This window comes from Arsukibacterium ikkense (genome assembly GCF_000987775.1).
Taxonomy (GTDB): Bacteria; Pseudomonadota; Gammaproteobacteria; order Enterobacterales; family Alteromonadaceae; genus Alishewanella; species Alishewanella ikkense.
The window spans coordinates 115,344-170,952 of record NZ_LAHO01000013.1 but is presented as its reverse complement, the minus strand read 5'-3'; the positions used below and the strand labels follow the sequence as shown (position 1 = coordinate 170,952).

52 protein-coding genes (1 of these 52 running past the window's edge) are annotated in these 55,609 nt (G+C 50.1%); 26 read left to right on the top strand and 26 right to left on the bottom strand.

Translation table 11 applies throughout. From position 1 onward, the window contains the following. Positions 1 to 142: 142 nt before the first annotated feature. Positions 143 to 2,374: an exonuclease domain-containing protein gene (locus WG68_RS13910; protein WP_046558300.1), complete on the bottom strand. Its 2,232-nt coding sequence runs from the start codon at positions 2,372 to 2,374 to the stop codon at positions 143 to 145. 140 nt (positions 2,375 to 2,514) lie between these two features. Between WG68_RS13910 and WG68_RS13905 the strand changes: the two genes are divergently transcribed. Beyond that, positions 2,515 to 2,697, top strand: a complete 183-nt coding sequence (locus WG68_RS13905) for a hypothetical protein (protein WP_046558299.1) — start codon at positions 2,515 to 2,517, stop codon at positions 2,695 to 2,697. A 12-nt stretch (positions 2,698 to 2,709) separates the two neighbouring features. On the opposite strand, the gene WG68_RS13900 is transcribed toward WG68_RS13905, so the two are convergent. Beyond that, complete coding sequence (locus tag WG68_RS13900; protein WP_046558298.1) at positions 2,710 to 3,531, bottom strand: M90 family metallopeptidase; 822 nt, start codon at positions 3,529 to 3,531, stop codon at positions 2,710 to 2,712. A 140-nt stretch (positions 3,532 to 3,671) separates the two neighbouring features. Here WG68_RS13900 and WG68_RS13895 point away from each other — a divergent pair, with 140 nt between their 5' ends. Beyond that, entirely contained in the window at positions 3,672 to 4,142 is a 471-nt protein-coding gene (locus WG68_RS13895; RefSeq protein WP_046558297.1) for a tellurite resistance TerB family protein, read from the top strand. A gap of 30 nt (positions 4,143 to 4,172) precedes the next feature. On the opposite strand, the gene WG68_RS13890 is transcribed toward WG68_RS13895, so the two are convergent. The 3 genes from WG68_RS13890 to WG68_RS13880 all read right to left on the bottom strand — a co-directional run bounded on the left by WG68_RS13890 (position 4,173) and on the right by WG68_RS13880 (position 6,764). Further along, a complete protein-coding gene (locus WG68_RS13890) occupies positions 4,173 to 4,493 on the bottom strand; it encodes a hypothetical protein (protein WP_046558296.1) in 321 nt (106 codons plus the stop codon). A 136-nt stretch (positions 4,494 to 4,629) separates the two neighbouring features. Beyond that, positions 4,630 to 5,838, bottom strand: a complete 1,209-nt coding sequence (locus WG68_RS13885) for an ABC transporter permease (RefSeq protein WP_046558295.1) — start codon at positions 5,836 to 5,838, stop codon at positions 4,630 to 4,632. Beyond that, on the bottom strand, positions 5,835 to 6,764 hold the full coding sequence (locus WG68_RS13880; protein ID WP_046558294.1) for an ABC transporter ATP-binding protein: 930 nt from the start codon (positions 6,762 to 6,764) through the stop codon (positions 5,835 to 5,837). Before WG68_RS13880 ends, WG68_RS13885 begins: the two co-directional genes overlap by 4 nt. Before the next feature lie 203 nt (positions 6,765 to 6,967). On the opposite strand from WG68_RS13880, the gene WG68_RS13875 reads away from it, so the two are divergent. From WG68_RS13875 to WG68_RS13860, 4 genes are read left to right on the top strand one after another with little or no spacing between them, the layout of a single operon-like run. Continuing rightward, positions 6,968 to 7,609, top strand: coding sequence for a cupredoxin domain-containing protein (locus tag WG68_RS13875; RefSeq protein ID WP_046558293.1), 642 nt, complete (start codon positions 6,968 to 6,970; stop codon positions 7,607 to 7,609). 7 nt (positions 7,610 to 7,616) lie between these two features. Next, the gene (locus tag WG68_RS13870) at positions 7,617 to 9,929 is read left to right on the top strand and encodes a putative bifunctional diguanylate cyclase/phosphodiesterase (protein WP_046558292.1); all 2,313 of its coding nucleotides are present in this window, start codon (positions 7,617 to 7,619) and stop codon (positions 9,927 to 9,929) included. Further along, positions 9,926 to 10,756 carry a DUF3034 family protein gene (locus WG68_RS13865; protein WP_046558291.1) on the top strand — a complete coding sequence of 277 codons (831 nt, stop codon included), beginning with the start codon at positions 9,926 to 9,928 and terminating at the stop codon, positions 10,754 to 10,756. The genes WG68_RS13870 and WG68_RS13865 overlap by 4 nt, the downstream gene beginning before the upstream one ends. Next, complete coding sequence (locus WG68_RS13860; RefSeq protein ID WP_046558290.1) at positions 10,750 to 11,184, top strand: group I truncated hemoglobin; 435 nt, start codon at positions 10,750 to 10,752, stop codon at positions 11,182 to 11,184. Before WG68_RS13865 ends, WG68_RS13860 begins: the two co-directional genes overlap by 7 nt. Here WG68_RS13860 and WG68_RS13855 read toward each other — a convergent pair. Continuing rightward, a complete protein-coding gene (locus tag WG68_RS13855) occupies positions 11,171 to 11,413 on the bottom strand; it encodes a DUF2798 domain-containing protein (RefSeq protein ID WP_046558289.1) in 243 nt (80 codons plus the stop codon). The genes WG68_RS13860 and WG68_RS13855 overlap by 14 nt on opposite strands. A gap of 50 nt (positions 11,414 to 11,463) precedes the next feature. Here WG68_RS13855 and WG68_RS13850 point away from each other — a divergent pair, with 50 nt between their 5' ends. Both WG68_RS13850 and WG68_RS13845 read left to right on the top strand, forming a co-directional pair. Further along, positions 11,464 to 12,420, top strand: a complete 957-nt coding sequence (locus WG68_RS13850; RefSeq protein WP_046558288.1) for a D-2-hydroxyacid dehydrogenase — start codon at positions 11,464 to 11,466, stop codon at positions 12,418 to 12,420. Between the two features lie 27 nt (positions 12,421 to 12,447). Then, positions 12,448 to 14,556, top strand: coding sequence for an ATP-binding protein (locus WG68_RS13845; protein ID WP_046558287.1), 2,109 nt, complete (start codon positions 12,448 to 12,450; stop codon positions 14,554 to 14,556). Here WG68_RS13845 and WG68_RS13840 read toward each other — a convergent pair. Then, complete coding sequence (locus WG68_RS13840; RefSeq protein WP_046558286.1) at positions 14,509 to 15,372, bottom strand: RluA family pseudouridine synthase; 864 nt, start codon at positions 15,370 to 15,372, stop codon at positions 14,509 to 14,511. The genes WG68_RS13845 and WG68_RS13840 overlap by 48 nt on opposite strands. Positions 15,373 to 15,457: 85 nt before the next feature. Here WG68_RS13840 and WG68_RS13835 point away from each other — a divergent pair, with 85 nt between their 5' ends. Both WG68_RS13835 and WG68_RS13830 read left to right on the top strand, forming a co-directional pair. Beyond that, on the top strand, positions 15,458 to 16,096 hold the full coding sequence (locus tag WG68_RS13835) for a choice-of-anchor H family protein (protein ID WP_152663116.1): 639 nt from the start codon (positions 15,458 to 15,460) through the stop codon (positions 16,094 to 16,096). Next, a complete protein-coding gene (locus tag WG68_RS13830) occupies positions 16,089 to 17,036 on the top strand; it encodes a hypothetical protein (RefSeq protein ID WP_152663115.1) in 948 nt (315 codons plus the stop codon). The genes WG68_RS13835 and WG68_RS13830 overlap by 8 nt, the downstream gene beginning before the upstream one ends. Here WG68_RS13830 and WG68_RS13825 read toward each other — a convergent pair. Then, a complete protein-coding gene (locus WG68_RS13825; protein ID WP_152663114.1) occupies positions 17,005 to 17,982 on the bottom strand; it encodes a cache domain-containing protein in 978 nt (325 codons plus the stop codon). The genes WG68_RS13830 and WG68_RS13825 overlap by 32 nt on opposite strands. Positions 17,983 to 18,173: 191 nt before the next feature. Continuing rightward, positions 18,174 to 19,565, bottom strand: coding sequence for a PhoH family protein (locus tag WG68_RS13820; protein WP_046558282.1), 1,392 nt, complete (start codon positions 19,563 to 19,565; stop codon positions 18,174 to 18,176). A 266-nt stretch (positions 19,566 to 19,831) separates the two neighbouring features. Between WG68_RS13820 and rapA the strand changes: the two genes are divergently transcribed. The 5 genes from rapA to WG68_RS13795 all read left to right on the top strand — a co-directional run bounded on the left by rapA (position 19,832) and on the right by WG68_RS13795 (position 25,965). Further along, complete coding sequence (gene rapA, locus WG68_RS13815) at positions 19,832 to 22,741, top strand: RNA polymerase-associated protein RapA (RefSeq protein ID WP_046558323.1); 2,910 nt, start codon at positions 19,832 to 19,834, stop codon at positions 22,739 to 22,741. Between the two features lies 1 nt (position 22,742). Beyond that, the gene (locus tag WG68_RS13810; RefSeq protein ID WP_046558281.1) at positions 22,743 to 23,399 is read left to right on the top strand and encodes an RluA family pseudouridine synthase; all 657 of its coding nucleotides are present in this window, start codon (positions 22,743 to 22,745) and stop codon (positions 23,397 to 23,399) included. A gap of 200 nt (positions 23,400 to 23,599) precedes the next feature. Further along, entirely contained in the window at positions 23,600 to 24,676 is a 1,077-nt protein-coding gene (locus tag WG68_RS13805; RefSeq protein ID WP_046558280.1) for an OmpA family protein, read from the top strand. Positions 24,677 to 24,784: 108 nt separating this feature from the next. Continuing rightward, positions 24,785 to 25,150, top strand: coding sequence for a hypothetical protein (locus WG68_RS13800; protein ID WP_235357740.1), 366 nt, complete (start codon positions 24,785 to 24,787; stop codon positions 25,148 to 25,150). Positions 25,151 to 25,185: 35 nt separating this feature from the next. Beyond that, positions 25,186 to 25,965 (top strand): DUF3530 family protein, encoded by a 780-nt coding sequence (locus WG68_RS13795; protein WP_083981895.1) that lies wholly within the window; start codon positions 25,186 to 25,188, stop codon positions 25,963 to 25,965. Positions 25,966 to 25,968: 3 nt separating this feature from the next. Here WG68_RS13795 and djlA read toward each other — a convergent pair whose 3' ends face one another. Beyond that, positions 25,969 to 26,748 carry a co-chaperone DjlA gene (djlA, locus tag WG68_RS13790; RefSeq protein ID WP_052749106.1) on the bottom strand — a complete coding sequence of 260 codons (780 nt, stop codon included), beginning with the start codon at positions 26,746 to 26,748 and terminating at the stop codon, positions 25,969 to 25,971. A 171-nt stretch (positions 26,749 to 26,919) separates the two neighbouring features. On the opposite strand from djlA, the gene WG68_RS13785 reads away from it, so the two are divergent. The 7 genes from WG68_RS13785 (at position 26,920) to WG68_RS13755 (ending at position 35,570) form a co-directional block, all read left to right on the top strand. Continuing rightward, positions 26,920 to 29,178 carry an LPS-assembly protein LptD gene (locus WG68_RS13785; protein ID WP_046558278.1) on the top strand — a complete coding sequence of 753 codons (2,259 nt, stop codon included), beginning with the start codon at positions 26,920 to 26,922 and terminating at the stop codon, positions 29,176 to 29,178. 11 nt (positions 29,179 to 29,189) lie between these two features. Beyond that, positions 29,190 to 30,479, top strand: coding sequence for a peptidylprolyl isomerase SurA (gene surA / locus WG68_RS13780; RefSeq protein ID WP_046558277.1), 1,290 nt, complete (start codon positions 29,190 to 29,192; stop codon positions 30,477 to 30,479). Beyond that, positions 30,480 to 31,463 carry a 4-hydroxythreonine-4-phosphate dehydrogenase PdxA gene (pdxA, locus tag WG68_RS13775; RefSeq protein WP_046558276.1) on the top strand — a complete coding sequence of 328 codons (984 nt, stop codon included), beginning with the start codon at positions 30,480 to 30,482 and terminating at the stop codon, positions 31,461 to 31,463. Positions 31,464 to 31,466: 3 nt separating this feature from the next. Further along, on the top strand, positions 31,467 to 32,282 hold the full coding sequence (gene rsmA, locus WG68_RS13770) for a 16S rRNA (adenine(1518)-N(6)/adenine(1519)-N(6))-dimethyltransferase RsmA (protein ID WP_046558275.1): 816 nt from the start codon (positions 31,467 to 31,469) through the stop codon (positions 32,280 to 32,282). Next, positions 32,275 to 32,652: a Co2+/Mg2+ efflux protein ApaG gene (gene apaG, locus WG68_RS13765; protein ID WP_046558274.1), complete on the top strand. Its 378-nt coding sequence runs from the start codon at positions 32,275 to 32,277 to the stop codon at positions 32,650 to 32,652. Before rsmA ends, apaG begins: the two co-directional genes overlap by 8 nt. Continuing rightward, on the top strand, positions 32,652 to 33,464 hold the full coding sequence (locus WG68_RS13760) for a symmetrical bis(5'-nucleosyl)-tetraphosphatase (protein ID WP_046558273.1): 813 nt from the start codon (positions 32,652 to 32,654) through the stop codon (positions 33,462 to 33,464). The genes apaG and WG68_RS13760 overlap by 1 nt, the downstream gene beginning before the upstream one ends. A 93-nt stretch (positions 33,465 to 33,557) precedes the next feature. Beyond that, on the top strand, positions 33,558 to 35,570 hold the full coding sequence (locus tag WG68_RS13755; RefSeq protein WP_046558272.1) for a methyl-accepting chemotaxis protein: 2,013 nt from the start codon (positions 33,558 to 33,560) through the stop codon (positions 35,568 to 35,570). Positions 35,571 to 35,644: 74 nt separating this feature from the next. Here WG68_RS13755 and WG68_RS13750 read toward each other — a convergent pair whose 3' ends face one another. The 5 genes from WG68_RS13750 to rplU form a co-directional block, all read right to left on the bottom strand. Further along, the gene (locus WG68_RS13750) at positions 35,645 to 36,025 is read right to left on the bottom strand and encodes a DUF3718 domain-containing protein (protein WP_046558271.1); all 381 of its coding nucleotides are present in this window, start codon (positions 36,023 to 36,025) and stop codon (positions 35,645 to 35,647) included. 63 nt (positions 36,026 to 36,088) lie between these two features. Further along, the gene (gene folA, locus WG68_RS13745; RefSeq protein ID WP_083981894.1) at positions 36,089 to 36,589 is read right to left on the bottom strand and encodes a type 3 dihydrofolate reductase; all 501 of its coding nucleotides are present in this window, start codon (positions 36,587 to 36,589) and stop codon (positions 36,089 to 36,091) included. 8 nt (positions 36,590 to 36,597) lie between these two features. Further along, positions 36,598 to 37,758, bottom strand: coding sequence for an Obg family GTPase CgtA (cgtA, locus tag WG68_RS13740; RefSeq protein WP_046558270.1), 1,161 nt, complete (start codon positions 37,756 to 37,758; stop codon positions 36,598 to 36,600). A gap of 132 nt (positions 37,759 to 37,890) precedes the next feature. Then, complete coding sequence (gene rpmA / locus WG68_RS13735; protein ID WP_046558269.1) at positions 37,891 to 38,148, bottom strand: 50S ribosomal protein L27; 258 nt, start codon at positions 38,146 to 38,148, stop codon at positions 37,891 to 37,893. A gap of 15 nt (positions 38,149 to 38,163) precedes the next feature. After that, positions 38,164 to 38,472, bottom strand: coding sequence for a 50S ribosomal protein L21 (gene rplU, locus WG68_RS13730; protein WP_019675068.1), 309 nt, complete (start codon positions 38,470 to 38,472; stop codon positions 38,164 to 38,166). A 227-nt stretch (positions 38,473 to 38,699) separates the two neighbouring features. Here rplU and ispB point away from each other — a divergent pair, with 227 nt between their 5' ends. After that, the gene (gene ispB, locus WG68_RS13725) at positions 38,700 to 39,671 is read left to right on the top strand and encodes an octaprenyl diphosphate synthase (RefSeq protein WP_046558268.1); all 972 of its coding nucleotides are present in this window, start codon (positions 38,700 to 38,702) and stop codon (positions 39,669 to 39,671) included. A gap of 68 nt (positions 39,672 to 39,739) precedes the next feature. Here the strand turns inward: ispB and mdh are convergent, their stop codons facing one another. After that, positions 39,740 to 40,678, bottom strand: a complete 939-nt coding sequence (gene mdh / locus WG68_RS13720) for a malate dehydrogenase (RefSeq protein WP_046558267.1) — start codon at positions 40,676 to 40,678, stop codon at positions 39,740 to 39,742. A 199-nt stretch (positions 40,679 to 40,877) separates the two neighbouring features. On the opposite strand from mdh, the gene argR reads away from it, so the two are divergent. Beyond that, entirely contained in the window at positions 40,878 to 41,345 is a 468-nt protein-coding gene (argR, locus tag WG68_RS13715) for a transcriptional regulator ArgR (RefSeq protein ID WP_046558319.1), read from the top strand. Here argR and WG68_RS13710 read toward each other — a convergent pair whose 3' ends face one another. From WG68_RS13710 to WG68_RS13680, 7 genes are all read right to left on the bottom strand, one after another. Beyond that, positions 41,346 to 42,296 (bottom strand): Dyp-type peroxidase, encoded by a 951-nt coding sequence (locus WG68_RS13710; RefSeq protein ID WP_046558266.1) that lies wholly within the window; start codon positions 42,294 to 42,296, stop codon positions 41,346 to 41,348. It abuts the gene before it with no gap. Positions 42,297 to 43,274: 978 nt separating this feature from the next. Beyond that, positions 43,275 to 44,546: an ammonium transporter gene (locus tag WG68_RS13705; protein WP_046558265.1), complete on the bottom strand. Its 1,272-nt coding sequence runs from the start codon at positions 44,544 to 44,546 to the stop codon at positions 43,275 to 43,277. Positions 44,547 to 44,557: 11 nt separating this feature from the next. Beyond that, a complete protein-coding gene (gene glnK, locus WG68_RS13700) occupies positions 44,558 to 44,896 on the bottom strand; it encodes a P-II family nitrogen regulator (RefSeq protein WP_019675062.1) in 339 nt (112 codons plus the stop codon). 174 nt (positions 44,897 to 45,070) lie between these two features. Next, a complete protein-coding gene (locus tag WG68_RS13695) occupies positions 45,071 to 45,460 on the bottom strand; it encodes a YacL family protein (protein ID WP_046558264.1) in 390 nt (129 codons plus the stop codon). Between the two features lie 59 nt (positions 45,461 to 45,519). Then, complete coding sequence (acnB, locus tag WG68_RS13690) at positions 45,520 to 48,120, bottom strand: bifunctional aconitate hydratase 2/2-methylisocitrate dehydratase (protein ID WP_046558263.1); 2,601 nt, start codon at positions 48,118 to 48,120, stop codon at positions 45,520 to 45,522. 487 nt (positions 48,121 to 48,607) lie between these two features. Beyond that, positions 48,608 to 50,674: a M13 family metallopeptidase gene (locus WG68_RS13685; RefSeq protein WP_046558262.1), complete on the bottom strand. Its 2,067-nt coding sequence runs from the start codon at positions 50,672 to 50,674 to the stop codon at positions 48,608 to 48,610. Positions 50,675 to 50,783: 109 nt separating this feature from the next. Continuing rightward, positions 50,784 to 52,289 (bottom strand): DUF3612 domain-containing protein, encoded by a 1,506-nt coding sequence (locus WG68_RS13680; protein ID WP_046558261.1) that lies wholly within the window; start codon positions 52,287 to 52,289, stop codon positions 50,784 to 50,786. A 328-nt stretch (positions 52,290 to 52,617) separates the two neighbouring features. Here WG68_RS13680 and WG68_RS13675 point away from each other — a divergent pair, with 328 nt between their 5' ends. Beyond that, positions 52,618 to 53,142 (top strand): aldolase/citrate lyase/malate synthase family protein, encoded by a 525-nt coding sequence (locus tag WG68_RS13675; RefSeq protein ID WP_046558260.1) that lies wholly within the window; start codon positions 52,618 to 52,620, stop codon positions 53,140 to 53,142. Here the strand turns inward: WG68_RS13675 and WG68_RS19670 are convergent. From WG68_RS19670 to WG68_RS13665, 3 genes are read right to left on the bottom strand one after another with little or no spacing between them, the layout of a single operon-like run. Continuing rightward, complete coding sequence (locus WG68_RS19670) at positions 53,129 to 53,269, bottom strand: hypothetical protein (RefSeq protein WP_161796372.1); 141 nt, start codon at positions 53,267 to 53,269, stop codon at positions 53,129 to 53,131. The genes WG68_RS13675 and WG68_RS19670 overlap by 14 nt on opposite strands. A gap of 15 nt (positions 53,270 to 53,284) precedes the next feature. Further along, entirely contained in the window at positions 53,285 to 53,878 is a 594-nt protein-coding gene (locus WG68_RS13670; protein ID WP_046558259.1) for a hypothetical protein, read from the bottom strand. A gap of 19 nt (positions 53,879 to 53,897) precedes the next feature. Next, entirely contained in the window at positions 53,898 to 54,953 is a 1,056-nt protein-coding gene (locus tag WG68_RS13665) for an alkene reductase (RefSeq protein ID WP_046558258.1), read from the bottom strand. A 269-nt stretch (positions 54,954 to 55,222) separates the two neighbouring features. Here WG68_RS13665 and WG68_RS13660 point away from each other — a divergent pair, with 269 nt between their 5' ends. Then, positions 55,223 to 55,609, top strand: the start of a protein-coding gene (locus tag WG68_RS13660) for an efflux RND transporter periplasmic adaptor subunit (RefSeq protein ID WP_046558257.1). It continues 690 nt past the right edge of the window; 387 of the gene's 1,077 nt are visible here — the first part of the coding sequence; it begins with the start codon at positions 55,223 to 55,225; its stop codon lies off the right edge, out of view.

Below are 55,609 nucleotides of genomic sequence, written 5' to 3'. Positions count from 1 at the left end.
TTTACCGCATTAGCGCTACCTGCAGCCATGCTTTGCCGCATTAGCCACTGCATATACAATGTGGATTAGTCGATTGTTCATATCCTCTATGCTGTGCCTGTCCATTATCCTCTTATCCTCGTTAATTTTACTTCTTCGCATTTCAAGAGCTTCGCTTAGCATTAATCATCTTCAACAACTCCACCGTTGCCGTGGCATCATCCAGCGCGCGGTGGTGGTTGGTGAGTGTAATGTCGAACTGCTCGCATAGCTTGCCCAGGCTGTAAGAGCTAAGCCCCGGGTAGTAGCGGCGCATATTGACTACTGTGCAAAGCTGCGGCATATCAAAGGGTATTTGCAGCCGGGTGAACTCACTGCGGATAAAGCCGTAATCGAACTTGGCATTATGGGCGACAAACACTGCGCCTTGTAAAAACTCGTTTAGCTTGCCGGCTATATCGGCAAAGGTGGGCGCATCGCTTAGCATGGCGCTGTTAATGCCGGTTAGCCGGGTAATAAACGACGGGATATAACGCTGCGGGTTAATCAGGCTGCTAAAGGTAGCTAGCACCTCGCCAGCTTGTACCTTTACCGCACCAATTTCAATTACCCTGTCGGTGCCTGCCTTACCGCCGGTGGTTTCAACATCCAGCACCACATAAATACGATTAGGGTCGACTATCCACTGCAGTTTTTCAATGCGGGCATTAAAGCCGGCCTGCTTCAGGGCCAGTAAGCGGGCTAACTGATGGCGCTGTATTTTATCGCCGGGCGCTTTAACTTCGATAAACTGAAGTGCCCCGTCTTTCATCAGCAGTAAATCCGGGTAACCGCTGCAGTGGCGCTTAAAATCCTGCGCCATGGCACCTAATATTGGCGAGAGCGCGCTGCTGCCATCTGCCGATTTAGGAGAAAAGGTTAATAGTGGCAATAACTGCTCAGCTAAATCGCTATGCCAGTAAAACAGGTTATTGGCTTTACCATAGTGGGCGCTAAGAGCCGCCAGTAATCGGTTGGACGCGTCAGGCGCGGATAATTGCTGCAGCTTAGTATCAATTTCAGCGGCAAATTGCTGATAAAAGCCGCCGCTGGCTAAGTTACCGGGGCGGCGTTCAAAGGGGTTATGCAGGGTGCTGTGCTCGTGCTCAAATAACTCATGCCAGAACCACAGGCCAAATAGCGCCAGCCATAGGTTATTTTCGCTATGAAATACCGTATAACCCTGCTCGCGATAAAAGGCCATTAAGCCCTGCTCGGCTTTAGCCAGGTACAGCTCGTCTACCCCGACCAGGGGCGCATCGTGCAATAACTGGGTTAGTTGCGAGCGCTGTACCACGCCACTGGGATTAAATTTGCGCCGGTAAAAATCGTCGGCAAACAACCATTCTTCATCGCAGCTGGGGTCTTGTAACAGCTGTTGCAGCAAGGCTTCTGCCGCACTGCGTTGCTGCTGTTGCACCGGCAGCCTTACCAGCCGCTCACTGGCCGGGAAGCCCTCACTTAGCTGATAGAAGCGCATGGCCAGCTCGGCTAGCTGATATTGCTCAGCCAGTTTACCCAGCTGATAACAACGCTCGCTGCGTTTTAGTTGCAGGCTATTGTCTTCGGTTTGTGGCCAGCTGCCTGCTTCATCCAGCCAGCCGCTAAGCTGTTGTTCAGAGAGCTGTGGTTGTTTTTTCAGCTGTTTGCCAAGTTCAATCAGCGCCGGCTTGGCTTTGGCCAGCTGATAGGCCAGTTTCGCCTGGCCAGGGTCGGTAAACCTTGGCTGAAACTGCTGCTTAAACTGGCCGCTTTGCCGGATCCCTAAATCGCGCAGGGTAAAGAGTGATAAGTTGGCTTCAATTCTGCCAAAGTACAGAAAATACAGGTAATTCAGCGCGTCCTGGCGCTGCAGTGCCACATAACGTTGAGGCAGTTTATCGATAAGCGCCAACCAATTGACCGGCAGCTTTAAGGCGGCGCCAAGCAATAGCGGCTTGGTCAGGCTTTTTTTAATCGCCATGTCAGCCGTAAGCGCGGCCCAGTCTGCTGCGGCAAACTCATTTTTTGCCAGTTGCACCAACTGCCACAGGGTATCTTTAGTTAGCCGCAGCCAGAAATCGGCTAAATCCTGCCGGCTAAGCGTTGCCACAAAGCCTGCTGTGGTTAGATCGGCCAGCACCGGTGCGGCCGGGCCAATCTCGGCATAATTTAGCTCAGCGTCGCTAAAAACCTGGCCTTTGCGGTTTAGCATACGCACCAGTAATTGCTGCGCCTGTTCACTAAGCGCCATAAAATCATCAATGAAAGCGCAGCTGTCCGCGCTGAGTACGCTTTGATAATGCGCGCGAACAAACTGCAACAGCTCATTAAAATGCTGCAGGTAATAACCGCTGTCGAGTTCAGGTTGCGCCATATTGCTACTGTTACCAAGCCTGGTTGGACGAAAGAATAATGGGTGTTACTGTAGCCTGTTGCCGTCGTTGTTGGCTAACACTTAGTGCCAGTGGTAAGCTGCTGCCTACGGTTAACAGCAATAACAAGGAACACCACCTTATGGGTAACTTACTGACTATTCTGGTGATATTATTTATCAGCCTGTTTGTGCTGGTCACTTTACTGGAAAAGTTTGGCAAAAAAACCGAAGAGCAGGATTTAGGCAAACTGGCCCGCTGGATTTACCCGCTGATGGCCGTGATGCTGGGCGCTTACCTGATTAAGTACTTTTTTATGTCTTAGCAATTTAGCCACCTAGCGCCAGCTTAATGGGTTTAGCCGGTAAAACTGGCTGAGTTGCTGGTACAGCGCCGGATACTGCGCCTGCAATTGCCCGGGCTGCTCAAAAAACACTTCGGAAATTACCGCAAAAAACTCTGCCGGGTTCGTGGCGCCGTAGCCATCCAGTAACCCGCTGACACCGCTGGCGGTTTGCTGCTGCAGTTGGTTAAAAGCCTGCTGCATAACTGCAGACCACTGCTGATAATCACTGGCGCGGCTTAACAGCGGCGCACCGGTGGCCTGGCCTTTTTCCTGATCCAGCTGGTGGGCAAATTCATGGATCACCACATTGCGACCATCGTCTGGCTTAGCCGCGCCTTGCAGCGCGTCCTGCCAGCTTAACACTACCTTGCCCTGACCCCACGATTCACCACTTAACACCCGCCGTTGCTCGCTGACTACCCCCGCCGCATCGGGCGTGGCGCCATGCACAATAAAGGCTGACGGGTAAATTAAAATTTGTTCAAGTTTAGGGTAGTAGTAGTCGGGCCGGTTTAGCAACAACAAGCAGGCCTGGGCAGCGATAGTGACCCGCATATCGTCAGTCACCGTAACACCGTCACAGCCAATAAACTTTTTCTCGGCAATAAACACCTGAATATGTTTTTTCAACTGCAGCTGCAAATCAGCCGGTAACGCCCGAAAATACGGCATCCGCTGTTTAATAATAGCCCGCCAGCTGGCCGGAAAAGGCTGAGCCTGTACCTGCCGGCGCCGGTAACGACGCCAGGGAGCCTGCCCCAGTACGGCGCCAATAATCAGGCTGCCGATGAGTAATACAATCAGGGTTGGCAAATTTTGGTATCCTTAGCCTGAATTTAAAAACAAGGCGTATAAAGCCAGTATGGCAACTACGCGGAACTGTTTGAATGGGGCTGCGTCTTAAGCAAATCAAGCAGCGCTGACAGCAAGCGTGAAGTAACAGTGGAGCAAGCATGTTTAATTTATTTAAAAATTTACTGGAAAAAGCCAACAGCGACTGGCAAGGCAGTGGCAAAGCGCAAAACCCATGGCGCGAGGCCGGCTTAACCGAACAACAATATCTGGCGGTAGTGCTAATGTTGCAATTAGCGCATGCTGACTTTAGCAGTGAGCAACAAGAACATGATGTGGTGCTAAGTTATTTACAACAGGAATATGGCTTAACAACCGATGCAGCAGAGCCGGTATTTAGCGCGGCGCTCAGCCAGGCCAGTGATGCCACCTGCATGCATGGTTTTACTACTAAGCTAAAAGCGCTAGCCTACGCAGACCGGCTGGCGTTACTCGATCAATTATGGAAAGTGGCCTATGCCGATGGTGAATTAGACCCCCATGAAGAAGCGATGCTCAGAAAAATCGCTGACTTGTTGTTTATCAGACACAGCGATTATATTCAAAGTAAATTAGCTATGCAGGCTGTTTAGTTGCGCAATACGCTAACGCCCAGCCACGCATTAGCGTTCGTCTTTGTGTAGCACTTCACCTTCAATCACCCGACTGTCACCGCGCTGAGCTGTCTGCTGATTTTGCGCGGCCTGGCCAGCCTGCTGCGCGGCTTCGGCAAAACGGCGCATTTTCTGCCGATAGCGATAAATCACAATCGGAATAACCAGCCAGCTTAGCAGCAACACAAAGAGTAAAATAGCAGCGGCGACTATCAGCATCAGCCCTAACACTAACCAAGCCAGCAGCCGTTGCAAAATATTGCCTCGCTTGCGCTGGGTAAATTGTTGCTGCCAGGCAGCGGCTTGCTGACGAAACGAAGAATTAAACATAACCACTCCAAAAATTCTTAACCATGATAAAGCATCTGGCCAGTGCTGTCGCCGGCCACACTGGAATTTATGCTTTGGTTGCGCCGTTAGGCCACACCAGACCAAATTGGTTCAACCCTTACTGGCAGGGTAACGTTTAATCAGCCTTATTTGACAATGCCCAGCCCACTATCTGGCCCCAGCTGGGTTCTTTGCCGTACATTTGCATGCCGCGTAAGAATATCCGGCCCGCCAGTCGCCGCAGCCAGTATAAGGTTGCCAGCAATATTAACATCGACAATGCGGGTTGCCACCAGGCCAGGTCAACCATCGCCAGCCGCACCGGCATAGCGGCAAAAGAGGTCAGTGGCAGCCAGCTGAGTATAGTCATGGCGTTACCCGTAGGGCTGTCGATTACCAGATAGGTGAATAACATCGGCAGCCAGGTGATCATCATCACTGCGCCTTTGCCGCTGGTATTAGGGTCATCAATCGAGGCAGCTATCGCCCCCATAAAACAGGCACTGAGCAGCACCCCCAACAACGCGAACGGCAACAGCCAGGCCAGCACGCCCCAGTTTAACCAGCTCAGGTTTACCCCATCATCCCGTACCACCACACTGACTACAATAAACACCAGTAGCATCACTAACGCCGAGGTCAGCATCGCTTTCATGGCGCTTAAGCTATGGCCCAGCACCTTGCCGTCCATCCACTGCTGCGGGGTAACAATGGCATAAAGCTGTTCAGTCACCCGTTGTTGCTTCTCGCCGGTAATGCTAAGCAGCACCTGGCCAAAAGCGGTACTTAAGCCAATAAATAACAGAATAAGTACAGCCAGGGCAATCATCTTCTCCGGCGTGTCTTTGCCTTTAAAACTCTGATCCAGATAGGCATATTCAAGGGCTAGCGGTTGCTCTAGCTGCGCCAGTTGCGCCGGACTCAGGTTAAGCTCTGTTGCATACTGCTGGCGGAAATGCCGGGTTAGCTCTGTCTGCAGTTGCTGCTGCCATTTCTTTGCCGCCAGGGTATGCAACACCACGGAATGTTCAGCTGCGCTGTCTTCTGCAGAGGCCGGTTCCAGGGTTAATACGCCATGCCAGGTTTGTGCATCTTTTAATTGTGCTAACTGTTCAGCCAGCGCAATAGTTGGCCGCTGAAACTGAAACTGCCCGGTATTACTGATGTTAAACTCTGCAGGTACTGCTATGCGGTATACCGAGCGACTCTCGTCGGTAAAATAGCTCCACAGCGCTACCGCAGCCATGATTGCCATCATAACAAGGTATGAAATCAGCTGCTGCTTCCATTTAAAAAACCGTAAAAACTCCCATCTGGCCACTATAATACTTTGCCTGGAAATCATGCTTGCTCCGTTAACTGATGCTGGGCCATGGCGCTTAAATACAACTGATGTAAATCGGCAGTCTGCATTTCTACCTGAGTTAACTCCAGATGCTGCAGCAATTGCTGCAAAGTGGCCGAGACGCGCTGCTCAGCGTTAAGTTTCAGTAGAAAACGGGTTGCGTGTTGCTGCTCTATGCTCAGCCCGGGTAACCATTGCTGCAATTGTCCGATGGTAACCGGCTCAGTGCAACTGATCTGAATTTGGCGCTGTGGTGCTGCCTGCTGTTTAATAGTGGCCAGCGTGCCAGCCAGAATCACCCGCCCCTGTGCCATTAACAACATATGATCGGCCAGTTTTTCGACCATCGCCATCTGATGGGCGCTTAAGATCACCGTCATGCCCTGGGCTTTCAAGGCCTTTAAAAACTCCACCACTTTTTCCTGATTAAGCGGATCCAGGCCGGAGAAAGGCTCATCCAGGATCACTAATGCCGGCCGGTGCAGCACTGCTGCAATCAACTGTACTTTTTGCTGATTACCTTTGGATAACTGCTTTAAATCCTCATGCCGACGGTCGGTCAGCTCAAAAATGTCCAGCCAGTGTGCCATTTCCTGCAATGCTTTTGGCTTGCTCAGGCCATGCAGCTGCGCCAGATACAACAGATTTTTCTCAATACTTTTGTCCGGGTACAGGCCACGATCTTCCGGCAAATACCCCAGTAAGCGCCTTGGCACATGGTCGTAATGCTCGTGCTGATAGCTCACCATAATGCTGCCACTGTCGGGCCGGGTCATGCCGACCAACATACGGATAATCGAGGATTTACCGGCCCCATTCGGGCCAAGCAGTGCAAAAATATCGCCGGAGTTAATCTGAAAACTAACATTGCGTACCGCCGAAATATTGGCGTAGTCTTTATTGATTGCAGTAACAATTAATTGCATATCCTGGCCACTGTTAACTTATTCCCCTCAAATTAACATTATTGTTGCAGCCGGGCTAACGACAAATTGTTAGTAAATATGTAAGTGGTTGTTAGTGTTTTCTCAGCGAGGTAACTATATCAGCCAGTAAAGCAGATTCTATTTGTCGCTGCGCCAACTCCTTGCTATGGTTATTTGCATATTTGGGAAAGCTTGCAGGTATTATGAAGTTAGCTTTACATTCCACTTTGCTGATCGCAGCAGTGCTGCTGACACCAGATCAGGCAAATGCTGGCAGCTTAACCATCAGCATCGTTAATCAGCAGCAGCAACCCCTGGCCGATGCAGTGGTAGAATTACGTGCTGTTGGCCAGCAGGTTGTTACCCCGCAGCGCATTAGAGTGGCGCAGCAGCAACTCACTTTTATCCCTTTCGTCAGTGCTATACCCGTGGGTAGCGAGGTGGAGTTCCCCAACCTCGATAAAACCCGCCATCATGTCTATTCTTTTTCACCTGCCAGGCAATTTGAAATTCAGCTCTATGCCGACAAGCCTGAAGCACCGATACGTTTTGATACTGTTGGCATCGTAGCGTTAGGCTGTAATATTCATGATTATATGCAGGCATATATTTATGTTGGGGAAAGTGATTTGGTTGCCGTTAGCGATACTGATGGCCAGCTGCACTGGTCCGGGCTGGCGCCCGGCCAATACCAACTATATCTGTGGCACCCGTGGCAACTTGAACCACACCCTGGGCAGCCCCTGAAGGTCAGTATGCCGGTGCAAACCGCAACACTGCGTCTGGCCATCGATTTAACCCAACAAAAACCACAAGCACCACAACGTGGTTTTGGTAGCAGGTAAACGCAGAATGTTTAAATCGCTGCGCAGTAAGTGGATTTGCTTGCTGGTTATTTTACTCAGCCTACTGATGTTGCTGACAGGTTACGCCACCTTAAGCTCAATGCGCGCCAGTTCCATGCAACAGGCAGAGGCTGCGCTGGAAGTCGCCAGCAAGGTATTTCAGCAGGCTCTGGATAGCCGTGCCGCTCAGCTTAGCAACAGTGTCAGCTTGCTGGCGGCTGACTTTGGTTTCAGGCAGGCCATTGCCACAGCAGAGCAGGCAACTATTGAATCAGTGTTGGAAAACCATGGCAGCAGGATCAATGCCCAGCTCGGGTTACTGTTAACCCCGCAAGGTGATTTGCTTGCCAGCAGTGCGCCGTTAAACAACAGTGACATTGCTCAGCTAAAGCCAGCAACCCTGGGCAGCAATACCGTGACGGACATCCTGCTACTTGATGGCAAGGCTTATCAATTGGTACTGGTACCCGTGCGGGCACCAGTGATTATTGCCTGGGTTGGCATGGGATTTTTAGTTGACGTGCCGCTGGCCGGGCAAATTAAAGGTATTACCGGGCTGGACATCAGCTTTACCCAGCAACATGCCGGAATCAATCAACAGGTAGCCAGCACGCTGCCGGCGGCGGCTCAACAGCAGTTACTGGCAAAGCTTGCCACTATCCTGCAGAGCCCGGACACCACTCATTTTGCTGCTGATTTTAGTTTTATTACCCGCGGCAAAGCACTGGACAGCGAGCAGCGACTCTGGGCTCTGCTGCATTTACCGGATGATCGCTGGCTGGCCAGTTACCAGCAACTGCGGCGGCAACTTATCGAGATTTTTGCCTTTGGCCTGGTACTGGCATTGATCGCCGCGTTTTTGTTTGCCCGTAGTATCAGTCAGCCACTTAGCCAGCTTAGTCGTTTTGCCAAAGCCATTGGTCAGGGTAAAGCAGGCGACCCGCCGGCTATTAGCCAGGATGAAATAGGCGTACTCACCAGCACTCTGATCAGCATGCAACACGATATCAGTGTGCGCGAACAACAATTACGTCAGCAAGCCGAACATGACACCCTGACAGGACTCCTTAACCGCCATGCCGTAGAGCAACGTTTACCAGCAATATTGCAGCAACAGGCTGGCACCTTACTGCAGCTGAATATTATTCAGTTTAAGCATATTAATGACACCCTTGGCCTGGCCAATGGTGATACTTTGCTGCAACTGTTGGCGCAGCGTTTAGGCCACTACCAGCCAGCAGCTGCGTTTAGTGCCCGCTTGAATGGTGATGAATTTCTGATGCTGTTTAACCAAAGCCTGACTGAACCGCAGTTAGTCGATTTATATAACAGCCTGCAACCGGCTTACAATATTCAGAATTCATTGATTAATCTGAAAATTGCTATTGGTATCTACCCGTTTGAAGCCGGCCGGGATAGTGCCAGCGAAGCATTACGCCGGGTTGATTTAGCGCAGGAGAATGCCAGTTTAGCGGGTGGCGGTATCGCGTTTTATCAGCCCGGCCAGGATGAAACCCATCAGCGCGAGCTCACCATGATTCGCGACCTGCCCTCGGCGCTGACCAGTGGCCAACTCTTTGTGGTGTATCAGCCAAAAGTGGAGTTGAACTCTGGCCAGTGTCACAGTGCCGAGGCGTTGATTCGCTGGCAGCATCCGCAACTGGGCTTTATTTCGCCGGTCGAGTTTATTGCCACAGCTGAACACTCCGGTAATATTGGCTTAATTACCCAATGGATGCTGCAAACAGTGATAAAACAACTGGCAGCCTGGCGCCAGGAGTACCCCGGCTTACGAGTGGCCGTAAACTTATCGGCAGCTGATTTACTGGATCAGGGCCTGCCTGCGCAAATTGGCCGTTTGCTGACACAACATCAGGTCCCCGCCAGCGCTTTGGCGCTTGAAGTGACCGAAAGTGCGGTAATGCAGGACACCAGCAAAGTGATCGCCAACTTAAATACCCTAAAAGCCATGGCAATAAATCTGGCGATTGATGATTTTGGCACCGGGCAGTCATCGCTGGCGTATTTAAAACAGTTACCGGTAAATGAAATTAAAATTGACCGGGCTTTTGTTAAAGACATTGAGACAAATAGCAATGATGCCTTGATTGTCAATGCCACCGTCAAACTGGCACATGGCCTGGGGTTTAAAGTAACTGCTGAAGGCCTGGAGAACCAGGCTGGTTTACGCTTTTTACAGGATGCAGGCTGCGATACGGTTCAAGGCTATTTTTTCAGTAAGCCGCTGGCAGGCAAAGAGTTCAGTCAATGGTTTACTGATTTTGCCAGCCGGGCCCAGCCAGTAGAGGAATTAGAATGAAAGTATGGTTATACAGCATCGTCCTGCTTTGCCTGCCGGGCGCAGCCAGTGCTGGCAGTAAAATTATTGCCACCGGCGGCGTAACCAGTATTGAAGGCAATGCTGGCGGCGGCATCGTTCCCTGGGCGATAATCAACGGATATGCCAGCAGTGATGAATGGTCGTTCACCACCTTTGCCAGCCGGGTTGGCGTAAATGATTTCAGCCTGCACAGTGGCGGCGTGGCGTTAAGCCTGGATAATAGCTGGGAGTTTTCTTACGCCCGCCAGCGATTTGCGCTGGAATCAATTGGCGGCAGCTTATCACAGGATATTTTTTCAGTGAAATACCATCTGGCCGGTGAGCTATTGTATACCGCCCTGCCACAAATCAGTATTGGGGTGCAGCACAAACGTAACCTGGATTTTGACCTGCCACAAGCAGTGGGTGCACAAAGTGCTCATGGCACTGACGTTTATCTTGCAGCCAGTAAGTTACTTTTTAATCAGATAGCCGGACGTAATCTGTTGTTAAATGGCACACTGCGGGCCACCAAGGCTAATCAGACTGGTTTGCTGGGCTTTGGCAGTGCCGGCGACAATAACTATCAGCTACTGTTTGAGGGCTCTGCTGCGGTATTGCTTAACTACAATCTGGCTATCGGGGTTGAATTCAAGCAAAAACCCGACAAGCTGGCCTTTGCTGCGGAGCAGCATTGGCGGGATATCTTTATTGCCTGGTTTATTAATAAAAACCTTAGTTTAACCGGAGCCTACGTTGACCTTGGCCATATCGCCGGCCAGGGGTCACAAACCGGCTACTACCTGGGGTTGGAGGCAACATGGTAAAACACCGTTGGTTTAACAGTATGTTGCTTAGCGCTTGTCTGGTGCTGCTGCCAGGTTGCAGTAACACCGCACAGCCCAGTTTATATCAGCGCTTAGGGGCTGAACCTGGCATTGCCACTTTGGTCGACGGCCTGCTGTTTGAAATTGAACATGATCAGCGAATTGTCCATCACTTTGCCGATACGGATATTGGCCGCTTTCGGGCCATGTTAGCCGAGCAGCTGTGTGATTTGACGGGGGGCCCCTGTCAATACAGCGGCAGCACCATGCAGCAAAGCCATACGGGTTTTAATATTAGTCTGGCTGACTATGATGCCCTGGTTGCCGGGTTAATAAACGTTATGCAGCGCCAGCAAATCAGCATTGCCGATCAAAACGCGCTACTGGCATTATTAGCCCCCATGTATAAAGACATCAGCTACCGCTGATGTCGCGAGCGTTGATCAGCCTGACAGTAATACGGCGGCTTAACGGTGCAAACACAAACACCAGCGGAAACGCACAGGCGTGGGCATACAGATAGGCCCGTAACCAGCCAGCAATAAAGCCATCAAACCAGCCCAGATTAATAAATGTCAGAATGCCTGACATTAAAAACGCCATAAAACCTGACATAATAAAAGCAAAAATTACCGCTTGAAACTTTGCTGGGAACATACTGCCTCCAAAGAACGGGGCTTATTTTAACGAATTATGCCGAGGATTGCATGACACAAATTGTCTTTCTGGATAGCGGTTCAATGGGCGATACCGATTTAACTGCCTTGCAGTTGCCCGGCTGCCAGTTACAGTGCTTTGCCAGCACGCCAGCGGCGTCTGTACTGCCAAGGTTGCAGCGGGCCAGCATCGCAATTGTCAACAAGGTGGTGCTGGATGCCGCAACCCTGCAAGCGCTGCCCGGACTTAAATTAATTTGTGTTGCAGCCACCGGTGTTAATAACATTGACCTGCATGCTGCAAAAGCATTGGGGATAGCGGTGTGTAATGTCAGGGGCTATGCCGATACCACTGTGCCGCAGCATGCCATGGCACTGCTGCTGGGGCTGGCGAATCAAATCAGTAACTATCAGCAGACCCTGGCCAGCGGGGCCTGGAGCCAAAGCGAACATTTTTGCCTGCACAGCCACCGTTTAACCGAGTTGGCAGGTAAATATTTTGTGGTAGTAGGTTACGGTGCCCTGGGACAGGCGACTGCCCGGCTGGCGCAAGCCTTTGGCATGCAGCTACTAATCAGTGAACATGCCGACGCCCGCCGCTGTCGTCCTGGCCGGGTTAGCTTTGAACAAGCGTTACACCAGGCCGATGTGCTGTCGTTGCACTGTCCGCTCACCCCCGCTACCGAACATTTATTAAATAGCGAACGTCTGGCGCTGTTACCCGCGGGTGCCATTATTATCAATACTGCCCGTGGCGGTTTAATCGCTGAAAACGCACTATTGGCGGAGTTAAAAACAGGCCGCCTGGCCGCAGGGCTTGACGTACTGAGTAGCGAACCACCGCCGGCCAATCATATTTTGTTACAACAGCCACTGCCCAACTTACTGATCACCCCACACATTGGCTGGGCCAGCCCGGCAGCAAGAACCAGAATGACCTTGCAACTGGTTGAGAATATTCAGGCATTTCTGGCCGGTAAACCGCAACGACAGCTATGGTCTGCTTAACACTTTCAGGCTAAACTGACAGAAAAAATGAGTAATCACCAAACTATGCGAATTTGCAGCGCCTTGTTTCTTTCTGTTTTGCTGCTTGGCTGCCTGTTGGTCAGCCCCGAAGCTCAGTCAACCGAGCTGCAGGAGCGCTTACGGCTTGCCGCAGAAAATTACGAACAGGTCATTACCGAGCAATTGGCCAGCCCCGGGCAGCGCAGCTATCCTGACTGGCTGGTATTGGCGCAGGCGTACCTGAGTGCTAACAATAAAGATGCGGCACTGGCAGCGCTGCAACAAGCCGGCACACATGCCAGCAGTAACCTGCAACAAGCTCAGGTAGCACTGCTAACGGCAAAGGTTTACGGTATTTTATTTCGCGATACCCGCCATGCCATCAGCTATCTGCAACAAGCCGAGCAACTGCTCGGTAGCAGTGACAATTTTGCCGCCCGCCAGTTGTACAGCGAAATACTGACTAACTTTGCTCAGGCCCACAACCAGTTAGGCGATCTGACTCAGGCCCGGCATTTTGCCAGCCAAAGCCTGACGCTGGCGCTTGAGCTGGAAGACCCGGTGAAAGAGCTGGCCGCACGGATTATGCTGGGCCGGCTGGCGCTGCAAAACAATCACTTTCAACATGCGTATAATCAGCTGCAACAAGCCTTGGTGCTGGCGGACAAACTCGGTGATACCGAAGCCAGAGCGTCGATTCATTTTCGATTGGGAATGGCTTTTCGTAAAATTGATGAACACACATTAGCACTGGATCATATGCAACACGCTGCCGCGCTTTATCAGCGTTTGAAAAACTTATCCAGCTACAGCTATGTGCTGGTGTATATTGCTGAAACGTATCTGGAAGATCCTGAAGGTATTAACCAGGCTGAGCAGCATTTGCTGGATGCGCTGGCAATTAGCCAACAAATCGATGATGTAATGCGTACCGCTATTATTAAACAAAGCCTGGGCCGGGCCAGCCGCTTGCGCGGAGATAGCAGCCAGGCCGCCCACTATTACTCTGAAGCGTTGCAGCAATTCCGCCAGATTGGTGCCCAGACTTATGTGCAGGAAAGTGCCCTGGCACTGGCAGAGCTGTCAATGTTACAACAACAATTTCAACAAAGCCGACAAATCATCGCTGAACTGAGCCCAGGTATGGACAAGGCAGCCAATTATCTGCAGGCCCGTTATTTCAGCCTTAGTGCGCAGTTAGCTGAGCAAAAACAAGACTGGCAGCAAGCCTATCAGTTAAACCAGAATGCCAGTAAATTACAGTTTGCCGAACTTACCGCCACTACCACGGAAAAGCTTAAAGTACTAAAAGGTAACCTGAGCCTGAGTAATACCCAACATGATAATCATGCACAGCTGTTAGCCCGGCAAACAGCATTGTCAGAACAACTCAGATACTGGCAGCTGGCAGCTGGCCTATTTATGTTGCTGGCCGCCGTTGCTGCGGGCCTGATAATATGGCAACGTCGGCGGCATCGTCAGTTGGAGTCGGTGCGGATGGCTTTTTTGCTATCCCGCAGCTGGAGCCGTTTTTGCGAGCGGCTGCAACAGGATAACCGTCATAAACAGCCTCTGCAGTTGATCGCCATAGCGCTGACCGATAGCCTGAAATTAAAGCTTAATCAGGGCGAAGAAACCTTGCGACAGCCGGTTCAGGCATTAATGCAAAAACTGACCATGCCTGAACTCAGTGCCTGCTGTATCAACAGCGATGTGTTGTGGCTGGGCTTTCGTACCAGCAGTGAACAGGCAACCCATTATAGCCAGCAACTTGCCGCAGATATCAGGCAAGCTTTAGCCCCGCTGCAAGCCGACAGCCAGTTAATCAGTTTACAACTGGATGTTGGCCAGCTATTAGGTGCACGCTGGCAGGCGCATGATTTGACAGCACTGCGTGAAGCGCTGTGGCTAAGCTGGAAACTGGCCAGCCTGGCTGACGATAGCTTGCATTACTGGCAGTTACACCTGCGAAGCGAGCAACCACGCCCCTGTGAGTGGCATAGCAGTAACATCCGGTTGGATATGATTAATGCCATGCAGCTGGGTGTGCTGGTGCTAACCTTAAACCAGCAAACCCTGCCTGCAGACTTAAGTGTGCAGCTGGTGGCTGATTTCGGCGAAACCCGCCAGCCGTAATGAGGCGTCCAGCGCAATGGCACGCGCATGCTGCTGTATTGGACACTGAAAGGCCATAGCGCAGGCCTGCAACGCCAGCCCGCTTTGATTCTTGTTTGCCTCGCCGTATCGGGGGTCTCCCATTACCGGATGGCCAATAGCAGCAAAATGACGGCGTATTTGATGCTTACGGCCGCTGACTAACTCGATTTCAAGCCAACTGCTGGCTGAAGAGGGATCAAAGGCCAATAACTTAAAACGGGTTAAACAGGCTTTACCATCCAGCGGCAAAGCAATCTCACCCAGCGCCAACGTGTTCTCCGCCAGCTGACCTTTAACCTGCACCAGGTAGCTTTTGCTCAGTTGCCGGGCTGCCATCAGCTGGCTAAACGCCGCTGCCGCTGCCTTGGTATGAGCAATCAGTACCAGGCCACTGGCTTCGCGATCCAGCCGATGCACCAGAAAAACCGGCCGGTTACTACCAAAATGCTGTTCTGCAACACGCAGTAAACTCAGATGATCGCCCCATTCGTTACCTTGCGACAGCATAGCTGCGGGTTTAAACCAGATACTATAAGCACGATAATCTGCAACCAATGCCGCTGGCGGGCAGCTGCGGCTGAGAATATCAGCATCATAATGCAGCTGTAACACCTGGCCAACTTTCAGCTCCTGCTGCGCCCGGCGCAGCCGCTTGACCGGCTTGGTTAATAGCTGCACGGCGCCTTTGTTCATCGCATCTTTCAGGCGGCCTTTGGCCAGTTCCGGCACGGCAGCGGCCAGCACGGCAATGGCCTGCCCCGCGGTTTGCACCTCAACCCTGCGTGACAACTTCATACCTTTACGCTTCCTTTACTTATAAGTTCAGCTGAAATTCAGCGCTTTAGCCTGTAATAGTATCAAATAACGAGGAGATCTGCTTATGAAACCCCTACTGCCGTTCATCACCCTTTTACTGTTGATAGTCCCAATGAGCAGCTGGGCCAACAGCGTCAGTACTGAGCTGCGAAGTCAGCAACAAACTAGCATGCAAACGGCTAAAGTGCGCAGCGCTGCCGTCAACCAAAGCTTTCAATCTGATGTCTGGTTTCATAGCATTGATATCAGCCTGGCCCGGGACGACAACAGCAATGGTTATTTCCATCAGCTGTATGTCGAGTTTGATGCTGACACTGACCGGGCCTATCGCCAGGTTTTTGCAGAGTTCAGTCTGACGCCTGATTTCGGCCGCGAGCATGTTTATTATACCAGCTCGGTATTTGAACTGTTCCGGCAAAGCAGCAATGACTGGCTGGCGGTTGAAACCGATTTACAGCATCGCTATCCGGCAAATTTTTATCTGCTGACCATTCGGATTTTTGATGCTAACAGCGGCTATTTACTGGCTGAAGCATCAGGCTATGATCTAAGCGCACTGGATGCGCTGCCCTTAGAAGACTATCAACGTGATCAGGTACCAACGTACAGCCGCGTTGAAGTATCGGCCGGCGGCACTGGTATCGCCATGCTGCTGGGGTTATGCTGGTTGTTGATAAGACGACAGGAGCAAGTGATTGGCTAAATGCTATATGTTGCTACTGCTGTTACCTCTGGCCCTGCAAGCCCGGCCTCTGAGTGTACAGCAGCAAAATGCCGGTGATCAGCGCCAGTACAGCTATCACTTTATGGCGCTGGAACGCGAGGTCAAACTGCAATTCTCGTTTAGCCACAGCAGTATTCGGCGCAACAGTAACCTGGTGCAAGTCTATGTACCCGAGGTGATGGCGCAACAGGTTTGGGCCGAATTGCAGCAACAAGCGCGCGCGGCTGGCCCTTATCGTTTAACGCCGGGTCCTGGTCGCGACCTGACCAATTTCCAGCTGGTCAGCGCACAACGGCCCAGCCAGCAAATGCCTAACCAGGCCAATACAGCACAACAACAATTGCGACAACAGCTACTGGCTTTTCGCACTGAGTATCAGCAGCACCAATTGAAAGCCGCCGGTTACCAGTTGTTACAGTTGCCGGATAACCGTCAACAAATCACCGTCGATCATGTCAGCATCGTCGAACAAAGCCTGACAGATATTAGGCCATTAACAGCGGCGCTGCATAGCGAACTGCTGGCGGGCAATCAGCGCCAGTTTGTGCAATTTTTGCTGACCTGGCTGCAACAAATTCCGCCGCATCCCACAGCACAACGCGAATATGGCCGCTACTTTAAGCCACCACTCACCTTGCTGGCTGAACATTATGGCGACAGTGCCAGCAATGTCGTGCTGCTGGCAACGTTGCTGCGCAGCAGCTTACCTCATATTAAGCAGGCAATACTGTATCTGCCAGAGCACACGTTACTAGCGCTGGCCATCGCCGCCGGCCCTGATGAATTAACGGTTAACCTGGAAGGCACCACATATCTGGTACTGGACCCGTCTGACCCACGACAGCCTGGCCTTGGCGCCGTTGCAACACCGCTGCAGCTGTACATTTTTAATCAGTTTTTTGCTTATCGTCTGTTTTAAGTTGGCTGATGCGGTCAAACAGGCCCTGCCAACCATCAGGGATCCGGCTGACGCCGGGCTGGCCTGTCGCCAGCCGATCAACATGCACCGATAAACGTTGCAGTGGCCCAACAATTTTTCGTTTATAGCGTCTGGCTATCTGCCAGGCCAGCACTAGCATCACGCTGGCATAACTGAGCCAATACAGGAAAAATTTACCCATACCGATGCTGGCTGCCCCACCGTTTTTATCAATGATGGCCAGTGACCAGGGCAAACCGGTTAAGCGTTGTATTTGCAGCTGATATTGGTTCAGCATATCTGCGTCAATCAAACGGGAGCTGGCAATGATTTCGCCGGCCTGATCCAGTAGTAAGAAATGACGCTCTGGATTGTTTTTTGCCAGATTAGTTAACAAAGGCGCTAACTCCAACGCCAGCACAAACCGGCCCACTCTGCGCTCGTTGATAAATAAAGGCACACTCATTGCCGCCTGTTCTTGCATAAAATCCCGGTAGAATACCGGATTGCGATCAAAACTACTTTCTTTACGGCCATAACGCTGCAACCACACCTGCAGTTGCTCCACAATATAATCCGACCATCTTGGTTTGCCGTTGTAGGCAAAGCCCTGCTCAGACACATAATACAGGTGCTTAACCAGACTAAGGCTGGCGGGCGCAATATCAAAATAGGGCTGTAACCTGGCCAGCATTTGCAGCTCGTATGCCAGAGGGTCATTACTGAGCGTCAGTTGATGCACCATCAGGTCGCTGGTGGTCAGCGACAATAAGGGAAGCTCATAAGTATTATTACTGTCTTCCACACTGGCTTGTTGTGCCCGTTGTTTTATGGTCTCAGCAAATTGCAGAGCAGGTAACACCTGAGCATCGATTTGCTGAGCAAACATGGCCAGCTGTTGCTGGTTATGTTTCATACCAGAGTTAACTTGTAATAAAAACAGCATAAGTGCGGCACTAAAACTGAGCAGGAGTATTAGCAGCGATACAAACTGGACTGATCGGGTATAAATGATGTAAGCCGGACTGGACATGCAACTCCTTTGCACTGCGCTTTTTTTGTTTGGCAAATCCTAGACTATTTTTAGCGATAAGCAAACAACAGCAGCCCGCTTTTTTGCCGGCTGCTGCCTGCAACCTACAGATTGGCCTCAGCAAAAGACGCCAGCCTGCTGCGAACAACACCATTGAGGTTAATGGTGGTGCTGCCTTCAAAGTTTTTAAACCGCTCAACAATATAGGTTAAACCTGAGGTTACCGCGGTCAGATAATTACTGTCAATTTGCGACAAATTGCCAGAACAAATCAATTTTGTTCCTTCACCACAGCGGGTAATAATAGTTTTTAACTGTGCCGCACTGAGGTTTTGGCACTCATCCAGAATAACAATGGCGTTCTGAATGCTGCGACCCCGCATAAAGTTAACCGACTTGAACTGGATATTGGCTTTTTCCATGATGTAATTAACACTGGCGTGCGGATGCTCATCGGTTTTATGCAGCACTTCTAATGAATCGGTAATCGCCGCTAACCAGGGTGCCATTTTCTCTTCCTCGGTACCAGGCAAAAAGCCTATTGATTCAGCAATTTCCGGAGTATTTCTGGTAACGATAACTTTGTCATACTGGCCCTTTTCTATTACCAGCTCCAGTGCTGCAGCCAGTGCAATCAGTGTCTTACCGCAACCGGCTGGTCCGGTCAGGATAACCAGGTCCATTTGTGGATCGAGCAGCGCTTGCATGGCCATCGCCTGATAGATATTCTTCGGGTGAATACCCCAGGCATGCCGATGCATCAGCCGCTCATAACCAAAGTCGAGAATCTTAATTTCCTGCTCAGTAACCGCCAGCACCCGGCCGGCAAAGGTTTCAGCTTCATCTATCAGGTATTCATTGATGTAAGCATTGGGTAATAATTTGCGACTGACATAATGCACCGTGTCACGGCCTTCATTTTCACTGCGACACTCGCCAATCTGGCTCCAGAATTCGCCACTGAATTTGAAATAGCCTTTATATAAAAAGCGCACGTCGTCAATCAGCTGATCGGTACGATAATCTTCTACTTGTTTCAAACCGGCGCCTTTGGCTTTCAGGCGCATATTGATATCTTTGGTCACCAGTATGACTTTTACCGGGCCTTTTTCGCGCTGCAGATACAAGGCCGTATTAATAATTAAATGATCGTTCTCGCCACCAGGTAAACCGGGGATTTCATCTTTAATATGGTGGTCGTTAATAATAAACAGATGGCCACCGCCTAACTGTTCATTCTGACGGGGTAAAGCGACCCCTTGCAGCATTTGCTCGGGAGAGGCGTCGCGCAAGATATCTTCCAGCGCACGGATAGCAACCCTGGCATCCCGGCTGACGTCTTTATTACGGTCTTTAATGTGGTCCAGCTCTTCGAGTACCGTCATCGGGATAACGACATCGTGTTCTTCAAAGTTTAAAAAGGCGAAGGGTTCATGCAGCAGAATATTCGTGTCTAATACATAGATTTTTTTCTCTTTGCTTTTTTTTCGCGCCATACGCAGCTCCTTCAAACGAGACAAGATTAACCTGTTGCCAGAGTTACCGGTTCCAGCTCAGGCTTGCTTCACTAAGCATAGTGCAACTATGCCGCTTAGCGCTGAATAATCGAATAAAATGGTAAACTGACAGCCAAACCACTGTGCGGCACTATAATGACAGCAGCATGACAAACAATTAACGCTAAAATAAAACGCCATGGCAGATGCAGTTTTTTCGATTTACTAGTACCATGGCGCCCCGATTTTATGATGGTAGCCGTAATATGAATTTTGCTTTGGGACAACGCTGGATCAGCGATACAGAATCAGACCTGGGTCTAGGTACTTTGGTCGCTATCGAGGGTCGGATGTTGACAGTGTTGTTTCCTGCTACTGGCGAAACCCGCCAATATGCGCAGGCGGAAGCTCCCCTGACCCGGGTGACCTTTAATATTGGTGACGAAATAAAAAGTGCTGACGGTTTCAGTCTGCTGGTCACTGCCATTGCAGAATCGCATAGTAATTTGGTATACAGCGGCACTCGTACCGATAATGGTGAGAAAACTGAGCTAAAAGAAACCTTTCTGGATCATTTTATCAGCTTCAATAAGCCGCAGGATCGTTTGTTTGCCGGTCAAATTGACCGCTTTGATCATTTTACCCTGCGCTATCAAGCCTGGCAGCAGCAACATCGTTTACAGCAAAGCGCCTTACGCGGCTTGCAAGGCGCGCGGATGAGCCTGATCCCGCATCAGCTTTATATTGCTGAGGAAGTAGCCAGCAGGCACGCACCGAGGGTGCTGCTGGCGGATGAAGTGGGTCTGGGTAAAACGATTGAAGCCGGCCTGATTATTCACCAGCAGCTGCTGTGTGGCCTCGCCAGCAGAGTACTGATCGTGGTGCCGGAATCATTGCAACATCAGTGGCTGGTCGAAATGCTACGTCGCTTTAACCTGCATTTTTCGGTTTTTGACGAAGAGCGTTGCCAGCAGTCGCAATTGGATGTCAGCAACCCGTTTGACACGGCGCAGCTGGTACTCTGTAGTCTGGAGTTTATCAGCAGCAACAAACAATGGCTGGAGCAGGCACAAAGCAGCGACTGGGATTTACTGGTAGTAGATGAAGCGCATCATCTGGCCTGGTCAGCCGAACATGCCAGCAAGGAATATCGCTGCATTGAAAGCCTGGCCCAGGACACCGCCGGCGTCATTTTACTGACAGCAACCCCGGATCAGCTGGGCCACCAAAGTCATTTTGCCCGCTTGCGCTTACTAGACCCAGACCGGTTCTTTGATTATCAGGCCTTTGTCGATGAAGAACAGCGTTACCAACAGATTGCCAACACCGCCAACCAGCTGCTCAGTGCAACAGCACTATCAGCGACACTGGCAGAGGAGCTGCGACAGCTAATCAGCGACGCCGATATCAGCACCGAACTGACGTTATTGTCGCAGTCCGGCCAAACCGATGCCGCAGCACAGGCCAGACAACAATTATTAGCCAAACTACTGGATCGCCATGGCACCGGCCGGATTCTATTTCGCAACAGCCGTGCCAGTATCAAGGGGTTTCCGTTGCGTCATGCCTTGCCGGTTGCGCTGGCGATGCCAGAGCAATACCAGAATGCTCTCAAAGTGCATCACAACCTGAATAAAAACAGCCCGGTGGCAGCACGGGTCCAGGCGAATTTGTTTCCCGAGCAGGTTTTTCAGGCGTTTGAAGGCAGCGCCAGTCAATGGTGGCAGTTTGATCCCCGTATCGATTATTTAACCACCTTACTTAAACAACATAAACCGGCTAAATTCCTGGTGATCTGCGCCGCCGCAGCCACAGCCCTGGCATTAGAAGAAGCACTGAGGCAAAAAGAGGGGATCCGGGCTGCAGTATTTCATGAAGGCATGTCTATCATGGAACGTGACAAAGCCGCAGCTTATTTTTCGCAAGAGGATTACAGTGCTCAGGTATTGGTTTGTTCTGAAATTGGCAGCGAAGGGCGTAATTTTCAGTTTGCCCGGCATTTGGTGTTGTTTGATTTACCATTGAATCCGGATTTACTGGAACAGCGGATTGGCCGGCTGGACCGGATAGGCCAGCAACATGATATTCAAATTCATATTCCATATTTTGATAACAGTGCGCAGCAGGTATTATTGAACTGGTATCAGCAAAGCCTGAATGCGTTTGCGCATACCTGCCAGACCGGCCGGGTTGTCTATGAGCAGGATGCACCCGCCTTGCTGGCGTTACTCTCTGCCTCTCAGCCTGATACAGCGGCGGAAGCGCAGCTGATAACGCAGAGCCAACAGCGGCATCAGCAGTTGCAACAACAACTGGAACAAGGCCGTGACAAACTACTGGAACTGAATTCTGCTGGTGGCGAGCGGGCCCGGTTACTGGCTGCAGACATTGCTAAAATGGATGCCGATGTCCAGCTGCCGATGTTTATGTTTCAAGCCTGGGATTTGTTGGGTGTGAATCAGGAAGACCGCTCTGACACCAGTATGGTACTGACTCCGGCCGAGCACTTGCGCTGCGCATACCCGGGTCTGGCAGACGAAGGCGTTACCGTGACCTTTGATCGCAACACCGCCCTGGCGCAGGAAGATATTCAGTTTCTAAGCTGGGATCACCCGATGGTTACCGGCACCCTGGATATTTTGTTAAATGATAATTTAGGCAACACCGGGGTCGCTTTGCTGCCCAACAAAGCCTTACCTGTGGGTAGTTACTTTATTGAGTTAATTTATATCGTCGAGGTAAGCGCCCCCGCCGGGCTGCAGATTGGCCGTTATTTGCCCAGCACGCCTGTCAGGCTGCTGGTAGATAAAACAGGCAAAGATTTAGCCGCCAAAGTGCCCTTTGATCACTTTAACCGCCAGCTTAAACCGGTTGGCAGACAAACGGCAAGTAAATTGGTTAACGCCTTGCAAACACTGATTCACCCGTTATTAGGCAATTGCGAAACGGCAGCTCTGCAGCAACTGGCGGAACTGCGTCAGGCTGCACTGCATAAAATGCAGCATAGCCTGACGCAAGAACAACAACGGCTGACGGCGCTCAGACAAGTTAATCCGTTAATCCGTGCGCAGGAAATTGACATGCTGGCCAGTCAGCAGCAACAGCTAACTGACTATATTGGCAAAGCGCGCTTAAAGCTGGATGCCTTGCGGGTTATCGTGGTGAGCCACGACTAGAATGAGCCTATTTCATTACCAGCCCCCCCTGCAGCCCTACCTTGATATTATTTATCAGGATAACGACATTCTGGTGATGAATAAGCCCAGTGGCTTGTTATCAGTGCCGGGCAAAGCGGAACAGCATCGTGACAGCCTGGAGTACCGGGTGAAACTGGTGTATCCCACTGCCCGCATCGTCCATCGGCTGGATATGGCCACCTCAGGCGTGATGGTGCTGGCGCTGCATGCCGACGCCCAGCGTCAGCTTAACCGCCAGTTTCAATTGCGTCAGACAGAAAAAGAATACATTGCCCGGGTAGCCGGCCGGGTTGCAGCCGACAGCGGCACCATTTGCTTACCCCTAATTTGCGACTGGCCAAACCGGCCTAAACAAATGGTGTGTTATCAACGAGGTAAAGCGTCGGTTACCCACTACCAGGTGCTGAGCCGCGACGAGCAAAGCAGTCGGTTAGCCTTAACGCCGGTTACCGGCCGCTCACATCAGCTGCGCGTACATATGCAGATGCTTGGCCATGCCATTCTAGGTGATAAATTTTATGCCGACCCGACAAGCCTGGCTGCAGCAGACAGATTGCAGTTGCATGCTGCAACATTATCGTTGCAACATCCTGCCAGCGGCGAAACGCGTTTTTTCTCTGTAAAGTGCCCTTTTTGACTTCTTTTTACAAATATTAACCCCATATTCAGTTAACTGGTTTATGATGCACATAATAACGGGTTGCTAAATAACAAATTATTGTACTATTTTTATAAAACAAATTTAAAATAGAACAAATTGTAATAAAGATTGCAAAACTATAGTGGGGCAAAACTGTACCTGCCGTTGCTTTGCTGGATGAATCTAAGGAGAAATGGATGAAATACAAATTAACTGCTCTTGCTGTGCTGGCCGCGCTGCCGTTTATCAGCACCCAGGCATTTGCCCAGTCACCCTCTGCCGCTGAATTAGAAGGCAAAGTTTTTGGTTCACTGTTTGGTGAATATTACTGGTCACATGAAAACAAATCACTATCTGCTGCCTGGGACAATGTTGAACATGGCCTGGGTATTGGTGCTGAATTAGGCTACCGGGTAAACCAAACCTGGGGTGTGCGGGTTGAATATGCCAGACAGCGTCTGGACTCATTAGCCGGTGGCAAAGTAGGTAATGATCGTTTTGGTGTGGATGCGATGTATCATCTTACCAATTCGAATTTTTATATTGTGGGTGGCTGGAAACATTATGAAGGTAATGTTGCCTCCGACGCGTTAAACCTTGGCGTAGGTTACCGTCACTTTCTGAGCAATGATATGGCATTGTATGCTGAAGCGAATCGCTACGAAGGTATCAATAACGGCTCATGGTATGACGCAGGTATTAAACTTGGTGCCACTTGGATCTTTGGTGCTGCAGCTGCCCCGGCGCCAACTCCGGCTCCTGCTCCTGCTCCGGCACCGGCTCAACCTGTTGCAGTAGCAGACAGTGACGGTGATGGCGTACCAGATAATATTGATCGCTGCCCTAACACGCCAGCGGCACATAAAGTGGATGCGCAGGGTTGTACTGTGTTCACTGAAGAGATGCAGCGGGTTGGTGATGTTGATATCGAAGTGAAATTTGGTTTTGACTCAGCGGCAGTTTCAGCGGATCAGCAAGCTGAAGTGATTCAGTTAGCCGCCTTTATGAAACGCTTCCCGGAATCTAAAGTCGTGATTGAAGGTCATGCGTCGAACATCGGTAATCCGGCTTACAACATGCGCTTATCAGAGCGTCGGGCAAAATCTGTTGCGGACATTCTGACCAGTCAGGGTGTAGAAGCATCTAGAATTACCTCAGTAGGTTACGGTGTAACACGGTTACGGGTACAAGGTAACACGCCAGCCGCTCATGCCGCCAACCAGCGGATTGAAGCCAAAGTAACGGCAAAAGTAAAAGAGCCTGTATTGCGTTAATTTTCTTAGGCTTAACAAAAAAACCGCCAGCTCTGGCGGTTTTTTTATTGCCGCAGCGTATGCTTCCTGCTAGTTTTAGTCGGTTAACAGCCGTTTGAGGAAGTCAAAATGTCTATGCACGCTATAAGTCGTTACTGTGCCCTGGCAACAGTATTAGCCTGTATTACCTTTACTGCACAAGCAGAGCAAGCCGCAACCTTGCTGCAAGCCGCTCATGTTTGCACAGATGAAAGTGAAACGCAGCGGCTTGCTATTAACGAACAACTACGCGAAATGGCCAAAGCGCTGGCTGAATTTAAACCCACTACCTTTTGTTTTATTATGCAACCATCAATAGCCATTGTGCTGCTGGAGCAGGGCGAAAGTTATGTTAAATTCAGTCATGACACTAAAATCATGTATACCTTTCCAGAATATGTGCATGCAGATAATGATGCTAACGTTTTTGCCGGTTTAGCCGATAACACCCCATAACAGGGCTGAGCTTATGCAAGCTAAGGTTGAGCGAGATGCGACGTTTACTAATTGGCACTTTGCTAATGATGATGACTCTGCAAGCAAGTATCACGGCAGCTCAGGGTTTACCAAGCCGCCAGCAATTATGGCAACAGGATTTACAGCGGCAGTTGCAGGCAACTGAACTGACTGAGCTAACCAGCGATAACGGCAGCTTTATGGCATTGCAGCGCGAAGCACTGACCAGCTTCACTAAAGGGACCGCCATTTTAGTGCCTGACTGGAGTGAACACGCGGCAAGCCCCAATCAGCTGGATGCGTTGCGTCAGCAGCTCAATGACTATGGCTGGCACACACTGGCTATAATGCCACCTAATGCCGCGATCTTTGAACAAGACCCCGCCGCCTCTGATTATCCGCAACAGCTGGCCGAGCGCTTACTGGCAGCGACACAGCAGGCTGAACAACAACCCGGCAATATAATTGTTATCGCCAAGGGCAGCAGTGCCGCCGTGCTTAACCAGCTTTATGCCGAAGAGCAATTGGTGGCACCTGCCGCTTTTGTGATGTTGGGTGCTTATCTTGCAGACCACAATTTAAACCGTGACTTAGCCAGCCATATTGCCAGACAACGTATCGCTACCCTGGATATCAGTCATCAGCGCGATAACAGATTCGCCACTGCAAACCTGAAACTCAGACAACAGCTCGTTCAGCGCCACCTAAAAGCCCAATACCGTCAGCGCCAGCTAACCGGCACGTTTTATGATGCCGATGTTCATGCCTGGGTGTTAAAAGAAATTACCGGCTGGCTGCATAGTATTGGCTTGTAGCTACTATCTGTTTTTAAGTAGCTCATACGCCGCCAGGATCTCCTGGGTGCGCCGCTTAGCAACATCCAGCATTGCCGCTGGCACCCCTTTAGCCATCAGTTTATCGGGATGATGTTGCGCCATCAGTTTACGATAAGCCCGCTTTAATTCTTTCTCTGAACAAGCGGCGCTGACCCCCAGCACTTTGTAAGCATCCTGCACGGCATTGGCGGCAGGCTTTTTACTGTCTCGCTGATTAAACCGTTGCTGCGCCCGGTGGGCGGCCAATAACTGCTCTAACTGCAAACGCGATATTGCCAGCTGCTGTGCAACCTGTTGTAGTAATAGATATTGCTCGTTGCTCATCGGGCCATCGGCATTGGCAATACCGAGCTGGATTTCAATAAAATACTGCAGCACATCGGCCTGACGCCGGTAGTGCTGATAAAATTCCTGTAACTGAGCCATTAACGGGAAATTGCTGGCTTTACCATCCCGAAACGCTGCCTGCGCTTCTTGTTGTTGCCGCTCATTTAAACCCAGCTGATCCATAAAATGCCTGGCCTGCCGGATATGGCCTGTGGTCACCACGCCAGTGGCTTTAGCAATATGGCCCATAGTCGCAAAGGTGCTGTACATAAACAGCTCTTGCTGGTCATCCTGCTCCTGAAACAGACCACGAAATCTCGCCAGATTTGCTGCCATTTTTATGTCAAACAAGTGCCCCAACAACAAGCCGACCAATAAACCAGGCAGCCGCAATAACGCCAATCCGAACAACGCACCAAGAATTTTACCCCACAAAGCCACATCCTCATTGCATGAACACCCTAACAACTGCTGTTGCCGCCTGTCTTAGTTGCGTGACAACAGTAAAACCGCACTATATCGGATTAGCAGGAAATCTAAAATTGATTTATCATAGCGGGCTGAGTATATCGCGATACACAATAAATCTGGGGTAGAGAAGACTGGATGAAAGTATGGTTTAGTGGGATAGCTATCACATGGTTGTTAAGTTGTCAGCTGCAAGCCAGTGAACCGGTGATCCAGATGTGTTACCAGCCACTGACCCAGCCGGCCGTGTTAAAAAGCTTAGACCCGGCTAATAACACTGTTCAGATCAGCTCCGACTCTGCTGACTTAAGTGGTAATCAAACTGCGCTGTTCAATGGTAATGTCGAGATAATTCATCGGGACACCTTGCTAACTGCTCCCAGTGCCCGCTTCAGTCGCAACGAGCAACGTATTTTTGCTGACGGCGGTATCGAGTATTTCGATAGTAGCTTAAAGGTTTCTGCCCGTGAGTTTAGCGCCGACACTCTGAATAGTCAGGCGCAGATTGGCGGCGCCCATTATCAGTTTATCGCACAGGCGGGCCGTGGTTACGCTGATACCCTGCTAGCCAGCCCGCAGCGCATTAACCTCAATCAAGCCTTGTTTACTACCTGCCCGCTGGACGACAACAGTTGGGCATTGCACGCCAGTGATATTAATATTAACGCCGGTGAAGGCTGGGGTTCTGCCCGCCACGCCGTGTTTAAAATCAGAGATATACCTGTACTCTACTTGCCCTATCTGACGTTTCCGGTGAACGAACAACGCAAAACAGGCTTACTATTACCCAAAGTGGCCAGTTCTCAGCTGTCGGGGCTGGAATTTGAATTACCCTACTATATTAATCTGGCAGAAAACTACGACCTTACCCTGACCCCGCGTTACATGAGTAAACGGGGTACTCAGCTCAAATCAGAGTTTCGTTATCTGACGCCGGCTCATCAGGGTATCCTGCAACTGGAATACCTTAATTCCGACAATGACAAACCGGCCGACTTAGGCAGTCGCTACCTCGGCCATCTGAGCCATCGCTCGGATTTTACGGCTAACTGGCGTGGCTACATAGATTTTACTGACGTCAGTGACGATGCCTATCTCACTGAACTGGGTTCCGACTACACCAACCAAAGCGATACCCAATTATATCGTGAAGCCACTCTGGCCCATTACGGCGAACGGGTTAACAGCCAAATAAGATTGCAAGGTTTTGAAATTCTTGGTAATTTCACCGACGCCTATAAAGCCTTACCTGAAGTAAGGTTGAGCTCAGCCAGACCCATGCCGATCATCAGCGCAGTTGAACTGGACTGGCAAGCAAGTTACGCCCATTTTAGCAACGATAGTGCCCTGATAAGCTCCGCTAACCGGCTGCACCTGGAACCCACCCTGCGGCTGCCATTTGTCACACCAGCCCTGGAATTCAGTGCCGAAGCCAGCATGCTTTATACCTACTATCAACAAGACAGCAACCTGGATGCAGCCGATATTACCGCCAATGTGCAGCGCGCGTTGCCGAAAATCAGGCTCTATAGTCGCTTAAACCTTGAACGCGAATATGATTGGTTTGGCGAGCCGGCGCTACAAACTTTTGAGCCGCAAATCCAGTATCTGTACATTCCGTATCGTCAGCAAAATCAGATTGGTTTATATGATACCACCCGGCTGCAAGACGACTATTATGGTTTGTTCCGGCAAAATCGTTTTTCCGGAATAGACCGGATAAACGAAGCAAATCAGCTTACTGTAGGCTGGACCACCCGTTTTTATGATAACGTTGACAACGAGTTATTCCGCTTCAGCCTGGGGCAGATTTTCTTTCTGGAAGATCCCACCACCACCGCGGATAATCTTACCGACAACCTGACAGCAACCGATTCTATGCTGGCCAGCGAATTGATCTGGCACTGGTACCGCAGATGGTATTTCAGCGCAGCCAGCCAATATGATATTGAGGGTAAGCAACTAATAAAGAGTAATGCCAGCCTCGACTACCGCGGCAGCGAGAATACGTTACTGCAATTGAACCATCGTTACAGTCGGGCGGTCTCAGGTTTGGAAATCCAGCAACTGGGGGTACTTGGCGCAGTACCCGTGGCAAAAAATTGGCAGTTGATTGCCAGTTACTATCGTGATGTGACAAATCATCGTATGATAGATGCCAATGTTGGTGTGCAATACGAGTCCTGCTGCTGGGCAGTCAGGCTGGTCGCCAGAAGACACATTCGGGTCAATCTTGATACCAGCATTGACAATGCCTTGCAATTTGGTGAGCTCGACAGCAGCCTCAGTCTGCAATTTGTGTTAAAAGGTTTCGGCGATAAAGCAGGTTTTGGCGTATCGGACATGTTGTCTAATGGCATATTTGGCTACCGCCGGCCGTATTTACTAACTAATTAGTGTAGGAATTTATGAAGTTACAGCAAGTTATCTGTCTGGCTTTTATCGGCTGCCTGAGTATTGCCAGTGTGGCAGCTGAAAAAGAGATCGATCGGATTGCCGCTATTGTTGACAACAGTGTTGTCTTAAAAAGCGACATTGATGACGTGGTGAACCGGGTTAAACGCAATGCGCAGGCACAGGGACAAACCTTACCATCGGATCAGGCTCTGCGTACCCAGGCCACTGAGCGTTTAATTTTAACCAGTTTACAACTGCAATTGGCTCAGCGCATGGGGTTGCAAATCAGTGATGCCCAGCTGGACGATACCATCCGCAATATTGCCCGGGGTGAAAACCTTAGCCTGGAAGCTTTCCGACGTCAGGTTGAAGCCGAAGAAGGAGATTATGAGCGCTTCAGAGAAAAATTACGGGAAGAAATCATCACCGGCGAAGTGGTTCGTGGCAACGTACAGCGGCGGATATACATCAGCCCGCAAGAAGTCGATAGCCTGTTAAGACTGATGGAAGAGCAAGGTGCCGTTAGTGAAGAATATAATTTGGGCCATATTCTGATTGCACTGCCCAGCCAGGCCACATCGGAAGAGATTAATGATGTGAAAGATCGTGCAGATAAAGTCATGGAACTGCTGCAAAGCGGCAGTGATTTTCGACGCATAGCTATTGCATCCTCATCTGGCGCTAAAGCCTTGGAAGGTGGTGAGCTTGGCTTTATGAATATCAACGAAATGCCAACCTTATTTGCTGAAAGCATTCGTGATAAGAAAAAAGGCGACTTGATTGGTCCAATTCGTTCTGGTGCCGGCTTTCACATTCTCACCATATTTGATATCCGGGGTGAAAACGTAGCGGAAATCCAGGAAGTACATTCCCGTCATATTTTGATTAAACCGTCCATTATTGTTAGCGAGGAACGGGCCCGTAGCAGGTTGGCTGAATTCGTCACCCAGATACGGGCTGGTGAGGCCGACTTTGCTGCATTAGCTAAAGCTCACTCTGAAGATCCCGGTTCAAAAATGAATGGTGGCGACCTGGGTTGGAGTGAACCGCAGGTGTTCGTGCCGGCGTTTCGGGATACGCTGCTCCGCTTAGCGCCTAACGACATTAGCGAGCCTTTCCGCACTGAGCATGGTTGGCATATTGCCCAGGTACTGGCTAAACGAGTGGTGGATGCTACCGCTGATAAAAAGCGCGAACAGGTTTACCGGATGATTTATAATCGCCGTTTTAATGAAGAGTCTGCCAATTTTCTGAAGGAAATTCGGGATGAAGCCTTCATTGACGTCTTGCCGGAGAGTTAAATGACCTTGCGCATTGCCATAACGCCGGGCGAGCCTGCTGGTATCGGCCCTGATCTGGTGGTGGCACTGTCCCGCCAGGCATGGCCTGTTGAACTGGTAGTCTGTGGCAATGCAACTTTGTTAAGTCAACGGGCTGCGCTGCTTGGTATACCATTGCAATTAAAACCTTATGACAGCCAGGCGCCAGCGGTGCCACAGGCAGCAGGCAGTCTGACTGTGGCTGACTTTCCTCTGTCCGAACCGGTAACAGCCGGTCAGCTTAACGTTGCCAATGGCCAGTATGTGGTCGATACGCTACGATTTGCAGGCGAGCGGGCTATTAGCAAAGAATTCAGCGCTATTGTTACCGGCCCGGTACATAAAGGCATTATAAATAAAGCCGGCATTCCGTTTAGTGGGCACACCGAATTTTTTGCTCATCAGTCAAACACACCCTATGTTGTGATGATGCTGGCAACGGAAGGCTTACGAGTGGCACTTGCCACTACCCATATTCCGCTGGCCTATGTTGCCAAAGCCATTACCCGGGACAGACTGCTCAAAGTCATCACTATTCTGCATCAGGATTTACAACAAAAGTTTGCCATTAGCAAGCCACGAATTTATGTTTGTGGTTTAAACCCGCATGCCGGGGAAGATGGTCACTTAGGCCGGGAAGAGCTGGATGTAATAAGTCCGACTCTGGACGAATTGCGCGCTGAGGGCATCGACTTAGTCGGGCCTTTACCTGCAGACACCTTATTCCAGCCGAAATATCTGAACGATGCCGATGCAGTATTGGCCATGTATCATGATCAAGGCTTACCCGTGCTTAAATATAAAGGTTTTGGCCGCTCGGTAAATATCAGTCTGGGCTTACCTTTGATCCGCACATCGGTTGATCATGGCACAGCCTTAGATTTGGCTGCCAGCGGTAAAGCCGATCCCGGCAGTTTATTTCACGCCTTACAACAAGCTATTATTCTGGCGCAACAAGCGAATTAATTTATGACAGACAATGTTCATCAGGGCCACCGTGCCCGCAAGCGTTTTGGCCAGAACTTTTTACATGATCCGCATGTTATCGGCCGTATTGTTAAAGCCATAGCACCTAAACCCAGCGATATACTGGTTGAAATTGGCCCGGGCTTAGGTGCGTTGACTGAGCCGGTTGCTGATGCGGCAGGGCATTTAATTGTGGTCGAACTGGACCGCGATTTAGCCGGACGCTTACAACAGCACCCCACTTTAGCGGACAAACTCACCGTATATCAGGCTGACGCGATGAAATTTGATTTCGCGGCATTGTTAAAGCCTGGCCAGAAACTGAAAATATTCGGTAATTTACCCTACAATATTTCTACCCCGCTGTTATTTCATCTGTTTGAATTTGCTGATCACATCAACAACATGCATTTTATGCTGCAAAAAGAAGTGGTACAGCGCATGACTGCCAGCCACGGCAGTAAAACTTTCGGCCGTTTAAGTGTGATGACCCAATATTACTGTGAGGCCATTCCGGTAGTTGAAGTAGGCCCGGGTGCTTTTAAACCTGCGCCAAAAGTGGACTCTGCCGTCGTGCGATTGATACCCTACCTGATCGCAGACCGTGCCAAGGTTGATCCGGCGGTATTAAACCGGGTGTGTCTGGAGGCCTTTAATCAACGCCGAAAGACTTTGCGTAATGGCTTTAGTAATTTTGCCACGGCCGAGCAAATCAGTGCGCTCGGTATTGACCCGTCAATCAGGCCGGAACAATTACCGGTCAGCGGTTTTGTGAAAGTAGCACAGTGGCTGGCAGAACAGGAACAACAAGATGAGTGAGTCATTTGATATTCAGGTAAAGGTAGACAACTTTTATTTAGGTGCGCAATCGGATCCAGCCAGTGACCGCTATGTATTTGCTTACACTATCACCATTGAGAACCACAGCGCTGAACAAGTGAAATTACTAAAACGCTATTGGTTAATTACCGATGCTAATGGTAAACAAGCCGAAGTGTTTGGCGATGGCGTGGTTGGCGAGCAACCCGTGCTGGCGCCGGGTGCAAGTTATAGCTATACCAGCGGCGCGGTGCTGGAAACGCCGGTAGGCACCATGCAGGGGCATTATGAAATGCTAAGCAGCTCGCAGCAGCCATTTAAAGCTGCTATTCCGGTTTTTCGTCTGGCTACGCCTAATATTCTGAACTGATGGCAACCTATGTGATCGGCGATCTGCAAGGGTGCATGGACGCCTTAGAGCGGCTGCTGCGGCATATCAATTTTGATCCTCAACATGACCAGCTATGGTTTTGTGGTGATCTGATTGCCAGAGGCCCGGACTCATTGGCTACCTTAAACTTCGTTAAAACCCTGGGCGACCAGGCCAGATGCGTATTGGGTAACCATGATTTGCACTTTTTGGCCAGCCAGTTCGGCTTCAGTAAAATCAAAGCTGCCGATAAGCTGGCCGCCCTGCAGCAAGCGTCAAATCTGCCGCAGCTGGTTGATTGGCTGTTACAACAACCGTTAATTTATCAAAGCCCTGATCATCGCCAATTGATGGTGCATGCCGGCCTGGCGCCAGAATGGTCGGTGCCCGAGGCAATAGCTGCTGCAGACGCCGTAAGCCAGCAATTAAAACGTCAGCCTGAGCAAATATTTGCTATTATGTACGGCGATATACCAAGTCGGTGGCAAGACGCTGCATCAGAGCAGCAGCAATGGCGCTTTACCATTAATGCTTGTACCAGAATGCGCTTTTGTCAGCCAGACGGCTCGCTGAGTTTGCAAGAAAAAGGCAGCCCGCTGCAACAAAATAGCCTGGTGCCCTGGTATGAATTCTGGCGCACTAAACCGCACCCTGAACTTTTTTTTGGTCACTGGGCTGCATTGAACGGGTATAGTCCGGTACAGGATATACATGCGTTGGATACAGGCTGTGTCTGGGGCAATACCCTCACGGCTTATTGCATTGAACGCCAGCAACGCTACAGTGTTGCTGGTAATAAAAAATCAGATTAATCCCAGCAAAACCGGATCTACCGGGTCCAGTCTTGTTAAGCGGGAAATCTTAAGCTAAGGTGCTTATATAATGCACATAAAGTCGGAGTTATTATGAAGTTAACCGTAGCTTTACGGGTCATGGGCGGCTTTGCCATCATTTCTCTGTTGTTGCTGATCATCGGTGTTACTGCTTATGTCAGTTTAAACAACATCAGCAATGCCACCACTGAAGTAAACGAAGTTTCTATTCCCGCGCTGGAAAACACTGCCTTAATGGAAATTGAGTTTCTGACGATGAGCCGGGCCAGCTTACAAGGCTTTTATGCTGACACTCTGGAACGAAGCAACGCCGTTAATCAGCGTTTTAAACAACATCAGACGGAGTACGATAAAGCAGCAGCAAATTTGCGCCAGGTTATTGATACACAACCCGCGTTAACCGCTGCTTCAGAGCAGGCTAACGAAACCTACCGTAAATTCATTGAAACCAGCCTTGATCTGCAACGCAGGCTTGATAGTAATATCCGGTTGCGTACAACTATAACGAATAATATTGCAGAACTTGAAGCTAACGCCGATGACTTAGCCTCGTTGATTCTTGATTTCACTGATATTCGCGACGTCCAGCGCCGCTTCCCAAACGCATATCAGGCAGCAACCCAAATTGAAACGGGTATCAATACCCTGATTAATAATGTTATTGACTTAAACCGCACCGAAACTGATACCACCGTCGCCACCGTCAGCAACGAAATCACTTTTCGCTTAGCGGAGCTAAGGCAGCAAGCTGGCACTATTCAGGGTGAAGCTGGTAATGCAGCAGCAATGACTGCAGATATTGCTGAAAAAGTACAACAAATTGCCAGCTTCCTGGAAGGTAATAACGGTATTCCAGCATTGAAAGTACAGTTATTGGCAGGTGTATCAGATGCACAAGCGCAACTGGATACCGCTAATCAGTTAACGCAAACCGGCCTGGAAAGATTAAAAGGCTTACTTAACCTGACAAGTAGCGCGGCCGCAGACATTGGCCAGAATGCAGTATCAGGGGTTAATAACGCTATCACCACCATTTTCATAGTCGTGGTGATTTCTATTTTACTCTCTGTCTTTATTGCAACCGTCACGGTCAGACGTATTGTCAGGCCGCTGGCTGAAGTAAATAGTATGCTGGGCATTGTCGCCTCCGGCGATTTAACTAAGACGTTAGACGCCTCAGCCAAAGACGAGTTTGGTGAATTGGCCCGTAACGTCAATAAAGTCGTAGGTAACCTGCAACAATTGATCCAGGGCATTATTTCCCGCTCAACCCAGTTAGCAGCGGCCTCCGAACAAACCTCTGCCATTACAGTGCAAACTACTCAAGCCATTCGCGAGCAAAAATCACAAGTAACTCAAGCGGCTACTGCCACTACTGAAATGAGTAGTACATCGCAAGGTGTATTGCAGAGCTCAAATGATGCCCTGGCTGAAATTAAAAATGCTGATAAAGAAGCGGAACGGGTGAAAGGCATTTCGCTTGAGAATAAGAGCACTATTATTCAGCTGTCAAAAGAAGTGGAACAAGCCTCTGTTGTCATCAATAAGCTACACAAAGACAGTGCTTCTATTGGTAGCATTCTGGACGTTATCCGCGGCATTGCCGAGCAAACCAACTTGCTGGCCCTTAATGCCGCGATTGAAGCCGCTCGTGCCGGTGAACAAGGCCGTGGTTTTGCAGTAGTGGCTGATGAAGTTCGCTCGCTTGCCAGTAAAACTCAGGCATCCACTCAGGAAATTCAGGCAATGATCCAGGTGCTGCAATCAGGGGCTCAGGCTGCTGTTGAAGCGATGAATAAGGGTAAAAAACAAGCTGAGAATTGTGTAACGCAAACTGAGGTTGCAACCTCAGCGCTGGATTCAATTACGCATGCGGTACATTTAGCACATGATATGAGTGAACAGATATCCAGTGCAGCCAGAGAGCAGAATCAGGTATCAAATGAAATCAGTCAATTGTTGGAATCGATAGTCGCTATTGCTGAAGAAACCGCATCGGGCGCAGAGCAGACATCTGATTCAAGCCACGAGGTGGCCAGGCTTGCAGAAGAGTTGCGGCAATCGGTGGAGCAATTCCGGGTATAATTGCTCAACTTACACGAATAAAAAAATCCGCTTTTAAAGCGGATTTTTTTTCTCTTGTTAGCGTCAGTCTGGAACTAGTCGCCGGCACCAGCACGGTCTTTTAACGCGGCTAACAGCGGTGAATCGGCAAAGCCATTGCTTTCTGCCCAGGCGATATCGCCAGAGTCAGCAATCTGCGAGCCCGGCAATTGCCGCGCGATAAACTCACCAACATCAGGCGCATTACTTCTGAATGCATGCCGGATTAATGGCTCACCATTGCAAACAACGCCATCATAAATATTGCGCAAACGTAGCCGGTAGTCACTGAGTACTTTACGTAAACGGTTTCTATCGTTCGCTGCCACATAGTCACACATGGAAGCCGCCAATTGCTGATCTGCTACAGCAGCCGGCGACATGACTACAGCGGCACTTAATGCTGCTGCGCATAATAGGGTGGGCACCAATCTCATTTACTACTCCTCAGCTGGGACGATAATAAGCATCTTAGCAACATGTTACAAGCTGTGCAAACGCTACGATTCGGTCGGCTTGCGCTCCAGGGTAATAAAGCGGTAAGCGTAGGGGTTTGCTGCATCTGCAGGACACTGCTGTTCACTAGTAACTTGCCAGCTGCCAACGGAATGATAATCAGGAAAATAGGCATCTCCAGCGGCCTGTAAGTCTATTTCAGTTAAATAGAGCGTACTGGCCAGCGGCAAACATTGGCGATATATCTCGCCACCGCCAATCACCATCACTTCGGCGCAGTCATTGGTAGCAGCAAGCGCTTGCTCTACGCTGCTGAACCACTCAACCCCCTGCTGCTCTGCCGGGGTCGTCCGGCTCACCACCAGATTGCGCCGGCCAGGCAATGGCCGGCCGATAGATTGAAAGGTTTTACGGCCCATCAAAACCGGTTTACCCAACGTAATTGCTTTAAAATGCTTTAAATCGGCGGGTAAATGCCAGGGCATTTTATTATCTTTACCAATAACCCTGCCATGCGCCATAGCGGCGACCATTGCAATTTTCATACTCTACCCTAGCGCTGATAAATAACTTCAACATCATAGTCATCATCATCAAAATCGTCGTCATCATCCAGATCGTCAACCAGTTCGCTGGCAGCGTCGTCATGATAATCGTCCCACTTGAAATGCACCGGATCAGCCACTTCAGACTCTTCTTGTTCTGCAGGTAACTCTTCAATATAGCTCAGAATGTCCGCAGCCAGTCGTTCGGTATTAGTGCGCCCTGCGGCAGAAATTTTAAAAACCGGGCCCTGCCAGTCCAGTGCCGTGGTTACCTCAGCAATCGTCTGCTCAAGTTCATCATCCAGCACTAAATCCAGCTTATTAAATACCAGCCAGCGTGGCTTAGCCGCCAACTTCTTACTGTATTTATGCAACTCCTGAATGATCGTTTTGGCATTTTCAGCCGGATCAGAGCCATCAGCAGGTAACACGTCAATCACGTGCAGCAATAAGCGGCAGCGCTCAAGATGTTTTAAAAACTGAATGCCTAAACCTGCCCCCTCAGCGGCACCCTCTATCAGCCCCGGAATATCAGCAATCACAAAAGAGCGATGCGCTTCAACCCGGACCACGCCCAGGTTGGGTACCAGGGTGGTAAAGGGATAATCCGCTACCTTGGGCTTGGCAGCTGACACCGAACGGATTAGCGTTGATTTACCTGCGTTAGGTAAACCTAGCAGGCCGACATCGGCCAGTAATAATAATTCCAAGCGCAAATTACGCAGCTCACCAGGGGTGCCGTTAGTTTTTTTGCGTGGAGCACGGTTAGTACTACTGGCAAAACGGGCATTACCTAAGCCGTGCCAGCCACCTTTAGCCACCATCAGGCGCTGGCCATTAGTTGTTAAATCACCGATAACCTCGTCGGTGTCAATATCTACCGCCCGCGTGCCAACAGGAACCCGCAGTTCTAAATCACTGCCACGTTTACCCGTACAGTTCACGCTGCCACCATTCTGGCCCCGCTCTGCGCTATGGTATTTTTCAAATTGAAAATCGACCAGGGTATTGAGGTTTTCATCAGCAACCAGGTACACGTCACCGCCATCTCCGCCATCGCCACCGTTGGGGCCACCTTTAGAGATAAATTTTTCGCGTAAAAAACTGATAATACCATTGCCGCCATCGCCGGCTTCAACCCGGATTATCGCTTCATCTACAAACTTCATGTGTTGTGTCCTGATCCACTATCAAAAACATAGGCAAGTGCCGCAGCCACTAAGTATAACCTATGTCGTTGTGAGGGGAGAAAATTTATAAAAAAACCCCGCACCAGGCGGGGTTTTTTCAATATATAGTATTTATTCGTTAACGATGCTAACGAATCTACGGTTGTACTCACCTTTCACTTCAAACTTCACTTTACCTTCGGTTAAAGCGAATAAAGTGTGGTCTTTACCGATGCCTACATTGCTGCCGGCGTGGAACTTAGTACCACGTTGACGCACAATGATGCTACCAGCTAATACCGACTCACCACCAAAACGCTTAACACCTAAACGTTTAGATTCTGAATCGCGACCGTTACGAGTGCTACCTACACCTTTTTTACTTGCCATGTGTCGATACTCCTGTTACGCGCTGATGCTGGTAATTTTAACTTCAGTAAACCACTGACGGTGACCCATCTGTTTACGTGAATGTTTACGACGACGGAATTTAACGATTTTAAGCTTATCGCCACGGCCATGATTGACCACTTCCGCTACTACCTTGCCACCTTCAACTAAAGGGGCGCCAATGCTAATTTCTTCGCCATTGGCGATCATCAGCGGGGTAAATTCAATCGTTGCGCCGGTTTCTAAGTCTAGTTTTTCTAGACGAAGCGTTTGACCTTCCGTCACACGGTGTTGTTTGCCACCACTTTGGAAAACCGCGTACATAGTTAACTCCGTACAAGCCACGCCTAAGCCCTACTCTAAATTAGAGGCATTAGGGGCGTGTTTAATTCAAATCACAGGGCGCGAATTGTACGCAATTTCATAGTTAGCCGCAAGCATAATTATTAAAAAGATCATACAGTGGTGAAAAGGATCGAGATTCCCTTTATGCCGACAGCTACTATAGTGTAGAATTGTTGCCATTCTCAGGGTTTAGCAGTTGTTTTTCCATGACGCTTGACGACATTCGCCAGCTCAGCGACGCTGATATGGCCGCAGTAAACCAGCATATTTTTTCACAGCTGACTTCCGACGTCGCACTGATAAATCAGCTGGGTATTTATATCGTAAACAGTGGCGGTAAGCGTTTGCGCCCTTTGCTGGCCGTGTTGGCTGCCCGCGCTTTGGGTTATCAGGGCACTAAGCACCTTAGCGTCGCCGCTATTATTGAATTTATTCATACCTCAACCCTGCTGCATGATGATGTGGTTGACGAATCAACCTTGCGCCGGGGCAAACAAACCGCTAATGCGTTGTTCGGTAACCAGGCCAGCGTATTAGTGGGCGACTTCTTATACAGCCGCTCCTTCCAGATGATGGTCGCACTCGATGATATGCGCATAATGCAAATCCTGGCCGATGCCACCAACGTTATAGCTGAGGGTGAAGTGCTGCAGCTGATGAACGTGAACGACCCCGACACCAGCGAACAAAACTATATGCAGGTGATTTACTGCAAAACCGCCAAGCTGTTTGAAGCGGCTACTCAGTTAGCTGCCATTATTGCTGAGCAACCTGAAGCTGTGGTGAACAGCATGAAGCTATACGGTATGCATTTAGGCACCGCTTTTCAGTTAATTGACGATGTGCTTGATTATCAGGCCGATGCAGCTGAACTTGGCAAAAATATTGGTGATGATCTGGCCGAAGGTAAACCGACCTTGCCACTGATTTATGCGCTGAAATATGGCAACGCCACTCAACAAGCACTGATTCGCGAGGCCATTGTTGAAGGCAATGGCATGGCCAACCTGGCTCAGATCCTGACCGCAATGGAGCAGACCAATGCGTTTGGCTATACCAGAGCCATGGCGGAGCAGGAAGCAGAAAAAGCCCGCCGGGCGTTGGACAACATCCCCCCCTCAGACTATAAGCAAGCCCTGCTGGCTCTGGCTGATATGGCCGTTTCCCGCAGCCACTAGCTATCAAGGAACAACATAACTAAAAAAGGCGCCGTTGGCGCCTTTTTTATGGTCAAACTACAACATGCTTAGTTGTTTTTAACAAACTCTTCGCCAAGGGTAATGTCAGCTTTTAAAGTGCCTAACATAGCGTTCATGGCTTGCTGCTCGTAGCTGCTTAAGGTGCCAATAGGCAGTAACTTTTCTACGCCGTTTTTACCCAATACCAGTGGCTGGGCAAAGAAACGGGCATGTTCGCCGTCGCCTTCAACATAAGCATACTCATTAACGGTCTCACCCTGTAAACCTTTGATCAATGAAATACAGAATCTGGCAGCGGCCTGGCCCATAGACAAGGTTGCAGATCCGCCACCGGCTTTCGCTTCAACTACTTCGGTGCCGGCATTTTGAATCCGCACGGTTAACGAGGCAACTTCTTCATCACTAAAACTAACGCCGGCTACCTGAGACAGCAGCGGTAGAATGGTCGTGCCGCTATGGCCGCCAATTACCGGTACTGTTAATTCAGCCGGGTTTTTGCCTTTTAACTCACCAACAAAAGTCTCAGCACGGATCACATCCAAGGTGGTCACACCGAATAAACGACGCGCATCGTAGGTGCCGGCCTTTTTAAAGACTTCAGCGGCAATGGCCACTGTTGTGTTTACCGGGTTAGTAATAATACCTACCAAGGCTTTCGGACACTGCTGCACAATGGCTTCGGCCAGGGTTTTAACTACACCGGCATTAATATTAAATAAGTCAGAACGGTCCATACCTGGCTTGCGTGGCATACCCGCTGGGATCATCACAATGTCCGCGCCAACTAATGCTTTGTTTAAATCTTCTTTACCATAACCCGTTACGGTTACTGCGGTGGGGATATGGCTTAAATCAACGGCAACACCCGGCGTCACTGGCGCCAAATCGTATAGGGCAAGATCAGTACCCGCAGGTAAATCCAGTTTCAATAATAACGATAATGCCTGGCCAATACCGCCAGCAGCACCTAATACGGCAACTTTCATGATTTTCTCCATATGTCAGGGTAAGGTTAAACGCGCCAACAATACTGAACTGGCGCGGGAATTACAAACGACTTAAGCCTAAAGTCTAATGCACGTCCTTGGCATTTTAGCGAATTTTCGTCTTGTTTACCTGACAAACTGTACTGATCGGCTGAATTTGTTACTATTAGCCAGCACTCAACAACAAGAAAAAGCGACCATGACTAAACAATCAAAACAGGAAGCCTTAATTCAGGCGTTTAAAGCACTACTGAAAATGGAAAGTTTCGGTTCGCAAAGTGAAATCGTCGACGCCCTGAAAAATGACGGCTTTGATAATGTCAGCCAATCCAAAGTATCACGAATGCTCAGCAAATATGGTGCCGTGCGCACCCGCAATGCCCGTCAGGAAATGGTATATACCCTGCCACCAGAACTGGGCGTGCCTACCACTAAAAGCCCATTGCGTCAGTTGGTACTGGATATTGAGCACAACGATGTGATGATTATTATTCGCACCAGTCCGGGCGCCGCTCAGCTGATTGCCCGTCTGCTCGACTCTGTCGGTAAGGCCGAAGGGGTACTTGGCACCATCGCCGGGGACGACACCATTTTTATTGCCCCTATCAGCGTAAAAAATATTAATTTCACCCTGGGTAAGGTGACAGAATTATTTGAAAAAGTGTAATTAAGGCCGGCACGCCATTTCCAGAAAACTCAGTGACGGCGCAAAAAACGCAGCGCATAAGTCAACATGACAATAATCGAACAATAAATCATATTGCTCTGACTGTGGTTGCTCGCCACCTGCATTAGCGGCCTTATTACCCAGCTGGTACGCTAACAACTGGCTGAAACTGCCTGGATCGCCTGCATAATGAAGACTAAGCAGGCCCTGACTGTTCTGCTCAGCGAACGGCATATTTTGTGCTACCAATAAAGGTGGGTTCTCTGCATTGCCGAGGCGGCAGGCTACGGCATGGCTATTAGGCTGCAATCGCGATGGTGGCAGCAGTACGCCTTCAATTTTACTGATCCCCATTATCTCTTCCTGCACACTGGCCTCAAGTTGCTGCCAATGCAGCAGATCATAATGCCAGCGCTGAAAATACATATAACTACCTGCTGCAAACACCGGTTGCAGTGCAGGTTCAACCAATGCCAACTGCCGTTTTCGGCTTCCTTTCGGGTTGTGAGGGCTGTCAATAAAACCCGTTAAATCCCGGCCATCCAGGTATCGGAAACCTTGTAATTGCTCGAGCAAATCCACACTGTTTTTTAATAACTGCAGAATTTGCTGACAGGCAATGTAGTTTACATCCAGCCGGTCTGATCTTACCTGGATCAACAAGTCGGCCCAGAGCTCCGCCTGCGCCAGGTTATCACTGGCGATTAGCGGAAACGACTGTAAACCTTGTGGTCTGGCGCCAGGGTATAAGCTATCCCAGTAATCGGCCCCTACTGCCACCACCCCGGTCAACTGTGCCTCCGAGAAGTGCTCTGCCAGGCGGGCCAGCAACAGCGGCACCCTGGCCAGTTTCTGCCGCAAAATGGGTTCTTGCCCTTCCACGGCATTGAACAGCAGATAGCTGGCATGCAGGTTAGCTTCAGCACATATACCCAGTTGTTCTCGAGCCATTGTCGTCCCTGAATCCTCATTACTACTTCTAACAGTTGCCGCGCTGGCCGAAATAGCAGGCGAAAACCTAATTGCCGTGTGAGACATATCTCACAAAAAGGTAGGTTTAAACGCTATTTTCAGCAGAACTCCAAACGCGAATAACCTATAAGCTTTTGTTTTATATAAAATATACCAATAAAATTTGATTTTACAATATTATTACAGCAGGTTTATTTCTGAAAACCTGCAACCCGGCATCTGTCTTTCGTTGCATAATAGCTTCGTCAACGGATGACAACTGACAGGAAGTCAGTCAGGTTTGCAGGATGCAAATCAAGGCTAGGATAGCACAAGGATGAATAAAGGACACGCTCTGGGAAGAGCGCTAAATATCAGGATGATATTGCAGGATGCAGTGCCAGGATGGCTGTTTTTTGTTTGCTTCACAAGCGCACACTAACAAGGACGACCACAGGAGCACTCAGGACGAGTGTACTATTACAAGGCTGTAGTAGTTAAGGATAGCAGGACCCGGCATGATGCCGCTGGACACTCCGGGATGGAGCCAGGGATGACTGACTCAGGAAGAGTAACAGCACGGATTAGCTGAAACAGAACCGAAAGTGGCCGCGAAGTTTGCGGCCTTTCGCTTTTCTGGCCTAAAGAAAATTTCCCCTCCTTAAAACTCATCACTAATAAATCAAATATCCAAAGTAATTGACGTTGCAGTGAGGCGACAAGTGAGTGAGTGCTCATGAGCATAGTGCTGCTATGCGATTGAGCCGAGCGAGCGACGTCAACAAAGCTGCAGCGTTAAGTACGAAGGATATAAAAAAACCCTGCGGTAATTACCGCAGGGCGTCAGACTATAAGACAAAGGACAAGGATAGACGTAGCTTGGTGGTTACGTTTAGCTGGCCGATGCGCCACCTGTTAGTACTGGTATAGCATCGCCAACACGCTCCCGGGAAGTCCCACCGGCCCTCCCCAGGCTGCTTACTTTACCGACGAGACAAACTCAGGGTAGGCTTCAATACCACACTCTGAGGCATCAACGCCTTCATACTCTGCCTGCTCGCTGACCCGGATCCCAACCACTAGTTTCAGCACATACCAGACAATAAAGCTGGTGGCAAACACCCAGACGAAAATAGTGGCCGCACCAATTAACTGGCCGCTAAAGCTGCTATCACTGTTGGTGATGGGTACCAGTAACAGACCTAACAGTCCCACCACACCGTGTACCGAAATGGCACCAACCGGATCATCAATTTTCAGTTTATCCAGGCCGATAATCGACGCTACTACCAGCAGCCCGCCAATGGCACCAAATAAAGTGGCTTGTAATGGCGTTGGAGTAGACGGCTCAGCAGTAATGGCCACTAAGCCTGCCAGTGCTCCGTTTAATGCCATGGTTAAATCAGCTTTGCGGAACAATACCACCGACAAAATCAGTGCCGACACTGCACCCGCCGCCGCAGCCGCGTTAGTGTTCAGGAACACCACAGCAACAGCGTTAGCATTACTTATGTCGCCTAACTTCAATACTGAGCCACCGTTAAAACCAAACCAGCCCATCCATAACACCAGGGTGCCTAAGGTAGCCAGCGGCATATTGGCGCCAGGAATGGCATTAATTTTGCCATCTTTGCTGTATTTGCCTTTGCGGGCCCCCAGCAATAGTACGCCAGCTAATGCCGCAGACGCCCCCGCCATATGCACAATACCCGAGCCGGCAAAATCAGAGAAACCTAAATCGCTAAGGGTATATAAGCCAAATACCGAATTATCACCCCAGGTCCAGCTACCTTCCATCGGGTAGATAAAGCCCGTCAGCACCACAGCAAACGCCAGAAAGGCCCACAGTTTCATCCGCTCTGCTACTGCACCGGAGACAATCGACATCGCGGTAGCAACAAACACCACCTGAAAGAAAAAGTCAGAAGCGCTCGAATACACGGCATCACCGGTAAAACCATCTTCCCGCTCAGCAAAGCTGCTTAGAGTGGCATCAACGTCAACGGTTGCAATACCGCTTAAAAACCAACCACCGTCATACATAATGGCGTAACCACACACCAGATACATAATGCAGGCAATGGAATAAAGCGCGACATTTTTGGTCAGTATTTCCGTGGTGTTTTTAGAACGTACCAGGCCGGCTTCCAGCATGGAAAAGCCTGCCGCCATCCACATCACCAATACTCCACAGATCAGGAAGTAGAAAGTGTCCATGGCATATTGTAAGTGATAAATTTGTTCTTGCATGACAGGGCTCCTTAGATCGCTTCAGCGTCGGCTTCGCCGGTACGAATGCGTACCGCACGTTCCAGCTCGTAAACAAAAATCTTACCGTCGCCGATGCGGCCGGTATGGGCGGCTTGCTGAATTGCTTCCAGCAGCCGATCAACCTGGTCATCCAGCACGGCAATTTCCAGTTTTACTTTTGGCAGGAAATCGACCTGATATTCAGCACCGCGATATAATTCGGTATGCCCTTTCTGACGGCCAAAGCCTTTTACTTCGGTAACCGTTAAACCTTCGACCCCAATGTCTGCAATAGCTTCGCGAACATCGTCCAGTTTAAACGGCTTGATGATGGCACAAACAAGCTTCATGATGGTTTTCCTTATGTACTAATCTTCTGCGATTGCAGCTAAGACAAGAAAACCTCGTGCCACTTTTTAAATTCTTTATATTACAATAAGTTAATCGAAATGCTGGGGGCGGGTGAAAAAAAACGCACCATGCTGGTGCGTAAATTCACGTTGCCTGTGCAGTTTACAAATGGGCTAATCGGCCAGAAACTGCTGCCACTCGCGCAGCAGTTTTAATAAATCTTCCAGGCCACACTGGCTGGTCATGCCCTGCTGGTCCAGTTGTAAATCATCATCTGCCAGTGCTTGCTGTTGTTCCTCAGTCAACTGCTGGGCATTGCTGTAAAACAGCGTATTGTGACTTAGCGTCACGTCACCATTCTCAACCTCCAGCAAAAACTCCCTGCCTTGATACTGCATGCTGTGCTGAGGCTTTAATACGCTAAGCTGCTGCAACAATGGCAGGTAAGCTGCTGCCTGCTGGCCGAATTCATCCAGTAAAAAGCGGCCCAACACCTCGTGCTCGCCAGAGAGCCGGATGCTGAACTGCCGGGTAGTGCGATCATAAATAAAGTCGTATTCCATACTTTAATTCCATCCATAAAAAAGGCCTGCAATGCAGGCCTTAAGTATAACAGAGGCTATTACACGGCTTGCTGGATAATCACATTATCCGCTTTTTTGGTGTACTGTGGCATCTGGTGGAAGTTCAGGTAACGGTAAGTATCAGCCGCGGTAGCATCAATTTGCTTCGCGTATTCCAGATACTCGGCTACCGTGGGCAGCTTACCGAGAATAGAAGCCACTGCCGCCAGTTCCGCAGAGGCTAAATACACGTTTGCGCCCTGGCCTAAGCGGTTCGGGAAGTTACGGGTAGAAGTAGATACTACCGTAGAGTTCTCCGCTACGCGTGCCTGGTTACCCATACACAGTGAACAGCCTGGCATTTCAGTGCGGGCACCGACTTTACCGAAAATGCTGTAGTAACCTTCTTCGGTTAACTGCGCCTGATCCATCTTGGTCGGTGGTGCAATCCACAAGCGGGTTGGCAGCTGGCCTTTATATTTGTCCAGCAACTTACCGGCCGCCCGGAAGTGGCCAATGTTAGTCATACAAGAACCAATAAACACTTCATCGATTTTATCGCCCGCCACGTCAGACAGTAAGCGCGCATCATCCGGATCGTTTGGTGCACACAGTACCGGCTCTTTAATCTCGGCCAGGTCAATTTCAATAATTTCGCTGTATTCGGCATCTGCATCGGCCGCCATCAGCTGTGGATTTTTCAGCCAGGCCTGCATCGCCTGAATACGGCGCTCGATAGTACGCACATCGCCATAACCTTCTGAAATCATCCATTTCAGCATGACAATGTTCGATTCCAGATACTCAGCAATAGCGCTTTCAGACAACTTAATAGTACAGCCGGCAGCAGAACGCTCAGCCGAAGCATCTGATAATTCAAACGCCTGCTCTACTGTTAAACTACTGGGTAAGCCTTCAATTTCCAGAATACGGCCAGAAAAGATGTTCTTCTTGCCTTTTTTATCAACGGTTAACAAACCTTTTTGAATGGCAACATACGGTATGGCATGCACTAAATCGCGCAGGGTAATACCCGGCTGCATCTCACCTTTAAAGCGAACTAATACCGATTCCGGCATATCCAGTGGCATGACGCCGGTAGCGGCAGCAAAAGCCACTAAACCAGAGCCGGCCGGGAACGAAATGCCCATTGGGAAACGGGTGTGCGAATCACCACCGGTACCGACGGTATCTGGCAGTAACATGCGGTTTAACCAGCTGTGAATAATGCCATCGCCCGGGCGCAGCGCAACGCCGCCACGGTTCATGATAAAGTCTGGCAGGGTGTGGTGAGTGTCTACATCAACCGGCTTCGGATAAGCGGCGGTGTGACAGAAAGACTGCATAGTTAAATCAGCTGAGAAGCCTAAACACGCTAAGTCTTTTAGCTCATCGCGGGTCATCGGCCCGGTAGTATCCTGCGAGCCTACTGTGGTCATTTTCGGCTCACAGTAAGTACCCGGGCGCACACCTTGTACACCACAGGCTTTGCCCACCATTTTCTGCGCCAGGGTAAAACCTTTGCCAGAATCAACTTTCGCCGAAGGGCGGCGGAATTTATCTGACGGGCCATGGCCCAGAAATTCACGGGCGCGGTCAGTTAAACCCCGGCCAATGATTAACGGAATACGGCCACCGGCACGCACTTCATCAATTAACACGTCTGTAGCCAGGCTGAACTCGGCCAACACTTCGTTTGAGCCGTGACGGACTACCTTGCCTTCGAATGGCAGAATGTCGATGACATCGCCCATTTCCAGTTTGCTTACATCAACTTCAATCGGCAGGGCACCTGAGTCTTCCATGGTGTTAAAGAAAATAGGGGCAATTTTGCCACCGAGTACAAAACCACCACCGCGCTTGTTTGGTACGTATGGAATATCGTCACCCATAAACCACAGCACAGAGTTAGTGGCGGATTTACGTGATGAACCGGTACCAACCACGTCACCAACATAAGCCAGTGGAAAGCCTTTTTTGTTTAGCTCGTCTAATTGCTTGATTGGGCCAACGGTACCCGGCTGATCCGGGTTAATGCCTTCACGGGCGTTTTTCAGCATGGCTAAGGCATGCAGCGGAATATCCGGCCGTGACCAGGCATCAGGTGCCGGTGATAAATCATCAGTATTGGTTTCGCCCGACACTTTAAATACGGTAACAGTGATTTTTTCTGCCAGCGCGGGTTTGCTTTCAAACCACTGTGCATCAGCCCAGCTCTGCACCACTTGCTTGGCGTAGCTATTACCGGCGTCAGCTTTTTCGGTAACATCGTGAAATGCATCGAAAATCAGCAGGGTATGCGACAGCGCTTTCGCCGCAATCGGTGCCAGCTTGTCGTGGTCCAACAGGCTGATTAATGGCTGAATATTGTAGCCACCCATCATGGTGCCTAATAGCTCAGTAGCATACTCGGCGTTGATCAGGCTACTGGTTGCTTCGCCATTGGCCAGTGCAGTTAAAAAGCCGGCTTTAACGTAGGCAGCTTCATCTACACCCGGTGGTACCCGGTTTACCAGCAAATCAACTAAGGTCTCTTCTTCGCCTGTTGGCGGATTTTTTAACAGTTCAACTAAGGCGGCTACCTGCTCAGCATTGAGCGGTTTTGGCGGGATACCTTGCGCTGCGCGCTCGGCCACATGTTCGCGATATTGTTGTAGCACAGTATGATCCTCTTGGTCATTGCCGGCAGTCTTGCTACTGCGGCGTCATTCTTAGCATGAATGGGCGCGATTATATAAAAATTCGGGCCAAATTGACATCAGGCCGTTAACCACGCCACTTATAGTGGGTATAAATGGTGTGAATGCGAAACCAGATGTTATATATTCTTTGTTATAGTGGTCAGACCTCAGCATGCTGAGGGTTCCGGTCAGCTTAGGTGCAAAGATACCGGTTACAACGCCCGCTCTGGCTCGCCACAGCAACTACTTCGGGCATCCTGCCCTTCGCGAGCCAGCAAAGCTGTTCAAATTCGTTCCAGACGAATTTGTCGCCCGTTGCCTGCGGCATAGCTCAGACACTCTGTGGCGCCCAAATCGGGGTTCTAACCTTTATCAAACGGAGCAGCTCCCGAAAAACAAAAGGCTGAGTAGTCACCTACTCAGCCTGTGCAGTGTAGCAGATTTTTATTACCCAATGGATTAACCGTTACCAGATCTTAACGCGCTGTTCTGGCGCGATATACATCGCATCGCCTTCTTTAATATCAAAGGCTGTATAAAATTCCGGAATATTCGGCAGTACCCCAATTACCCGGTAATGGGCTGGTGAGTGCGGGCCGGTGCTTAACTGGCGACGCAGTGCTTCTTCGCGGAACTTGGTGCGCCATACCTGCGCCCAGCTGATAAAGAACCGTTGTTCACCGGTAAAACCATCCATCACCGGCGCCTCTTTGCCATCCAGCGATAACTGATAGGCTTTTAGTGCTACCGTCATACCACCTAAATCACCAATGTTTTCACCCAGTGCTACCGCACCGTTCACATTAACCCCTGGCAGTGGCTCAAACTTGTTGTACTGGCCAATTAACTTGGCACCACGCGCCTGAAACTGTGCTTTATCTTGCTCAGTCCACCAGTTACGCAGGTTACCATCGCCATCGTACTTAGCGCCCTGATCGTCAAAGCCATGGCCAATTTCATGGCCGATAACCCCACCAATACCACCGTAGTTTACGGCATCGTCGGCGTCCATATTAAAAAACGGCGGTTGCAGAATAGCGGCCGGGAATACGATCTCGTTGTTCACCGGGTTGTAATAAGCATTAACCGTTTGCGGGGTCATAAACCACTCGCCTTTATCAATCGGCTGGCCCAGTTTAGCGACCATCTGGTCGTATGCCCAGTGGCTGGCACGCACAAAATTACCCACTAAATCATCGGCTTTAATTTCCAGTGCCGAGTAATCTTTCCACTTATCAGGATAACCAATTTTCGGGGTAAACTTGCTGAGTTTCTCCTGCGCCGCCACCTTGGTGTCTGCGCTCATCCACTCCAGCTCGTTAATAGCAATTTCGTAAGCTTTAATCACATTAGCAACCAGCTGCTCCATCCGCGCTTTAGCTTCGGGTTTAAAGTGCCGCTCAACATACAGCTTACCGGTCAGCTCGCCCAGTACCTGATCTGACGCATCAACTGCGCGCTTCCAGCGGGGTTGCTGCTGCTCTGTACCGCTTAAGGTGGTGCCGTAAAATGCAAAACGGCGATCGGCAAAATTGCTGCTAAGCTTATCGGCATAACCATGGATGGTTTTCAGGCTTAAATAATCCTGCCAGCTTGGTAAGTCTGTCGCCGCCAGCACCTTGGCAAAGCCTGCAAAGTAGCTGGGCTGACGCACAATAATGTCATTCACTTCAGCTAATTTTACGCCGTCGGCAAACGTTGGCCAGTCAAAGCTACCCATGCTGGCATTCAGCTCAGTAACGGCCACTTTGTTGTAGGTTTTATCGGCATTGCGGTTGTCCAGCCGGGTCCAGTGGTGCTCGGCCAGGGCTTTTTCCAGCGCATAAACGCGCTCAGCAGCAGCTGGGGCGTCAACATGGCCCGCCATACTGAACATATCGGTTAAATAGGCTTTATAGTCAGCAATCAGTTTTACCGATTTTTCGTCATCGTTAAAATAGTAGTCACGATCCGGCAGACCTAAACCACCCTGCCCCAGATATACCGCGTACTCGGTGGAGTTTTTCGCGTCGTTGTTAATAAACCAACCAAATGGAATACTGATACCATCGCGCTGTAATCGGGCAAATAGCGCCGCTAACTGACTTTTGCTTTCCAAAGAACTAATGGCATCTAACTGCGGTTGCAACGGGCTTAAACCCAGCTTCTCGATGGTTGCTTCATCCATAAAGCTATTATAAAAATGTCCTAATTTCTGCTCATCCGAACCGGCTTTTAAATCGGTGCGGGCAGCCACTTCATCAATAATGGCTTTTACCGCCTGCTGCGAATTGTCATTCAGAATATGGAAAGAGCCGTACGAGGCTTTATCAGCCGGGATTTCTGTTTCAGCCAGCCATTTACCGTTGACAGCCAGAAAGAAGTCTTCACTGAATTTTACTGCCGGGTCAAAGTACTGGCTATCAACGCCAGATATCCGCGGCGCCTGCTGCGCCGCTACTGGCTCAGCGCTTTTATTGGTAGCGGGTTCACTACAGGCGGCTAAACCTAATGCCAGCGCAACACTGGCGGCAATCATACTGATTTTTTTCATTATAGTTTTCCTGAAATACGGGCCACATTAAGTTGTCGACGCTATAGTAGCGCTGCCGTCAGCTAAAGCCAAATATCTGCCAACAACAAGTTGTAACAGAATATATAAACTAGCGGCCGATACAGTCGTAGCAGCGTGGGCTGCGCGGGCAGCTATTGCCGCGGGCACAAATTAACTGCGCCGGCTTTTGCAGGCTGCGCGCTACCCAGTTAATATTCAGAATATTTGCTACGCTGGTCAGCGAGGTCTGAATAGCTTTGGGCACTTTGGCCCCACCGGCACTGTTTATACACAGCTGCTTCAGCTCACCGGCCATGGCATCGGCATCTACCCCCTGAGCCAGCAATGCCGGGTTAAGATCAATACCAGCGCACAATACATGGTTATTACCTGCCAGGTCGCTGACTTTAGTCGACTCGCAGCAGTAAATCCGCGGCTTACCGTTTACATCCAACAATGACAACTGGGCACTGCTTGCCACCCCCTCAACATCAAACATCCGGAATACCGCCCAGTGCTGGCAAGGGTCTTCCACCTGGCGCATATTACCCCATGGCAGCGGAATGCCGTTGCCGCGGTATACCGCTTTTAACTTGCCAGGAGTATAGGCGTCAAAGTAATGCCAATGGGTATAGGGTGATACTGCCGTCATCCGCCGCATAGCCACTGACGCTGATACGCCTGCCTGCTGATGGCTGCTGATTTCATACCCCTGACGGTCGAGCAGCTGGCGAAACGGTAGTTTGGGGCACAGCAGTGCTCCGGCAAAAAAGCTGGATTCAAAATCACGCCAGGCATGCAGAATGTCCTGTGGCTGCACGGCAGTGGATTGCGACAAGTCGTCATCATGAGCGCCACCTACTGTCATGCTGCTTTTCACGCCATCTTTGTTGTGCAGCACCGCATGGCCTATATGCACAGCCAACTCATACTTTAAACGGGTAGGAAACTGCTGTAATAAACGGTTTAAATGCAGGGTAGCCGGCGGCGTAAAAAACGAGGTAGAGACATTTTTTGACAATACCCCCAGCTCATCCAGTATTTCTTTCGGTGGCTCGGTAAACCAGCTTACTTGCAGCCCCAGTTGCTGCACTATGGCTAACAGTTCATCAACACTCAGTGGCATTCGTTTCAGGCCCACATCTTCGGCGGCGCGTTCCAGCTCGGGAAAGTGGTTTTGGTGATGCTCCTGATGCGCCCGAATAAGCAGCTGGGCAAACTGCTTACCACTGGTGCCGGTTTGCGACAGCATTTCCGGAATAGCAATTTGCAGAATATCATTGGAGAATAAAAACCCCGGCTCCAGTGCCATACCGCTGATGCCGCCACGACTGCCCTTTTGTGGGGTTAAGTCCTGGCCGTCATCTTCACCATCCAGAAACCAGTCAAGGTCTTTTTGAAATACTTCGGCGATGACCTCCAGCATTTCTATACCGGGCGTACGTTTGCCGCGCTCGATCATTGACAGATAGGACACCGATGGCGCCTGTTCCGGGTTCACCCTGATGCAACGGGTAGACAAGTCTTCCATAGTTAAGTTATTGCGCTTTCTCAGGTTTCTGATTTTAGTACCTAAAAAATGCGACTTTCTGAGCAGGCTTTTATTTGCTTTCATTTTGTAAAATTCACACTGTAAAATTTTTATTGTGAAATTATGCTGATTTTTAGCCTAGACTAGTTTTTAACCGATAGCAACTGGTCTGCGTTCTAAAAGAACGTGACGGAAACGAAGGCCCGGAATCCTGATAGCGCAGCCACAGAGTGTCTGAGCGAACGCGCAAGCGGCAGCGACAAATTCGTCAGGAACGAATTTGAACAGCGTAAGCTGGCTTGCGTAAGGCAGGACGCCTGCAGTACTTGCTGTGGCGAGCACAGCAGGAGTTGCGGGCCGGAGTGTTAAACACCTTAACGTAAAAGTACCCGACAAAAACGAGGATAACAACATGACTACACTGGCCCCAACCCACAGCACTAGCACGCCAAACCAAACTGCCTGGATGGCGACCGAGCTTAGCGTGATTAATCAGCTGAACGAGCGCCATGTTAAGCAGGTTATGGATTACTCGAAAGGCTTTCTGGATAAAACCTTCCCACTGGCCGACGGCTCACACAAAGACGTTGTCTGCTACATGGTATACTTTCAGCACCTGCTGGCGTTCTTTGCCGATGGCAGCAAAAGTGGCCTGCAAAACCCGGCACAGTTTGTGGCGTTAAGTGGCCACCGCGAAGCGCCGGAATCACTGGTACTGGTGAATGAAGGCCGCCATGTTGAACTGGTATTAAACCGCCATGGCGACAATGGTGAAAAAGACGGTGCCGGTATCGATGATATTCAGTTGCAGGCCAAACAGGCAGGGGAACCCTGGTTCAGTATGTTAACCGGTAAACAGGTCAGATTAGGCTGTCGCAGTGAAAAACACTTTACGGCGAAAGACGGTGGCCCATACCACACCTCTACTGGTGGTTAACCGTTGCCTGCTGCACCTGGCGCGATTGTAGCTGATATTTGCTGAGTAATTGCTGGTATCGTGCATCGCGCTTAAAGTTCGCCAGCGCCTGATTAAACTGCTGGCGCTGGCAGGCAAAACAGGCCATGCTGATATACAGAGTTTACTCCGATTCAAAGCCCCATGGTGCGGGCGGTAATTCAGCCAGTGGCTTAGTAAGATCAAAGTCGACCCGCCAGCTCCAGCGATCACCCATAAAGGTACCGTAGGTATAGCGCTCACCGGGTACTATCTCGATTTGCCAGCCCAAGTCTTCACCTGCGCCTGACTTGCGTTCAGTAAATAAAAAACGTTGCTGGTTGGCGCTGCCATCGCCAATCGACACACCACCATACATCGTATTGCTCTGGTCCGGTTCACCATTGGCTAAACGATGGTCATGTCGCAATTCTAACTGCGCGCTCTGGCGGGTAAAACGCCAGGTGCGGGATCGGTCCCAGCTGCCATCCGTGTTGCCTATATGAAAAGGCAGTGCCAGCAATTTGTCTGAACAGTGTCGAAAATGCACCACTAAGGTTTCATCACCCTGCAGCATATCGGGCCTGTCATCGCGGGCAATCACCCTTTTACCAGCATAAGCCTGGCCACAATGCTGCGCCAGATTCTGCCAGAACTCTGCGCTTGCTGGTTCTGCCGCAAACAGCAGGCTGGGCGTCGTTAATAAGGTGGCGGCCAACAAGCAGCGTTTAATATTCATTGTCTTTATTACTCATTATTTATTCAGCCAATGCCGGATAATCAGTATAGCCCTCAGCACCCCCTGTATAAAACAGCTCTGGCCGGGCGGTATTTAGCTCAGCATCGCGGGCAAAACGGGCCACTAAATCCGGGTTCGCGATATAAGGTACGCCAAAGGCAACAGCATCGGCATTGCCACTGCCAATTATTGCGTTAGCGCTGGTTTTATCGAACTTTTCATTGGCAATATAAACGCCACCAAACAGCTGTTTCAGTTGCGGCCCCAGGCTGTCATCCGCCTGCGCTTCACGAGCACAGATAAAAGCAATGTTACGCTTAGCCAGTTGTTGCACCAGGTAACCAAAGGTATCACTGCGCTGCGAATCCCCCATGCTGTGGGCATCGGCCCGCGGCGCCAGATGCATACCTACCCGGCCGGCACCCCATACCGATATTACCGCATCGGTCACTTCCAGCATTAAGCGGGCACGGTTTTCAATGCTGCCGCCGTATTGGTCTGTACGCTGGTTGCTGCCATCCTGCAGAAACTGGTCCAACAGATAACCATTAGCACCATGAATTTCCACCCCATCAAAACCGGCTTTTTTAGCATTTTCAGCCCCCAACCGGAAGGCGTCGACAATGCCGGCAATCTCAGCAGTGGCCAGTGCCCTTGGTGTGACATAAGCCTGTTTCGGCCGCAGTAAACTGACATGGCCGTCGGCGGCAATAGCGCTCGGTGCAACAGGTAGCTCACCATTTAAATAATGCGGGTCTGAAATCCGGCCCACATGCCACAGTTGCAGCATAATCCGGCCCCCGGCCTGGTGCACAGCCGCTGTGATCTTCTGCCAGCCGGCCACCTGTTGCTCAGACCAGATCCCAGAGGTATCCGGGTAGCCTACTGCCATGGGGCTGACTGATGTTGCTTCGGTTAATATTAAGCCGGCACTGGCCCGCTGCCGGTAGTACTCAACCATTAAATCGTTCGGCACCCGGCCCTCAGAAGCCCGGCAGCGGGTTAAAGGCGCCATAATAATTCTGTTGGGCAGCTGCAGGTCGCCTAGCTGCAACGGGTCAAATAAGTTGGCCATGATATATCCTGTTGGTTTGCACTATCAAAAAAATAATGGCAACTACGTTGCCACTCGCCCGCCTGGTTCAATGGTGCAGAGCGCTATGAGTATCAGCTCAATTGGTTTGGCCGCAGCAAAACACAACACCAATAGCGACCAACAGGTGATAGCACAGGACCAGCTGACTATATTTGGTTACAGTTCTTCACTTGCTGACATTCAACCATGTAGGTATATTTCAATAATCGCGTTATCAAAAGCCTTTTTGTTACTGCCAAGGACTCCTCATGTTGAAAAAGCTGGCTGCCTCTCCTGTGCTTATCGCTGTTATTCTCGCCGTGGCTTTACTGTTGTGGTTACTCAGTGGTGATAACTACAGCGCCCAAAAACAGGCGCCAGCAGCGCAGCAAACACCGACTGAACAACTGGCTCTGGTAGAAACCCGCTGGTCTGACGCCGCCCCCTACCAGCTCACCCGGGTGGCACAAGGTCAGGTATTGCCCTGGCGCAGCGTTAACCTTAAATCGCAGCAAGCCGGTACGGTAACCGCCTTGTTAAAGCAGCAAGGCGATCAGGTGCAGCAAGGCGACAAATTACTGCGCTTATCCGATGAGGGCCGCAGCGCCTTGTTAGCCCAGGCCAAAGCTAACCTCACCTTAAAACAAAGCGAACTG

What these genes read in the sequence shown, in the direction of transcription:
- folA (WP_083981894.1), bottom strand. Translation starts at nt 36,589, where the DNA reads ATGAAAATTGCAATGGTCGCCGCTATGGCGCATGGCAGGGTTATTGGT.
- WG68_RS13885 (WP_046558295.1), bottom strand. Translation starts at nt 5,838, where the DNA reads ATGATTTCCAGGCAAAGTATTATAGTGGCCAGATGGGAGTTTTTACGG.
- WG68_RS13805 (WP_046558280.1), top strand. Translation starts at nt 23,600, where the DNA reads ATGAAATACAAATTAACTGCTCTTGCTGTGCTGGCCGCGCTGCCGTTT.
- WG68_RS13665 (WP_046558258.1), bottom strand. Translation starts at nt 54,953, where the DNA reads ATGGCCAACTTATTTGACCCGTTGCAGCTAGGCGACCTGCAGCTGCCC.
- WG68_RS13795 (WP_083981895.1), top strand. Translation starts at nt 25,186, where the DNA reads ATGCGACGTTTACTAATTGGCACTTTGCTAATGATGATGACTCTGCAA.
- cgtA (WP_046558270.1), bottom strand. Translation starts at nt 37,758, where the DNA reads ATGAAGTTTGTAGATGAAGCGATAATCCGGGTTGAAGCCGGCGATGGC.
- WG68_RS13895 (WP_046558297.1), top strand. Translation starts at nt 3,672, where the DNA reads ATGTTTAATTTATTTAAAAATTTACTGGAAAAAGCCAACAGCGACTGG.
- WG68_RS13875 (WP_046558293.1), top strand. Translation starts at nt 6,968, where the DNA reads ATGAAGTTAGCTTTACATTCCACTTTGCTGATCGCAGCAGTGCTGCTG.
- WG68_RS13680 (WP_046558261.1), bottom strand. Translation starts at nt 52,289, where the DNA reads ATGAAAGCAAATAAAAGCCTGCTCAGAAAGTCGCATTTTTTAGGTACT.
- WG68_RS13835 (WP_152663116.1), top strand. Translation starts at nt 15,458, where the DNA reads ATGAAACCCCTACTGCCGTTCATCACCCTTTTACTGTTGATAGTCCCA.
- ispB (WP_046558268.1), top strand. Translation starts at nt 38,700, where the DNA reads ATGACGCTTGACGACATTCGCCAGCTCAGCGACGCTGATATGGCCGCA.
- rsmA (WP_046558275.1), top strand. Translation starts at nt 31,467, where the DNA reads ATGACAGACAATGTTCATCAGGGCCACCGTGCCCGCAAGCGTTTTGGC.
- surA (WP_046558277.1), top strand. Translation starts at nt 29,190, where the DNA reads ATGAAGTTACAGCAAGTTATCTGTCTGGCTTTTATCGGCTGCCTGAGT.
- WG68_RS13675 (WP_046558260.1), top strand. Translation starts at nt 52,618, where the DNA reads ATGACTACACTGGCCCCAACCCACAGCACTAGCACGCCAAACCAAACT.
- WG68_RS13750 (WP_046558271.1), bottom strand. Translation starts at nt 36,025, where the DNA reads ATGAGATTGGTGCCCACCCTATTATGCGCAGCAGCATTAAGTGCCGCT.
- WG68_RS13840 (WP_046558286.1), bottom strand. Translation starts at nt 15,372, where the DNA reads ATGAAGTTGTCACGCAGGGTTGAGGTGCAAACCGCGGGGCAGGCCATT.
- WG68_RS13800 (WP_235357740.1), top strand. Translation starts at nt 24,785, where the DNA reads ATGTCTATGCACGCTATAAGTCGTTACTGTGCCCTGGCAACAGTATTA.
- WG68_RS19670 (WP_161796372.1), bottom strand. Translation starts at nt 53,269, where the DNA reads ATGGCCTGTTTTGCCTGCCAGCGCCAGCAGTTTAATCAGGCGCTGGCG.
- argR (WP_046558319.1), top strand. Translation starts at nt 40,878, where the DNA reads ATGACTAAACAATCAAAACAGGAAGCCTTAATTCAGGCGTTTAAAGCA.
- WG68_RS13810 (WP_046558281.1), top strand. Translation starts at nt 22,743, where the DNA reads ATGAGCCTATTTCATTACCAGCCCCCCCTGCAGCCCTACCTTGATATT.
- pdxA (WP_046558276.1), top strand. Translation starts at nt 30,480, where the DNA reads ATGACCTTGCGCATTGCCATAACGCCGGGCGAGCCTGCTGGTATCGGC.
- WG68_RS13755 (WP_046558272.1), top strand. Translation starts at nt 33,558, where the DNA reads ATGAAGTTAACCGTAGCTTTACGGGTCATGGGCGGCTTTGCCATCATT.
- WG68_RS13670 (WP_046558259.1), bottom strand. Translation starts at nt 53,878, where the DNA reads ATGAATATTAAACGCTGCTTGTTGGCCGCCACCTTATTAACGACGCCC.
- WG68_RS13890 (WP_046558296.1), bottom strand. Translation starts at nt 4,493, where the DNA reads ATGTTTAATTCTTCGTTTCGTCAGCAAGCCGCTGCCTGGCAGCAACAA.
- WG68_RS13850 (WP_046558288.1), top strand. Translation starts at nt 11,464, where the DNA reads ATGACACAAATTGTCTTTCTGGATAGCGGTTCAATGGGCGATACCGAT.
- WG68_RS13880 (WP_046558294.1), bottom strand. Translation starts at nt 6,764, where the DNA reads ATGCAATTAATTGTTACTGCAATCAATAAAGACTACGCCAATATTTCG.
- WG68_RS13685 (WP_046558262.1), bottom strand. Translation starts at nt 50,674, where the DNA reads ATGAAAAAAATCAGTATGATTGCCGCCAGTGTTGCGCTGGCATTAGGT.
- rplU (WP_019675068.1), bottom strand. Translation starts at nt 38,472, where the DNA reads ATGTACGCGGTTTTCCAAAGTGGTGGCAAACAACACCGTGTGACGGAA.
- WG68_RS13860 (WP_046558290.1), top strand. Translation starts at nt 10,750, where the DNA reads ATGGTAAAACACCGTTGGTTTAACAGTATGTTGCTTAGCGCTTGTCTG.
- WG68_RS13760 (WP_046558273.1), top strand. Translation starts at nt 32,652, where the DNA reads ATGGCAACCTATGTGATCGGCGATCTGCAAGGGTGCATGGACGCCTTA.
- rpmA (WP_046558269.1), bottom strand. Translation starts at nt 38,148, where the DNA reads ATGGCAAGTAAAAAAGGTGTAGGTAGCACTCGTAACGGTCGCGATTCA.
- WG68_RS13825 (WP_152663114.1), bottom strand. Translation starts at nt 17,982, where the DNA reads ATGCTGTTTTTATTACAAGTTAACTCTGGTATGAAACATAACCAGCAA.
- WG68_RS13710 (WP_046558266.1), bottom strand. Translation starts at nt 42,296, where the DNA reads ATGGCTCGAGAACAACTGGGTATATGTGCTGAAGCTAACCTGCATGCC.
- WG68_RS13870 (WP_046558292.1), top strand. Translation starts at nt 7,617, where the DNA reads ATGTTTAAATCGCTGCGCAGTAAGTGGATTTGCTTGCTGGTTATTTTA.
- WG68_RS13845 (WP_046558287.1), top strand. Translation starts at nt 12,448, where the DNA reads ATGAGTAATCACCAAACTATGCGAATTTGCAGCGCCTTGTTTCTTTCT.
- apaG (WP_046558274.1), top strand. Translation starts at nt 32,275, where the DNA reads ATGAGTGAGTCATTTGATATTCAGGTAAAGGTAGACAACTTTTATTTA.
- WG68_RS13855 (WP_046558289.1), bottom strand. Translation starts at nt 11,413, where the DNA reads ATGTTCCCAGCAAAGTTTCAAGCGGTAATTTTTGCTTTTATTATGTCA.
- WG68_RS13905 (WP_046558299.1), top strand. Translation starts at nt 2,515, where the DNA reads ATGGGTAACTTACTGACTATTCTGGTGATATTATTTATCAGCCTGTTT.
- WG68_RS13785 (WP_046558278.1), top strand. Translation starts at nt 26,920, where the DNA reads ATGAAAGTATGGTTTAGTGGGATAGCTATCACATGGTTGTTAAGTTGT.
- mdh (WP_046558267.1), bottom strand. Translation starts at nt 40,678, where the DNA reads ATGAAAGTTGCCGTATTAGGTGCTGCTGGCGGTATTGGCCAGGCATTA.
- WG68_RS13910 (WP_046558300.1), bottom strand. Translation starts at nt 2,374, where the DNA reads ATGGCGCAACCTGAACTCGACAGCGGTTATTACCTGCAGCATTTTAAT.
- WG68_RS13705 (WP_046558265.1), bottom strand. Translation starts at nt 44,546, where the DNA reads ATGCAAGAACAAATTTATCACTTACAATATGCCATGGACACTTTCTAC.
- glnK (WP_019675062.1), bottom strand. Translation starts at nt 44,896, where the DNA reads ATGAAGCTTGTTTGTGCCATCATCAAGCCGTTTAAACTGGACGATGTT.
- rapA (WP_046558323.1), top strand. Translation starts at nt 19,832, where the DNA reads ATGAATTTTGCTTTGGGACAACGCTGGATCAGCGATACAGAATCAGAC.
- WG68_RS13865 (WP_046558291.1), top strand. Translation starts at nt 9,926, where the DNA reads ATGAAAGTATGGTTATACAGCATCGTCCTGCTTTGCCTGCCGGGCGCA.
- WG68_RS13820 (WP_046558282.1), bottom strand. Translation starts at nt 19,565, where the DNA reads ATGGCGCGAAAAAAAAGCAAAGAGAAAAAAATCTATGTATTAGACACG.
- WG68_RS13695 (WP_046558264.1), bottom strand. Translation starts at nt 45,460, where the DNA reads ATGGAATACGACTTTATTTATGATCGCACTACCCGGCAGTTCAGCATC.